The sequence below is a fragment of the uncultured Arthrobacter sp. genome (assembly GCF_947493765.1).
Lineage (GTDB): Bacteria > Actinomycetota > Actinomycetes > Actinomycetales > Micrococcaceae > Arthrobacter_D.
Genome location: NZ_CANLSZ010000006.1, coordinates 111,282 through 155,816, shown reverse-complemented (window position 1 = coordinate 155,816; position 44,535 = coordinate 111,282). Strand labels below are relative to the sequence as shown.

At 69.6% G+C, this 44,535-nt stretch carries 49 protein-coding genes and 1 riboswitch (1 of these 50 cut by a window edge); of the genes, 20 read left to right on the top strand and 29 right to left on the bottom strand.

What is annotated here, in order from left to right; all coding sequences use genetic code 11:
• Positions 1-163 precede the first annotated feature (163 nt).
• Positions 164-1,264, top strand: a complete 1,101-nt coding sequence (locus Q0747_RS10770) for a sorbosone dehydrogenase family protein (protein WP_298254464.1) — start codon at positions 164-166, stop codon at positions 1,262-1,264.
• A gap of 169 nt (positions 1,265-1,433) precedes the next feature.
• On the opposite strand, the gene Q0747_RS10765 is transcribed toward Q0747_RS10770, so the two are convergent.
• The 5 genes from Q0747_RS10765 to Q0747_RS10745 form a co-directional block, all read right to left on the bottom strand.
• Complete coding sequence (locus Q0747_RS10765; RefSeq protein ID WP_298254462.1) at positions 1,434-2,525, bottom strand: SDR family oxidoreductase; 1,092 nt, start codon at positions 2,523-2,525, stop codon at positions 1,434-1,436.
• A gap of 361 nt (positions 2,526-2,886) precedes the next feature.
• Positions 2,887-3,153 carry a hypothetical protein gene (locus tag Q0747_RS10760; RefSeq protein ID WP_298254460.1) on the bottom strand — a complete coding sequence of 89 codons (267 nt, stop codon included), beginning with the start codon at positions 3,151-3,153 and terminating at the stop codon, positions 2,887-2,889.
• Between the two features lie 86 nt (positions 3,154-3,239).
• Positions 3,240-4,556 carry an alpha-amylase family glycosyl hydrolase gene (locus tag Q0747_RS10755; RefSeq protein WP_298254458.1) on the bottom strand — a complete coding sequence of 439 codons (1,317 nt, stop codon included), beginning with the start codon at positions 4,554-4,556 and terminating at the stop codon, positions 3,240-3,242.
• Between the two features lie 37 nt (positions 4,557-4,593).
• Positions 4,594-5,379, bottom strand: coding sequence for a hypothetical protein (locus Q0747_RS10750; protein ID WP_298254456.1), 786 nt, complete (start codon positions 5,377-5,379; stop codon positions 4,594-4,596).
• 64 nt (positions 5,380-5,443) lie between these two features.
• Positions 5,444-5,752 carry a hypothetical protein gene (locus Q0747_RS10745; protein ID WP_298254454.1) on the bottom strand — a complete coding sequence of 103 codons (309 nt, stop codon included), beginning with the start codon at positions 5,750-5,752 and terminating at the stop codon, positions 5,444-5,446.
• Positions 5,753-5,857: 105 nt separating this feature from the next.
• Here Q0747_RS10745 and Q0747_RS10740 point away from each other — a divergent pair, with 105 nt between their 5' ends.
• Both Q0747_RS10740 and Q0747_RS10735 read left to right on the top strand, forming a co-directional pair.
• Positions 5,858-6,886 (top strand): alpha/beta fold hydrolase, encoded by a 1,029-nt coding sequence (locus tag Q0747_RS10740; RefSeq protein ID WP_298254452.1) that lies wholly within the window; start codon positions 5,858-5,860, stop codon positions 6,884-6,886.
• A 60-nt stretch (positions 6,887-6,946) separates the two neighbouring features.
• Complete coding sequence (locus tag Q0747_RS10735) at positions 6,947-7,309, top strand: cupin domain-containing protein (protein ID WP_298254450.1); 363 nt, start codon at positions 6,947-6,949, stop codon at positions 7,307-7,309.
• 98 nt (positions 7,310-7,407) lie between these two features.
• On the opposite strand, the gene Q0747_RS10730 is transcribed toward Q0747_RS10735, so the two are convergent.
• The gene (locus Q0747_RS10730) at positions 7,408-8,718 is read right to left on the bottom strand and encodes an alpha-hydroxy acid oxidase (RefSeq protein WP_298254448.1); all 1,311 of its coding nucleotides are present in this window, start codon (positions 8,716-8,718) and stop codon (positions 7,408-7,410) included.
• Positions 8,719-8,791: 73 nt separating this feature from the next.
• Between Q0747_RS10730 and Q0747_RS10725 the strand changes: the two genes are divergently transcribed.
• Together Q0747_RS10725 and Q0747_RS10720 are read left to right on the top strand one after the other, a co-directional pair.
• Positions 8,792-9,490, top strand: a complete 699-nt coding sequence (locus Q0747_RS10725) for a FadR/GntR family transcriptional regulator (RefSeq protein ID WP_298254446.1) — start codon at positions 8,792-8,794, stop codon at positions 9,488-9,490.
• A gap of 131 nt (positions 9,491-9,621) precedes the next feature.
• Complete coding sequence (locus Q0747_RS10720) at positions 9,622-10,143, top strand: mycothiol transferase (protein WP_298254444.1); 522 nt, start codon at positions 9,622-9,624, stop codon at positions 10,141-10,143.
• A 76-nt stretch (positions 10,144-10,219) separates the two neighbouring features.
• On the opposite strand, the gene Q0747_RS10715 is transcribed toward Q0747_RS10720, so the two are convergent.
• Both Q0747_RS10715 and Q0747_RS10710 read right to left on the bottom strand, forming a co-directional pair.
• On the bottom strand, positions 10,220-11,038 hold the full coding sequence (locus Q0747_RS10715) for a DUF1684 domain-containing protein (protein WP_298254442.1): 819 nt from the start codon (positions 11,036-11,038) through the stop codon (positions 10,220-10,222).
• A 37-nt stretch (positions 11,039-11,075) separates the two neighbouring features.
• On the bottom strand, positions 11,076-11,498 hold the full coding sequence (locus Q0747_RS10710) for a DUF4190 domain-containing protein (protein ID WP_298254440.1): 423 nt from the start codon (positions 11,496-11,498) through the stop codon (positions 11,076-11,078).
• Between the two features lie 139 nt (positions 11,499-11,637).
• Here Q0747_RS10710 and Q0747_RS10705 point away from each other — a divergent pair, with 139 nt between their 5' ends.
• Positions 11,638-12,945, top strand: coding sequence for a PQQ-binding-like beta-propeller repeat protein (locus tag Q0747_RS10705; protein ID WP_298254438.1), 1,308 nt, complete (start codon positions 11,638-11,640; stop codon positions 12,943-12,945).
• 11 nt (positions 12,946-12,956) lie between these two features.
• Here the strand turns inward: Q0747_RS10705 and Q0747_RS13910 are convergent, their stop codons facing one another.
• Positions 12,957-13,154 (bottom strand): phosphatase PAP2 family protein, encoded by a 198-nt coding sequence (locus tag Q0747_RS13910; protein ID WP_367277707.1) that lies wholly within the window; start codon positions 13,152-13,154, stop codon positions 12,957-12,959.
• A complete protein-coding gene (locus tag Q0747_RS10700; protein WP_367277706.1) occupies positions 13,148-13,546 on the bottom strand; it encodes a hypothetical protein in 399 nt (132 codons plus the stop codon). The genes Q0747_RS13910 and Q0747_RS10700 overlap by 7 nt, the downstream gene beginning before the upstream one ends.
• Positions 13,547-13,641: 95 nt before the next feature.
• Between Q0747_RS10700 and Q0747_RS10695 the strand changes: the two genes are divergently transcribed.
• A complete protein-coding gene (locus Q0747_RS10695) occupies positions 13,642-14,304 on the top strand; it encodes a pyridoxal 5'-phosphate synthase (protein WP_298254436.1) in 663 nt (220 codons plus the stop codon).
• A 12-nt stretch (positions 14,305-14,316) separates the two neighbouring features.
• Here Q0747_RS10695 and Q0747_RS10690 read toward each other — a convergent pair whose 3' ends face one another.
• The 3 genes from Q0747_RS10690 to Q0747_RS10680 form a co-directional block, all read right to left on the bottom strand.
• Positions 14,317-15,102, bottom strand: a complete 786-nt coding sequence (locus Q0747_RS10690; RefSeq protein ID WP_298254434.1) for a sulfite exporter TauE/SafE family protein — start codon at positions 15,100-15,102, stop codon at positions 14,317-14,319.
• 13 nt (positions 15,103-15,115) lie between these two features.
• A complete protein-coding gene (locus tag Q0747_RS10685) occupies positions 15,116-16,117 on the bottom strand; it encodes an NADP-dependent oxidoreductase (protein WP_298254432.1) in 1,002 nt (333 codons plus the stop codon).
• A 65-nt stretch (positions 16,118-16,182) separates the two neighbouring features.
• Entirely contained in the window at positions 16,183-16,920 is a 738-nt protein-coding gene (locus Q0747_RS10680; RefSeq protein WP_298254430.1) for a maleylpyruvate isomerase family mycothiol-dependent enzyme, read from the bottom strand.
• A 61-nt stretch (positions 16,921-16,981) separates the two neighbouring features.
• Here Q0747_RS10680 and Q0747_RS10675 point away from each other — a divergent pair, with 61 nt between their 5' ends.
• Complete coding sequence (locus tag Q0747_RS10675) at positions 16,982-17,524, top strand: acyl-CoA thioesterase (RefSeq protein WP_298254428.1); 543 nt, start codon at positions 16,982-16,984, stop codon at positions 17,522-17,524.
• Positions 17,525-17,553: 29 nt separating this feature from the next.
• Here the strand turns inward: Q0747_RS10675 and Q0747_RS10670 are convergent, their stop codons facing one another.
• Positions 17,554-18,882, bottom strand: a complete 1,329-nt coding sequence (locus tag Q0747_RS10670; RefSeq protein ID WP_298254426.1) for an APC family permease — start codon at positions 18,880-18,882, stop codon at positions 17,554-17,556.
• Positions 18,883-19,069: 187 nt separating this feature from the next.
• On the opposite strand from Q0747_RS10670, the gene Q0747_RS10665 reads away from it, so the two are divergent.
• The 3 genes from Q0747_RS10665 to malQ all read left to right on the top strand — a co-directional run bounded on the left by Q0747_RS10665 (position 19,070) and on the right by malQ (position 23,843).
• Positions 19,070-20,455, top strand: a complete 1,386-nt coding sequence (locus Q0747_RS10665) for an OFA family MFS transporter (protein ID WP_298254424.1) — start codon at positions 19,070-19,072, stop codon at positions 20,453-20,455.
• Positions 20,456-20,578: 123 nt separating this feature from the next.
• Positions 20,579-21,592 carry an MBL fold metallo-hydrolase gene (locus Q0747_RS10660; RefSeq protein ID WP_298254422.1) on the top strand — a complete coding sequence of 338 codons (1,014 nt, stop codon included), beginning with the start codon at positions 20,579-20,581 and terminating at the stop codon, positions 21,590-21,592.
• 103 nt (positions 21,593-21,695) lie between these two features.
• The gene (malQ, locus tag Q0747_RS10655) at positions 21,696-23,843 is read left to right on the top strand and encodes a 4-alpha-glucanotransferase (RefSeq protein WP_298254420.1); all 2,148 of its coding nucleotides are present in this window, start codon (positions 21,696-21,698) and stop codon (positions 23,841-23,843) included.
• Positions 23,844-23,927: 84 nt separating this feature from the next.
• Here malQ and Q0747_RS10650 read toward each other — a convergent pair whose 3' ends face one another.
• A complete protein-coding gene (locus Q0747_RS10650) occupies positions 23,928-24,389 on the bottom strand; it encodes a hypothetical protein (RefSeq protein ID WP_298254418.1) in 462 nt (153 codons plus the stop codon).
• Positions 24,390-24,461: 72 nt separating this feature from the next.
• Entirely contained in the window at positions 24,462-24,713 is a 252-nt protein-coding gene (locus Q0747_RS10645) for a hypothetical protein (protein WP_298254416.1), read from the bottom strand.
• A 193-nt stretch (positions 24,714-24,906) separates the two neighbouring features.
• Here Q0747_RS10645 and Q0747_RS10640 point away from each other — a divergent pair, with 193 nt between their 5' ends.
• The 3 genes from Q0747_RS10640 (at position 24,907) to murJ (ending at position 28,396) form a co-directional block, all read left to right on the top strand.
• The gene (locus tag Q0747_RS10640) at positions 24,907-25,716 is read left to right on the top strand and encodes a DNA-formamidopyrimidine glycosylase family protein (RefSeq protein WP_298254414.1); all 810 of its coding nucleotides are present in this window, start codon (positions 24,907-24,909) and stop codon (positions 25,714-25,716) included.
• Between the two features lie 214 nt (positions 25,717-25,930).
• Complete coding sequence (locus tag Q0747_RS10635) at positions 25,931-26,839, top strand: ROK family protein (RefSeq protein ID WP_298254412.1); 909 nt, start codon at positions 25,931-25,933, stop codon at positions 26,837-26,839.
• A gap of 39 nt (positions 26,840-26,878) precedes the next feature.
• Positions 26,879-28,396, top strand: coding sequence for a murein biosynthesis integral membrane protein MurJ (murJ, locus tag Q0747_RS10630; RefSeq protein ID WP_298254410.1), 1,518 nt, complete (start codon positions 26,879-26,881; stop codon positions 28,394-28,396).
• A gap of 8 nt (positions 28,397-28,404) precedes the next feature.
• Here murJ and Q0747_RS10625 read toward each other — a convergent pair whose 3' ends face one another.
• Positions 28,405-29,592 carry a hypothetical protein gene (locus Q0747_RS10625; RefSeq protein WP_298254408.1) on the bottom strand — a complete coding sequence of 396 codons (1,188 nt, stop codon included), beginning with the start codon at positions 29,590-29,592 and terminating at the stop codon, positions 28,405-28,407.
• 283 nt (positions 29,593-29,875) lie between these two features.
• Here Q0747_RS10625 and Q0747_RS10620 point away from each other — a divergent pair, with 283 nt between their 5' ends.
• Complete coding sequence (locus Q0747_RS10620) at positions 29,876-30,508, top strand: uracil-DNA glycosylase (protein ID WP_298254406.1); 633 nt, start codon at positions 29,876-29,878, stop codon at positions 30,506-30,508.
• A gap of 66 nt (positions 30,509-30,574) precedes the next feature.
• On the opposite strand, the gene Q0747_RS10615 is transcribed toward Q0747_RS10620, so the two are convergent.
• On the bottom strand, positions 30,575-30,934 hold the full coding sequence (locus tag Q0747_RS10615) for a hypothetical protein (protein WP_298254404.1): 360 nt from the start codon (positions 30,932-30,934) through the stop codon (positions 30,575-30,577).
• Between the two features lie 148 nt (positions 30,935-31,082).
• Positions 31,083-31,295: a hypothetical protein gene (locus Q0747_RS10610; RefSeq protein ID WP_298254403.1), complete on the bottom strand. Its 213-nt coding sequence runs from the start codon at positions 31,293-31,295 to the stop codon at positions 31,083-31,085.
• 198 nt (positions 31,296-31,493) lie between these two features.
• Between Q0747_RS10610 and Q0747_RS10605 the strand changes: the two genes are divergently transcribed.
• Positions 31,494-32,627, top strand: a complete 1,134-nt coding sequence (locus tag Q0747_RS10605; protein WP_298254401.1) for a hypothetical protein — start codon at positions 31,494-31,496, stop codon at positions 32,625-32,627.
• Between the two features lie 32 nt (positions 32,628-32,659).
• Here Q0747_RS10605 and Q0747_RS10600 read toward each other — a convergent pair whose 3' ends face one another.
• The 4 genes from Q0747_RS10600 to Q0747_RS10585 all read right to left on the bottom strand — a co-directional run bounded on the left by Q0747_RS10600 (position 32,660) and on the right by Q0747_RS10585 (position 35,219).
• Positions 32,660-33,274 carry a hypothetical protein gene (locus Q0747_RS10600; protein WP_298254399.1) on the bottom strand — a complete coding sequence of 205 codons (615 nt, stop codon included), beginning with the start codon at positions 33,272-33,274 and terminating at the stop codon, positions 32,660-32,662.
• An 86-nt stretch (positions 33,275-33,360) separates the two neighbouring features.
• Positions 33,361-34,029 (bottom strand): uridine kinase, encoded by a 669-nt coding sequence (locus Q0747_RS10595; protein ID WP_298254397.1) that lies wholly within the window; start codon positions 34,027-34,029, stop codon positions 33,361-33,363.
• A 93-nt stretch (positions 34,030-34,122) separates the two neighbouring features.
• Positions 34,123-34,836: a hypothetical protein gene (locus tag Q0747_RS10590; protein ID WP_298254395.1), complete on the bottom strand. Its 714-nt coding sequence runs from the start codon at positions 34,834-34,836 to the stop codon at positions 34,123-34,125.
• On the bottom strand, positions 34,833-35,219 hold the full coding sequence (locus Q0747_RS10585; RefSeq protein ID WP_298254393.1) for a PadR family transcriptional regulator: 387 nt from the start codon (positions 35,217-35,219) through the stop codon (positions 34,833-34,835). The genes Q0747_RS10590 and Q0747_RS10585 overlap by 4 nt, the downstream gene beginning before the upstream one ends.
• 104 nt (positions 35,220-35,323) lie before the next feature.
• Between Q0747_RS10585 and Q0747_RS10580 the strand changes: the two genes are divergently transcribed.
• Complete coding sequence (locus Q0747_RS10580) at positions 35,324-36,298, top strand: NAD-dependent epimerase/dehydratase family protein (protein WP_298254391.1); 975 nt, start codon at positions 35,324-35,326, stop codon at positions 36,296-36,298.
• A 328-nt stretch (positions 36,299-36,626) separates the two neighbouring features.
• Here Q0747_RS10580 and Q0747_RS10575 read toward each other — a convergent pair whose 3' ends face one another.
• Entirely contained in the window at positions 36,627-37,046 is a 420-nt protein-coding gene (locus tag Q0747_RS10575; RefSeq protein WP_298254389.1) for a DUF1801 domain-containing protein, read from the bottom strand.
• A gap of 128 nt (positions 37,047-37,174) precedes the next feature.
• Between Q0747_RS10575 and Q0747_RS10570 the strand changes: the two genes are divergently transcribed.
• Positions 37,175-37,912, top strand: a complete 738-nt coding sequence (locus tag Q0747_RS10570) for a YqjF family protein (RefSeq protein WP_298254388.1) — start codon at positions 37,175-37,177, stop codon at positions 37,910-37,912.
• 22 nt (positions 37,913-37,934) lie between these two features.
• On the opposite strand, the gene Q0747_RS10565 is transcribed toward Q0747_RS10570, so the two are convergent.
• Positions 37,935-38,633 carry an SDR family oxidoreductase gene (locus Q0747_RS10565; protein WP_298254386.1) on the bottom strand — a complete coding sequence of 233 codons (699 nt, stop codon included), beginning with the start codon at positions 38,631-38,633 and terminating at the stop codon, positions 37,935-37,937.
• Between the two features lie 148 nt (positions 38,634-38,781).
• On the opposite strand from Q0747_RS10565, the gene Q0747_RS10560 reads away from it, so the two are divergent.
• Positions 38,782-40,209: a cytosine permease gene (locus tag Q0747_RS10560; protein WP_298254384.1), complete on the top strand. Its 1,428-nt coding sequence runs from the start codon at positions 38,782-38,784 to the stop codon at positions 40,207-40,209.
• Complete coding sequence (locus Q0747_RS10555; protein WP_298254382.1) at positions 40,196-40,855, top strand: cyclase family protein; 660 nt, start codon at positions 40,196-40,198, stop codon at positions 40,853-40,855. Before Q0747_RS10560 ends, Q0747_RS10555 begins: the two co-directional genes overlap by 14 nt.
• 25 nt (positions 40,856-40,880) lie before the next feature.
• Here Q0747_RS10555 and Q0747_RS10550 read toward each other — a convergent pair whose 3' ends face one another.
• The 4 genes from Q0747_RS10550 to Q0747_RS10535 form a co-directional block, all read right to left on the bottom strand.
• A complete protein-coding gene (locus tag Q0747_RS10550) occupies positions 40,881-41,744 on the bottom strand; it encodes an aldo/keto reductase (RefSeq protein WP_298254380.1) in 864 nt (287 codons plus the stop codon).
• A 68-nt stretch (positions 41,745-41,812) separates the two neighbouring features.
• On the bottom strand, positions 41,813-42,934 hold the full coding sequence (locus Q0747_RS10545) for an alcohol dehydrogenase catalytic domain-containing protein (protein ID WP_298254478.1): 1,122 nt from the start codon (positions 42,932-42,934) through the stop codon (positions 41,813-41,815).
• A 95-nt stretch (positions 42,935-43,029) separates the two neighbouring features.
• A complete protein-coding gene (locus Q0747_RS10540) occupies positions 43,030-43,344 on the bottom strand; it encodes a multidrug efflux SMR transporter (RefSeq protein WP_298254378.1) in 315 nt (104 codons plus the stop codon).
• A 10-nt stretch (positions 43,345-43,354) separates the two neighbouring features.
• Positions 43,355-43,420, bottom strand: a riboswitch (guanidine-III (ykkC-III) riboswitch).
• A 77-nt stretch (positions 43,421-43,497) separates the two neighbouring features.
• On the bottom strand, positions 43,498-44,535 hold the 3' portion of the coding sequence (locus Q0747_RS10535; protein WP_298254376.1) for an ABC-F family ATP-binding cassette domain-containing protein. It continues 600 nt past the right edge of the window; 1,038 of the gene's 1,638 nt are visible here — the last part of the coding sequence; its start codon lies beyond the right edge, outside the window; the stop codon is at positions 43,498-43,500.

Genomic DNA, 44,535 nt, shown 5'->3' with positions numbered 1-44,535 from the left:
GAATGGCTTGTAGAGGTACTTCCATCCTGCAACCAGAGACCTACCCCTTCTTCACACCAACACACCCACCCGTGTCATCAACCTCATGACCCACAACATCTAGCGTTGACGGCACAGGCGGCGGCGTGACCCCAAACATCGAAGCCCCGACGGAAGGATCAGCATGAGAACGTCGATCCCGGCCTGGCGCGGTGCGGCCACAGTGCTGGCGTACGCAACGCTGGTCGTACTGCTGGCCGGGTGCACGACGAACCCCGGTCAGTCCTCATCCGGGCAGCCGGATGCCTCTCCTGCGCGCTCCGGTGGTTTCGACATCTCGACCGTCGCCTCGGGTCTCGACGCGCCATGGTCGATCGCCTTCGACGGTGACACCATGCTGGTCAGCGAGCGGGACTCGGGCCGGATCCTCGAGCCCACGGCCGACGGCGAGCAGCGCGAGATCGCGACCATCGACGCGGCGACGCCGATGGGTGAGGGGGGCCTGCTGGGCCTCGCCGTCCGCGACGACCACCTGTACGCCTACTTCACCGCGGGGGAGGAGAACCGGGTGGAGCGCTACGAGCTGACCGGCGCACCTGGCTCCCTGGGCCTCGGCCCCTCCGAGACCGTCCTGGACGGCATCGCGTCGGCGCGGACCCACAACGGGGGTCGGATCGCGTTCGGACCTGACGGGATGCTGTACGTGACGGTGGGCGACGCCGGGAACCGCGAGGCGGCCCAGGACCGCGATTCGCTCTCCGGCAAGATCCTGCGCCTTACCCAGGACGGCGACGTGCCGCAGGACAACCCGTTCGATGGATCCCCGGTGTACAGCTATGGGCACCGCAATCCGCAGGGCCTGGCATGGGACGACGACGGCATGATGTACGCCGCCGAGTTCGGGCAGGACACCTGGGACGAGCTCAACGTCATCGCGTCCGGCCGGAACTACGGCTGGCCGGTCGTCGAAGGGCTGGCCGCCGATGACCGCTTCGTGGACCCCGTGCAGCAGTGGGCTCCGGCCGACGCCAGTCCCAGTGGAATGGCGATCGCGGAGGGCAGCATCTGGATAGCGAATCTGCGGGGCGAGCGACTGCGCGAGGTGCCGCTGGACGACACCTCCACTTCGACCGAGCACCTCGTCGGGGAGTACGGGAGACTCCGCGATGTCGCCGTCGCCCCGGACGGCACGCTTCGGGTGCTCACCAACAACACCGACGGTCGCGGCGACCCGCAACAGGACGACGACCGCGTGCTACGGCTGGATCCCGCTGCCGCAGGCTAGTGCGCGGTGGACGTCGACGCCTCATCCATCCTCGTTCTTCGCCCAGGCGCAGGATGTCTTCGGGGACCCAGACCACATTCAGATGACGCGCGAACTGTTCGACACTGCGCGTCGCCTCGATCGGGTCCGGAGAGAAACCTGAGTGTTGTCCGAGGTCCGCACCTGGGCGTCAGGGTATGACGTGCTCGGCGCGGTAGCGGTCGAACAGGTCGATGAAGGAGTCCTGGGTGCGCCGGTAGCCGGTGAACCCAGCGAGCCTGCTCTTGCTCATGTCGGCGACCACTTCGATGGGACGGCCGAGATCGGCGTCCGTGTGCCACCAGGAGGCCACGCGCGCGAGGTCGGGTTCAACGAGGCCATGCTTCTCCACGATCCTGGCCCAGACGTCCTCGGAGCCGCGCATCTGCTCCTCCAGGGGCCGCGGCTCCCCGGAGAAGCCCTCCCACTCGACCCCGAACCAGGCCGCCAGCTTCGGCCACATCCACCGCCACCGGAAGACGTCGCCGTTGACGATGTTGTAAGCCTCGCTCCCGGGGGCCTCCGTCGCGGCCCAGACCATCTGCTCTGCCAGCAACGACCCGTCGGTCATGTCGACGAGGCTGTTCCATTGGGTCTCTGAGCCGGGGAAAGCGAACGGGCGGCCGGTCTCCCGGCAGATCGAGGCCTGCACTGCCAGGGTCAGGCCCATGTTCATGGCATTGCCCACCGCGTAGCCGATTACCGTGTGAGCCCGGTGCACGGACCAGCGGAAGCCCTGGCGTGCAGCGGCGGTCCACAGCTCGTCCTCCTGGGCGTAGTAGAAGTTCTCCACCGGCAGTCGCGGCTCGTCCTCCCGGAACGGGGTGTCGGGCATATTTCCCTTGCCGTACGCATCAAACGGGCCCAGGTAGTGCTTGAGCCCCGTCATCAGCGCAATGTGCTCCACGGGGGCACGGTCCAGAGCGGTCAGGAGGTTGCGCAGCATCCCGGCGTTAACCTCGATGTTCTGCTGCTCGGTCTCCTGGCGGGACCAGGCGGTGAAGAACACGTGCGTGGGCCTCTCGCCGTTCAGGGCCGCAGCGATGCTCTCCGGGGAACGGAGATCGGCGCCGATGTGTCGGGCCGTACTGCCGGAGACCGGGTTGCGGGAGAGGGCGAGCACCTCCCAGCCCTCCGTGCGGGTCAGCTGCTCGACGATCGCCGAACCGGCGATACCGCTGGCCCCCACCACCAGGGCGACGGGGTACTGCGGGGAGCCGATCTCCTGAGCGGAGTTTGCCATAGTGTGTTCTCGTTCCCGTGGTTGCTAATGAGTCACGTGAGCCTGTGGCGGAAGACGGGCTCATGAAGAACCTTCTCACCTGACATCTCGCTGTGGTGCTGTCTCCCGAGCAGTCTGACCCCGGCAGATCATGCGGGACCCACAGAGCCAGAATCGAGGGACTCACTCTACGTCGCCACGTGAACTGATCTGACTGGCGTCGGCGGTGCACTCGTCAGCTGCTGCGATCTGAGGCGGCAAGTCTGAGCGTTGCCCAGGACGCAGCTCTCTGCGCTGCCGCTCACGTCTGGCGGACGGACGCGTACTGGTCGAGTTCGATCACTCAGGAAATCGGTGGGCGAGTCCTGATACCAGCACTGTGTCAGTCCTCCGCGGACTTCCTCTCCCACGGCCGGGACGCCAGGACACGCCCGATCGGCCCGAGCCAGGACAGCACCACCAGCAGGCTGAAGGTGCTGCTCAACGAGGATCCGAGGGTGGTGGACGGGAACAGTTGCTGGACCCCCACGAGGATCACGACCACGAGCAGGACCTTCTTCAGGCCACCGAGCACGTGCGAGGGAATGGGGCGCGGCCACGGCGTGAAGGTGATCAAGCCCGGGTCCGTATCCGGTTCGTCCTGACCCATCGATCCCCCTCTGCGGTGCGTGTCCGTCCATTATCCTCTCGACGGGCCGGCGGTCGAGTATCGCCGGCCCGAGCCGGAGCCTGCCCTCAGTCCAGGACGCCCCAGCCCTGCGGCGGCAGGATCACCGCACCGTTGTCGATTGCTGCCTGACCACCGAGCACGGTGGATGCACCCCCGGCGTCGACGCGCTGCTCGGCACCGGACAGATTGAGCGCCACCACGAGTGAATCGTCACCGTCGACGGCCCGGTAGGAGAGCACCTCGTTGGAGAGCTGCAGCAGCTCGGTCGTCGCGCGGTGCAGCCAGGGGTGGCGGCGCCGGAGTCCGATGAGCTCCTGGTGCAGCGCGAAGACGGGCTGCCCGATCGCCGAGAGGTCCTCCGGCGACGGTGGGAAGAGCGGCCGGATGTCGTCGTCACCCCCGATCCGGTCCTCCTTGACGCCGCGGTAGCCCTGCTCGTCCCCGTAGTACACGGACGGCGTGCCACCCACGGTGAGGAGGACCACGAGCGCGAGCGGCAGCAGCCGTGCGTCGTCGAGCTTGCTGCTGATGCGGGTCACATCGTGGTTACCCACGAAGGTGAGTGGGGCGAAGGAACCCAGGAGCGCGGTGTGCCGTTCGAGCGCAGCGGCGAGCTCGAAGAAGTTCCCGTCGTTCAGGGAACTCCAGACGGCCTTCCACAGCTCGTACTGCGTGGCCGAATCGAGCCCGCCGGCAGCGACCTCCGCCGCATAGTCCCCGTGGATGTACTCCCCGACGAAGTAGGCGTCCGGATGCGCGGCCCGCACCCGGGCGGTCACGTCCGCCCAGAACGGGGACGGGACGGCGTAGGCGGCATCGAGCCGCCAGCCGTCCGCACCCCGGTCCAGCCAGAACTGCATGACCTCCACGACGAGATCCGCGACGGCGGGCTCCGCATGGTTCAGTGCCACGAGGTGGTGGTGGCCCTCGAAGTCGCGGTACCCGGGCTCGACGCCGGGACCCGCGCCGTCGGGCCAGTCGAGCGAGAACCACGACGCCGTCCGCGCCTCCGGGCCGGCTCCCAGGACCTCCTGGAATGGCGCGAACGAGCGTCCCACGTGGTTGAAGACGCCGTCGAGCAGGATCCGCAGCCCGCGCTGGTGCGCCTCGGCGATCAGGGTGTCCACATCCTCGAGCGTGCCCAAGCGGGAGTCGACGGCGAAGTAGTCGGTGGTGTCGTAGCCATGCGTCTCCGACGCGAAGATGGGGCCCAAAGCCAGTCCGGAGGCCCCGAGCTCCACGGCGTAGTCGAGCCATCCCACGAGATCCAGCAGCCGGTGCGGGGCTGCAGGGTTCGAGGTGGCCGCCTTCTCCGCGCCCACGAAGCCCAGGGGATAGACCTGCCACCAGATGGCGTGCTGCACCCAGTCGGGTTCGGTCACTGTGCTGCCTTCCGTCGTCTCCGGCCCACGGACACTGCTAACCGGCTGCTGCGAGCGTGGCGTCGATCAGCTCCTGCAGCTCCTCCTGGGAACCCTCGGGGACGGAGCCCTGCGCCGTCCGGAGGGCCGTCACAGCAAGGTCTCCGCGGAGCCCGACGACGGTCATGGTCTCCTGCTCACCCGCATCCGCCGAGGACTGGTGCGTCAGGGTGCCGAAGGTCCTGTCCGCCTCGGTCTCCGCCTCGAGGCGCTCCACCTCCTGGTCGACCGTGAGCCCCTGCGTCTCCACGCTGAAGGTCGAGCAGGCCCCCAGGGCGTCGTCCGAGGCCTCGATCCGGTCCTCGGCGAAGGCGGTGTCCGTGGAGGAGGCCAGCGAGACGACCGTCTGGACGGCGTCGCCGTCGGACATCGCCACCCCCGTGGCGTAGCCGGCGCCCTCGGGAGCTTCGAGGGTGTTCGCGACGAACACCCCGCACTCCTCGGGCATGATCTCCACGGAGTCGAGGAACTCGCGTGCGAGCTCCATGCTCTGGTCCAGCTGTTCCGTGGGCAGGACCTGCAGTGCCGAGCCGTCGGGGAGCTCCACCGTTCCGAGGATGGTGGTGAGCTCCTCCGAGGAGTAGGAGCCCGCGCCGGGGGCTGCCGTGGTCTCCGCCGTCGTGTCTCCGGCCTCTGCCGTGCTCGCTGCCGTGGCGCTCGCGGACGCCGTGGCCTCCGCCGTCGTGTCCCCGGTCGGCTCGTCCTCCGTGCCGGAGGAGCAGGCACTCAGGGCGAGGAGGGCTGCAAGGGCGAGTCCTGTGAGGGGTGCTGCTGAACGTGGCATGGGGTTCCTTCGACGGCCGCCGGGCCCACGGCCCGCTCCGGCAAGGCTACAACGAGTGCCTGCCTCAGGAGGCTTTCCCATCGAGGCGTCGGGCGACGGCCTGTGAGGCGGTGGTCGCCGGCAGCTGCACCACCGTGGCCCGCGGGCGGGTGAGGACCAGGGTCGCGACGGCGAGCAGGGCGGCGGGGATCGAGACGAGGACGACGACGGCGAGCGCGTACACCGCGAGCACCTCATGGATGGGCGACCCGTGGAGAAGCCGGAGCGTCGCGGCACCGCCGAACCACAGCCACGACCAGAACAGGGCGATCACCACCATCAGGGATCGCGCACGCCGGTATCCCAGGGGGTACTGCCTCCGCCTACGCTGCATCGTCGTCTCCTGCGGGCCCGTGCTCCTCGTCCGCCCGGGACGGAGCCACTGGATGCATGATAAGCCCGATTGGGGCTTTCGCGAGCTCCTGTCCGAGAATGAGGTGTGGCGAAATTGGGAGGATCGGACACCGGTCCGGACATCACCGTGCAGCGGATCCACCGGAACGGCCTGTGGGCGCGTGCCACCTCCGTGGGCGAGGAGGGCGAGCGCGCCTTCGTCCTCGTGCCGGGCATCGGGGTGTCCTCGCACTACTTCGAACAGCTCGCGCCCCACCTGAGGCAGTTCGGGCCCGTGTACGCGCTGGATCTCCCGGGCTTCGGCGGCGTCCCGCACGCCCGGACGGCGCTGTCCATCGGCCAGTTCGGCGAGCTCGTCGGTGCTGCCATCGACGAGCTCGGCCTCGAGGACCCGATCGTGGTGGGTCACTCGATGGGCGCGCAGATCTGCGCGGACCTCGCGGCCCATCAGTCCGGCCTGTCGAGCCTGGTGCTGATCAGCCCCGTGATCGACGCGGCGGCGCGCTCCCTCCCGGTCCAGGCGGTGCGCTTCCTGCGCTCGGCGCGGCACGAACCTTTCCGCGTCACCTTCCTCGCCGTGGTGGCCTATCTGACCTGCGGCTTCGGCTGGTTCTTCAAGATCCTCCCGCGCATGATGACGTATCCGATCGAGCGCACCGCCGCCCGCGTCCGGACTCCCACGCTCATCATCCGCGGCGAGCACGACGCCGTGTGCCCCCGTCCGTGGGTGGCGGCCCTGGGCCGGGCGTTCCGGACCGCCACGGTGGTGGAGATCGAGGGAGCGGCGCACTCGGTGATGCACGCCCACGCCCGTGAGGTGGCCGCCCTGTGCGTACGCCACGCGAGCGGGCACCTCGCGGATCATCCCGCAGTGGCCTCGGAGGCCTCCCGGGAAGCGCACGACGGCGGGGCGGACGACGGCGGGGCGATCGCCGTCGTCCCCGAGCTGCCGAAGGAGGCCGCGTCCCTCACTCCCGGCGAACGGGCACGTGCCCTGGCCGCCGAGTTCCAGGGAATCGCAACCGAGTTCATGGGTAACAAGACGGACAGCGACCACCTCGTGGAGACCGGCCGCGAGCAGCAGGCCGAGGCGCGCGGGCGAGGCAGGACCTAGGCTGCGTCGAGCATCGATGACCTCCACGGCAGCAGGCGCGTGGTCGGTCATGATGGAGGCATGGAATCCGACGTCCGCAATGTCTCCGCCGCCCTCGACCTGATCTCGGAGCACTGGCAGCCGCATCGGCTCACGAGTATCAACGACTACGACGTGAAGGTGGTGAAGCTGCAGGGCGAATTCGTCTGGCACACCCACCCGGACACCGACGAACTCTTCCTGGTGCGCAGCGGCCGGTTGACCATCCAGCTCCGCGACCGCGACGTGGAGCTCGGTCCGGACGACGTGTTCGTGGTGCCCGCCGGCGTCGAGCACTGTCCCCGTGCGGAGGAGGAGGTAACCGCGCTCCTGTTCGAGCCAAAGGGGACGGTCAACACCGGTGATGCGGGCGGGGAGCGGACGGCCGCCCTGCAGGAGCTGTGACTTCTCCGGTCGAGACAGCAGAAGCGACCGGCGCGAAGGGGGCCAAGCGGTACGGTCTGCGGTCTCGGCGGAGTAGGGGCCTCAGAAGGCCACGAGCACTACCGCGTCAGCTCCGCCTGCCCGACATCGGATGCGGCAGACCCCAGCAGGTGCACGTGGTCGGGGGTCAGGTCCTCGACCCTGTTGACGCCGAGCAGCTGCATGGTGCGGGCGGTCTGCGATCCGAGGATCTCGATGGTCCGATCCACACCCCTGCGGCCACCGGCCATGAGTCCGTAGAGATAGGCGCGGCCGATCAGGGTGAAATCGGCACCGAGGGCGATCGCTGCGACGATGTCCCCGCCGCTCATGATGCCCGTATCGAGGATGATGGCCGTCCTGCCCTTGAGCTCGGCGGCGACCCGGGGCAGCAGGTGCAGGGGGATCGGGGCCCGATCCAGCTGACGGCCTCCGTGGTTGGAGAGGATGATGCCGTCGGCCCCGTGGTCCACGGCCTTCTTCGCGTCGTCGAGGGTCTGGATCCCCTTGACCACCAGATTGCCCTTCCACACCCCGCGCAGCCAGTCGAGATCCTCGAACGTGAGGGTGGGATCGAACATCGAGTTGATGAGGTCGGCCACCGTGCCGGAGTAGCGCGAGAGCGAGGCGAAGGAGAGCGGTTCGTGGGTGAGGAAGTTGAACCACCAGGCGGGCCGGTAGGAGGCATCGACCACCGTCTTCAGCGTGAGGGCGGGCGGGATGGTCATGCCGTTGCGGACGTCGCGGAGGCGGGCCCCGGCGACGGCGGTGTCCACCGTGACCATCAGGGTGTCGTTCCCCGCGGCAGCGGCGCGACGGATCAGCTCCAGGGAGCGCTCCCGATCCGTCCAGAGGTACAGCTGGAACCAGTTGCGCCCGCCCGGCGCTGCCCGTGCCACGTCCTCGATGGACGCGGTGCCCATGGTGGAGAGCGTGTACGGGATGCCGGCGGCCTCGGCCGCCTGCGATCCGGCGTACTCCCCCTCCGACTGCATCATGCGGGTGAAGCCCGTGGGGGCTATACCGAAGGGCAGCGCCGAGGTTCGCCCGAGGATTGGCGTGGTGGTGCTGACGGTCTCCACGTCGCGGAGGATCCCGGGCCGGAACTCCAGGTCGAGGAAGGCCTCGCGGGCACGGCGCAGGGAGATCTCCGCCTCGGCCGCGCCATCGGTGTAGTCGAAGGGTGCCGTGGGGGTGCGCCGCTTGGCCTGCTCGCGCAGATCCCAGACGGTGTGGGCCCGCCGCAGCCGGGCGGCCGTCCCGAGCTCGGGCCGCTTGAACTGCATGAGGGGTGCTAGGTCGCCGACACTGGGGATCCTCCGCCGCAGGGCCGGAGGGACGGATGGTCGTGAAGGAAGCTGCATGGGGTGCCTTCGCTCGTCGTCGGGCATCGTCGCGGGGGGTGCCGCTGGTCAGGCAGACTCTACGGCCATGTGGTCCGACCACACAAGCTATGCTGGCGCCATGCGTAATCACCAGGTGGTCTCGGCATGGCTCGAGGGTGAGCTCGGCGCCGGACGTCTGGCCATCGGCTCCCGCCTGCCGGGGGAGCGGGCCATGGCCGAGCAGCTGAACATCTCGCGGGCGTCGGTCCGCGAGGGCACCCGCGTGCTGGAGGCCCTGGGTGTCGTCCGGGCCGGCGTCGGATCAGGACCGCAGGCCGGGACCGTCATCACCGCCAACCCCGCGCTCGCCCTCGACTCGGCGCTGCGGCTCCACGTGGCGAGCGCGCACCTGCCCGTCGGCGACATCGTCCAGACCCGGCTGCTGCTCGAGACCTGGGCCGTGGCGCACGCGGCGCCGGAGTCGCCCGCGCTCCGGCGCGCTGCGGTGCTCCTCGACGAGATGGACGCGCACGACGACGGCCCTGCCGGCTTCCTCGAGCGGGACGCGCTCTTCCACGTGGCGCTCGCCGATGCCACGGGCAATGTGCTGATCGGAGCCATGATGGGCTCCCTCCGCGGCTCTATCGCCGAGTACACCCAGCGCCTCACCGCGGGTCTCCCGGACTGGGAAGCCACGTCGGCGCGGCTGCGGCGCGAGCACCGGGCCGTCCTCGAGGCGATCCTGTCCCACGACGGCGAACGGGCAGCGGTGCTGCTCCGCGAGCACATCGAGGGCTTCTACCGGGAATCCGGGGTGCACGGCAACGCCGGTGCATGACGGCGATGCGGGACGGGGATCCGGTGCCTACACTGCAGGAAGCGGAACGCCGCGCACCCGACGGACGAGGAGCCGACCATGGAGTACACCGCGCAGATCCGGGGCGCAGCCCCGACCGGGCAGGGCCGGGCATGAGCGCCGTCGCCGTCCTGACCGAAGCATTCGGGCGCCTGCCCGATCTGGTGCGCGGCGCCGTCGGGGATCTCGACGCCGCCCAGCTGTCGGTGCGTCCGGGCGGTTCCGCGAACCCCGTGGGGTGGCTCGTCTGGCACCTGACCCGCGTGCAGGACGCCCATCTGGCCGAGGCCTTCGGGCATCCCGAGCTCTGGCGTGCCGAGGGCCATGCGGAGCGCTGGGATCTGTCGCTGGAGCCCGAGGACACCGGCTTCGGCCACACGGCGGACCAGGTGGACGCCGTGCAGGTGGAGTCGGCGCAGCAGCTGCTGGACTACTTCGACGCAGTCCATCGCCTGGCCATGACGCTGGTCGCCGGACTGCGGGAGGAGGACCTGCAGCAGGTGGTGGACGAGCGGTGGGACCCACCCGTGACCCTGTTGGTGCGGCTCGTGAGCATGCTCGACGACGCCGTACAGCACGCCGGCCAGGCGGCCTACGCCCGGGGCATCATCCTGGCCGGGGACCGAACGGACTGAACCTGCGCACTGACGACTGAGCCCACGAGCCGTCGACCGACCCCGCGCAGTGCAGCCCGGACCTGCGCACCGGCCGTCAGCCGCGGGGCTGCTGTTCCCCCGCCTCGATCGGTCCGTCGATCACGTTCGAGCGTACCGGCATGGGACACGTGCCGAACGCCGTGAACGCGCTGGGGTAGTTGACGGCCCGGTTGAAGTCCAGGACCACGGCACCCTCCGGGCCGGGTGCCGGCGTCGTGAGCTTCCGCCAGGGCGCCGTGGTGGTGCCGTTGGTCGAGTCGTGGAAGGTGATGGACAAAGCGCCCGTGTCCTCGCGGGAGGCTCGGAGCCGGATCTCCCGCGGGCCGTCCGGCAGGGAGAAGACGATCTCGCCCACACTGGTCTGCAGGCCGGGCACCTCCGGGTGCGCCATCGTGATCCGCTCCACGAGAGGGGCGGGATAGGGCTCGAAGTGGCCTTCCAGGACGAGATCGGACCGGTACCCGAAGACGGGCACGCCGCTGAAGTCCGTCAGCGTGGGTGCGAGGGCGTCGCGGGTGCGGATGGCGTACCGACCCGCCCTGCGGGCCAGCTCCACCACGATCCGGTGGCCGTCCTCCCCGCCGTAGGAGACCCACGAGAGGGACTCCTCGTCGTCGAGCGCAGCGGTGATGGCGCCCTCCACGGGGCGGCCGCTGGAGACCTCCGTGAGCCCGTCCGCGGCTCCGGCCAGCAGGCGCGCCCGGCCCTCCGCGGATGCCCACAGTCCCGGCACCAGGTCCACGGTCGAGGGCTCGTCGCCCAGCCACTGCAGGGAGGTGAGCGTCAGCCAGCCGTGCGGCTCGGCGAGCTCGGCGTCGCGCCTGTCCCGGAAATGCTGCCAGCGTTCCTCGGCGGTCGGAGTAGGGGCGTCCATGATGTCCTTCGTGAGCGTCGGATCGAGGAGTCGGGGCTCAGTTGCTGTAGCTCGCGGCCGCTCCGAAGCCCGCAATGATGATGACGACGAAGAGGACGCCCGCGAGGATCGCCAGTCCGTACAAAATGGTGGTGATCCAGCCGAGGATCTTCCCGGCCGTCGCGGGCACACCGAAGCCCTCGGCCTTCCTGGCCTGCCAGATGGCGAGCGGTCCGAAGACGATGCCCGCGACAAAGAATCCCACCAGGCCGAAGATGAGGGAGAGCTGCGCCGCCTTCTCCCCCTCCAGCCGCTCGTAGGACGGCTGGTAGAACCCGGACTGGTACGGCTGGTAGGACCCCCGGTATTGCTCCGGCCGGTAGGGGCCGTCGACGCCCTGCGCCCTGTGCGCACCGCCGTCGTAGGGGTTCTCGTGCCCGCCGGGGAACCGGTTCTCGGTGCCGTAGGGATCATGGGACATGGGGGTCCTCCTGCTCGACTGCTCTCGGGGTGTACCACGGCGCCTGCTCGTGTACCTCATCATGCCGCGTCCCGTCCTCCCGCGCATCCGGGCACTCCGACCCTGGAGCGATGCGTCCCGGGGCGGGTATATTCCAGAGATGACATTCATCCGGTTGGTCGCCGCCGCTGCCGCGCTTCTCGGGATCGTCGCGCTCGGACTCGTCCTCGACACCCCACGGGTGGTCGAGTCCTCGGAGTGGACCCAGTACCGCAGCGCCGCGACGAACAACGCGGAGGTGACGAGCGGCCTGACGGAGATCCGTACAGGTGCCATCGCCACCGCCAACGAGGTCCGGTCAACGCCGGTGATCGCCGCGGGGAAGATGTTCGTGGGCAACCACGACTCGGGTGAGCTGCAGGCTTTCGACCTGGTCACCGGCGCGCTGGTCTGGCAGCAGAAGGCCCCCAACTGGGTGCACTCGGAGATGATCTACCAGGACGGGCGGATCTACGTGGGCTTCGGCAACCGGCTCGAGCCGGAGTGGGAGCCGGGCGACAATCGGGTGCGCGGACTCGGCGAGAGCGGTCTGCTGAGCCTGGACGCCGCGACGGGCAAGCCGCTGTGGCGCTACGACACCGAGGGTGCCGTGATGCCGACCCCGGCGCTGGTCGGTGGCTCCCTCTACGCCGTCACCGGGGACAAGCATCTCTACGAGCTGGACCCGGACACCGGTGAGGAACGCAGGGTGGAGTCGCTGCCCAACTGGGTGAGCATGTCCTCTCCCGCGGCCGCCGACGGCGTGCTCTACTTCGGCGGCGGGAGCACCACGCCCAGCCGTGTCTATGCGTACGACACCGAGGCGAAGGACTTCGCGTGGCGTACGGAGCTCCCGGCGGCCACCGCCGGGCTCGACGACGTCCCGCCGGCCGTCGCCGACGGACTGGTGGTCACCACGCTGATGCACGCCGTCAGGGACGACGCGGACGAGATCGTGGGGGAGACGCACGAACTCCTGGCACTGGATGCCGTGACCGGCGAGGTCGTCTGGCGCCACGATCTCGGGAGCGGCCCCGTGAGCTCCAACAACCGCTCCGGTGCCCCGATGATCGACGAGGGCACGGTGTTCGTGGGGAGCCCCACCACCAAGGAGTCCTACGCGTACGATCTGCAGTCCGGCGAACAGCTCTGGCATGCACCCACCGGGGCCGTGAAGGGCGCACCCGCCACGAACGGTCGGTCCGTGTACTTCGGCACCGTGAAGGGAGCCGTGTTCGCGCTGGATCCGCGGACGGGCGAGATCCAGGGCAGGGTGGAGCTCGACGGCGTCCTCGCCCCGGCGGGACCGGTGATCGTGGACGGCACCACGCTCGTGGTGGCGAGCCAGAACGCCACGGTCTACATCCTCCCCATCGGCGGGGACGGCGGCTTCGCCGGCGCCGAGGACGGGACTGCCCCCGGGTCCTGATGCGCGGGCGGTCAGGCGGTGTGGTCCTCCGGCGTCGCCCCGAGGAGCCGGAAGGTGAGGAACAGCCGGTGTGCGGTGATGACGACGGCGAGCCAGGCAATCCCGATCGTCCACGCCACCAGGACGTCGGTGAGCCAGTGGTGCCCGAGATACACGCGGCTCAGCCCCATCGTGACCGCGAAGACCAGGGCCAGCGCCACGATCAGCACCCGCGTGCGTCTGTCCAGGAGCGGCGTCGGACCGCGAGCAGCACCATGATCCCGAGCGCGAGGACGGGCATGCCGATCGGCCCGCCGATGGTGGTGTATCCCGTCATGAAGGCGCTGAACCAGTCCTGCCGCAGCGACACCGCGAGTTCCAGGACGGGCCGGTCCAGGGCTGCGACGCCGTCGGACTCCACCACCGCCTCGTACACCTCGGCCGACGCCGCCGTGAGCGCCGCCGCGATCCCACCCCCGATCCCGACGATGAGCAGCAGCGCGGCATGCGGGCCGATCCACCGGACGAGGGGCGCGAGACTGCGGACGAGGAGGCGCCCCACGGATGTCCGCCACCACGTGAGGTCCCGGGTCCCTACGTACTGGTCCTGGTGTGCCGGCATGAACCGAGCCTATGCCGATCCGGGCGTCCGGGCGGCCCGTCGGCGGTGCGCGGAAGGCCGGCCCACGGGACGGCGTCGCGGGTTAGGCTGACGCCATGAGCGAGCCAGAGCTGATCCGCGACGTCGTCCGAGGTGTTCCGGTCTTCCCGGACGAGATGCCGTTCTTCGATCCGGGGGCGGCACCGGAGTCGCCGATCGAGCTGTTCTTCGCGTGGCTGAGGCAGGCGGTGGCGGACGACGTCGCGGCGCCCCATGCCGTCACGCTGTCCACGGTGGGCGACGACGGCACGCCGGACGCCCGCGTGGTGATCCTGAAGGACCTCACCCCGGCCGGATGGCAGGTCGCCTCGAGCAGCGACAGTCCCAAGGGACGCCAGCTGACGGCGAATCCGGCCGCCGCGCTGACGTTCTTCTGGCCGGCGGCCGGGCGGCAGGTGCGCATCCGGGGTGCGGTGTCGATCGGCACCACCGAGGAGAACGACGCCGATTTCCAGCGGCGCCACCCCGTGGCCCGTGCCCTCGTGCTCGCCGGCGGGCAGAGCGAAGTGATGGACAGCCGCCGGGTGCTCGATACCGCCGTCGAGGAGCAGGTGCAGCGGCTCGAAGCGGCGGACGGCATCGCGTCGACCACCTGGACCGTCTTCACGGTGGCCCCGGAGGCGGTGGAGTTCTGGCAGGCCGACCAGCAGAGACTGCACACGCGACTGCTGTACACCCGGTTCGGTGCGGGGTGGCGCAGGGAGCTGCTCTGGCCGTGAGGTGCTGGTCGCTCAGCCGAAGAAGACGATGCGGACGAGGGCGAGGGTGCCGATCACGAGGATGGTGATCCGCAGCGTGAGGGGCGAGAGCCGGCGGCCCACCCGCGCCCCGACGAGCCCGCCCAGGGTCGCGCCGACGGCGATGAGCAGCACCACCGTCCAGTCGATGGACCCGGGCGCGGCGACGACGAAGGTGAGCGCGGCGACGCCGTTGACCACCGTGGTCAGCACATTCTTGATGGCATTGATCCGCTGCAGGCTCTCCATCGTGACCAGGCTCATCAGACCCACGATCAGGATGCCCTGCGCGGCGCCGAAGTACCCGCCGTAGACACCGAGCAGGCCGATACCCGCGAGCAGCAGCAGGGCCCGACGCCGGGAGGGCGCCGCATCGGGCGCCGCCTCACCCGCCTTCGCTGCCGCCGCCCGCTGGACCCGGGGCGCCACCGCCACCATGACCAGGCCCAGGACGATGAGCGCGGGCACGATGGCCTGGAAGGCTTCCGGGGGCAGCACCAGCAGCAGCAGGGCACCGGCGAGACCGCCGAGGACCGAGAGGGGAAGGAGCCTGAGCAGGAGTCGCTTGTTCGCCGCGATCTCGCGACGATAACCCCAGGATCCGGAGAGCCCACCACCCACGATCCCGATGCTGTTGGAGATGTTCGCGACGATCGGTGGATAGCCGAAGAGCAGCAGGGTGGGAAAGGTCACCAGTGTGCCGGAGCCCACCACCACGTTGATCATGCCCGCCCAGAAGGCTGCGGCGAGGATCACGAGAACTTCGAGCACCGGAGTCACAGGAACCGGGTGATCAGATGCGCACGAGCATCTTGCCCGTGTTGGCGCCGTTCATCATGTCGAGGAAGGCATCGACCGTGTTGCCGATCCCGTCCACCACGGTCTCGTCGAAGACGACGCTGCCGTCGTGGAGCCAGCCGGTCATCTTCTCGGCGAACTCGGCCTGCAGGTCCTGGTGCTGCCCCACGGTGAAGCCCTCGAGCCGGAGTGACCGCGTCACGAGATTCGAGAGATTGTCCGGACCGGGGGAACGCTCGGTGTCGTTGTACTGGGAGATCGCCCCGCACAGGGCCACGCGCCCGCCGGTGTTCAGCCGGTCGAGTGCGGCCTCGAGATGATCCCCGCCCACGTTGTCGAAGTACACGTCGATCCCGTCGGGCGTGAGTCCCCTGAGCTGTTCCCTGACGGGCGCGTCCTTGTAGTTGAAGGCGTCGTCGTACCCGTACTTCTCCCGGAGGACCGCGACCTTCCCGGCCGATCCTGCGGAGCCGATGACGCGCGACGCCCCGAGCTTCCGCGCCACCTGCCCGGCGATCGAGCCCACGGCTCCTGCGGCGCCCGAGATGAACACGCTCTCGCCCTCGGCGAGACCCGCGATGCGCTTGAGCCCCACGTAGGCGGTCAGACCGGTCATGCCGGCCGCACCGAGGAAGACGGACAGGGGCAGACCGGTCTCCGGCAGGGCCGAGAACTGTGCAGCCGGTGCCTGGGCCACGTCGCGCCACCCGTAGCCGTGGAGCACGGCGGTCCCCACGGGAAGGGTGTCCGACGTCGACTCCACCACCCGGCCCACCGCGCCGCCCGTCATGGTCTCGTCCAGGCCGAACGGCGGGACGTAGGACTTCGTGTCGTTCATGCGTCCGCGCATGTAGGGGTCAACGGACACGAACTCGTTGCGTACGCGCACCTCGTCCGGGCCGAGGGCGGGCAGGTCGACCGAGACGGTCGAGAAGTTCTCGCTGGTCGGTGTGCCGACGGGGCGCGTGGTGAGCTGGATCTGGGTACTGCTGGTCATTGACTGCTCCTGGTGCTGATCGTTGCCTTCTCGAGCGAACTATTGGCCCAGGGCAATTATTCCGGTCAGAGCAATCGCGCCAGCCGCGTCCGCAGTTCGACGGCGGTCGGCGGCGCATCCAAGGGCCGCGGCGCCCGCCCCCACAGCCACAGGAGCATCTGCTCGGCGTCCGCGCGCAGGGTCGGCAGCCCGACGGCGGGGACGTCGCGCTCGACGACGGCGCGCTGGGGATCGAGCCGGATGTCCCAGGAGTGCGGTCCCACCTCGAGCCTGATGGTTCCGCCCGACGCATCCGGGTCCGGCTTGCCCCGCGCGAGCATGACGAACAGCACCTCGTCGACGCCGTCCACCGCGAGCTCAGGGTCCAGGGGCGTGGTGGTCCCCGGAGCCGCGTCCTCGAGGTCGAAGCGGTGGATCACCGTCTCATGGGTGAGGCGCCGGATCCAGAAGCCCACGGTCTGGTCCTCCGGCACCCAGCTCTGCGCCGGGTCCGTGGGCTCGTGGGCGTCGAACTGCTCGATCAGGCGGTCATGGCAGTGTTCGAGGAGGGCCTGCGGAGGGAGGCTCCCGACGCTCAGCGGCGGCCAGCCGTGGCTGGGCTTCTCTCCCGTCCTGATGGTCTCGGCCTTGTGCAGGAACACGATCGCGGTGTGCCGGACGAGGTCCTCACCGTTCCAGCCGGGGCAGGCGGGCACCGGCCGGTCGAGGGTGGGCTGGACGAGGGCGGAGAGGGCGAGGTATTCCCGGTCGAGGAGCTCCCGGTACCGGTCGAAGGACAGGGCGTGGGGAGAGGGTCGGCTCATTCCTCGAGTGTAGGCGCGCACCTCGGACCCGACGATGTTACCGGCGGGTAATGTGACCGGCATGCACCTGATCCTCCGCACCCTGCTGCTGCTCGTGACCTCCCGCCGGCGCTCGGCCCTGAGTATCTGGGCGTCGGGCAGCGTGCGGATGCGGGTCCTGCCGACCGACATCGACATCGCGATGCACATGAACAACGGCATGTACTTCTCGGTGTTCGACCTCGGCCGATTCGACCTGATGGTGCGCAGCGGAGTGTGGCGGACCATGCGCCGTCGGGGGTGGAACCCGGTGGCGGCGGGGGAGACGATCAGCTTCCGCAAGTCGCTCACGCTGGGCCTGCACTACACGATCGAGACGCGCATCATCGGTCTCGACGAGCGCGCCATCTACTTCGAGCAGCGCACCGTGGTGGACGGGGAGATCTACGCGCGGGCATTCATCGCCACGCGTCTGGTCTCGCCGACCCGCCCGGTCAGCAACGAGGAGATCATCGCGGCCTTCGGTGCGCCACCGGAGGATCTGGTGCTCCCCGCCTGGATCCACGAGTGGCGGCTCAACAACGCCCTGCCGAGCACCCGGAAGCCCGCACCGCACGGCTGGTAGGCGCGCAGGGCGGGTCTGCCGAGGGCGTGCTACCGATCCGCAGGCTGACCGGAGCGGCTGCGGACCAGGTGCTGGATGCCGAACAGCGAGCCCCCGACCAGCAGGAGGATCCCCGTACGGAGCCAGATCTCCCCGGTCTGCTGCGTCAGCAGCAGGACGCAGGACGCGATGGCCAGGTAGGGGAAGATCACCGGGATGTGGAAGTGCCGGTGGGCCACCGTGTCCTTCCGAAGCACGATCACGGCGATGTTGGTGCTCAGGAAGACGAACAACAGGAGCAGGACGACGGTCTGCGCCAGGGATTCGAGCCCGCCGGTGAGGGTGAGGGCCATGGCGACCAGGGTCGTGGCGACGATGGCCACCCACGGGGTGCGCCGGTTCGGCAGGACGCGGTCGAAGACCGAGGGGAACAGGCCCTGTTCTGCCATGCCGAAGGTGATGCGGCTGGACATGATCATGGTCAGCAGCGCGCCGTTGGCGACCGCCACGAGCGCCACGAGGCTGAAGAGCCAGTTCGGGATCCCCGCTCCCGTGGCGGCGACGACGTCGAGCAGGGGCGAGGTGGACCCGGCGAGCTCCTCCGGAGGGAGCGCCACGGAGGACGCGAGGCCGATCAGCAGGTAGACGATGCCGGCGGTCAGGAGAGCACCGAAGAGCGCCCGCGGGTAGACACGACTGACGTCCTTGACCTCCTCGGCGACATTGGCGGAGACCTCGAAGCCCACGAACGAGTAGTAGGCGATCAGCGAGGCCGACAGGACCGCGGTGGCGGGGCCCACGCCCGGCGGGAACTCGTTGACACGCGAGATGTCCCCGTTGCCGGCACTGATGAAGATCCCGACGACGACGATCACCAGGACCAACCCGGAGACCTCGATGACGGTCATGACCACGTTGCTGCGCACCGATTCCTTGATCCCGCGCATGTTCAGCAGGGCGAGCAGCACCAGGAACACCAGTGCGGCGGGCACCACCGGGACGTCGATGAACGTGGTGAGGTAGCCACCCGCGAAGGCCTGCGCCAGACCGGCGGCGCTCGTCACCCCCGCGGCGAGCATGCAGAAGCCCACCAGGAACGAGATGAACGGTGTCCTGAACGCCCGCTCCGCGAAGACCGCGGCGCCGCCGGCTCGCGGGTACTTGGTGACGAGTTCCGCGTAGGACCCGGCGGTGAGCAGCGCCAGGGCGAGGGCCACCATGAGCGGGATCCAGATGGCGCCGCCCACCTCCTTCGAGATCACGCCGACGAGTGCGTAGACGCCGGCTCCGAGGACGTCGCCGAGAATGAAGAGATACAGCAGCGGCCCCGAGATGCCGCGCTTCAGTCGGGTGTCGGGGACATGCTCCGTCGAGGCCATGGCGTCAGTCTAGGGGAATCCCTAAGCAGGCTGTGTATCCTCTTCTCGCACCTTTCACCACCGCACCGGCCGACGCGCCACGGGGGTGCGGACGGTGGAATTTGCACGATCATGTGTGACAGACCGCATAATTACCCTCATCACCGATGGCCGCAGGCGGCCACCCACGCCCACAGAAAGGCTATCGATGAGTTGGCTCAGCCGCGACCATACGATCGCTCCACCAGGATTCAACCGATGGCTCATCCCACCGGCAGCGCTCGCCGTCCACCTGTGCATCGGACAGGCGTACGCGACCAGCGTCTACAAGACAGCACTGACCTCGCACTTCGACGCCAGCCTGACCCAGATCGGCATCATCTTCTCGATCGCGATCGTCATGCTGGGACTGTCCGCAGCCTTCCTGGGCACCTGGGTGGACCGTAACGGTCCACGCATGGCGATGTTCACCTCGGCCCTGTTCTGGACCTCCGGGTTCCTGGTGGGCGCCCTCGGCATCTTCACCAACCAGCTGTGGCTCGTCTACCTGGGCTACGGCGTCATCGGCGGGATCGGCCTGGGCATCGGCTACATCTCACCGGTGTCCACGCTCATCAAGTGGTTCCCGGACCGCCCGGGCCTGGCCACCGGCATGGCGATCATGGGCTTCGGCGGCGGCGCCCTCATCGCGAGTCCCCTGTCCACCCAGTTGCTGCGCATGTACGACCCGAACTCCGGTGTCGAGGGCTGGGTGGCGAGCGGCGACGCCGTCGGCAAGTTGTTCCTGACCCTCGCCGCCATCTACCTCGTCTACATGATGTTCGGCGCATTCACCATCAAGGTCCCGGCCGAGGGCTGGAAGCCCGAGGGCTTCGATTCGTCGAAGCTGAAGACCCGCAAGCTCATCACCACGGACAACGTCTCGGCCTCCAACGCCATCAAGACCCGCCAGTTCTGGCTCGTCTGGATCGCATTGTTCTGCAACGTGACGGCAGGGATCGGCATCCTCGAGCAGGCCTCCCCGATGATCCAGGACTTCTTCCGGGGCGCCGACGGCACCACCGCGGTGTCCGTGGCGGTCGCCGGCGGCTTCGTGGGACTGCTGTCCATCGGCAACATGGCGGGCCGCTTCCTCTGGTCGACGGCGTCGGACGTCATCGGCCGCAAGCGCATCTACATGGTCTACCTCGGTGTCGGAGCGCTGCTGTACGTGGTGCTGGCCCTCGCCGGATCCTCGACCACCCTCCTGTTCGTCGCCATGGCCGTCATCATCATCTCGTTCTACGGCGGCGGGTTCTCCACCGCACCGGCCTACCTGCGCGACCTGTTCGGCACCTTCCAGGTGGGGGCCATCCACGGCCGGCTGCTGACCGCCTGGTCCGCGGCGGGCATCGCGGGGCCCCTGATCGTCAACGCCTTCCTCGACGCCCAGGGAACGCCGGGCGAGCTCACGGCCGGTGCCTACCAGCCGGCGCTCCTGACCATGGTGGTCCTCCTGGTCATCGGGTTCATCGCCAACCTGCTCGTCAAGCCCGTCGACTCCCGGTTCCACGAACCTGCCCGGGAGAAAAAAGAACTAGTGAAGGAGGCCTGAGATGGCCGCAGCACGGATCGTCTTCGTCTGGGCGCTGGTCGCAGTGCCGCTCGTCTACGGCGTGACCCAGACCCTCATCCGCGTCTCAGCACTGTTCGGCGGCTGAGACCACCGGGTCGAGGCATGACACCGGACGAACGGCATCCCACCAACCCCGAGGGCGGTGGGATGCCTGCGTCGGAGGAGGTGCGCAAGGGCATCTGGGCGCTGGCGCAGCCGATGCCGGGCGGCCATCTCGCCTACTCCCTCACCTATCTGCTGCGGGGTGACGACGGCGGCATCCACGTGATCGATCCCGGGTGGGACTCCGACGCCAACTGGGCCCGGCTCGAGTCGGTGCTCCGTGAGCTCGCGCCCCACAGCGGCGGGGTCCGCGCCGTCACCGGTATCACGGGGACCCACCTGCACCCCGACCACGTGGGTCTGGCGGCCCGCCTCCGCGCCGCGTCGGGAGCCGCCTTCGCCCTGCACGGCGTGGAGCGGCAGGTGCTCGAGGAGCACAGCACGCGCCTGCTGGACCCGGACGAGGCGCTCGGACGTCTGGAGGGCTGGGGTGTCCCGGAGACCAGGCGGCCGGACCTGCTCCGCTTCGTCGATCGCTCACCCGAGGGACTAGCGGTGGCCGTGGACCACGATCTGGCCGACGGCGACACCCTTGCTGTCCAGGGTCGCCGGATCGAGGTGCTGGCGACCCCCGGGCACACCGCGGGGCACATCTGCCTGCGCGACGACGACCACGAAGTGCTCCTCACGGGCGACCACGTGCTGCCGACCGTCTTCGCCGGGCTGGGCCTCGGCGGCACGACGGCGTCGAATCCCCTCGCGGACTACATCGAGTCGGTGGAGCGACTGGAACCCTACGGCGACTACGAGGCGCTCCCGGGCCACGGCCACCGGTTCCGGGGTCTCGGTGACAGGGCCCGTGCCTGCCGCGATCATCACCTGGCACGCACACGGGACGTGGGGGCGATCCTCGAGGAGACCGCGCCGGGATCCGAGGCCCCGCCCATCTGGGACATCGCCTCCCGCCTGACCTGGACGGCGGGCTGGGACGGCCTGCAGGGCCTGCACCTGCTGTCCGCACTCAGCCAGACCGCGATGCACGTGGACTTCCTCAGGTCCGGCCCCGTGCGTTAGGGCCGCCGGAGAACACAGCGGCACCGGACGGACGTCGGGTCTCCTCCGGGCGCGGGCAGCGGCCCGAATACACGCCCGGCTCCGGCTCGCCTAGATTGAAGGCATGGCAGACACCACCCAGTACCAGGACGCCGCAGCGTCCAGCCCTCCGCCCCTCGAGCAGCTCGCAGCCGCGCACCGGGTGGCAACCACGTTCAAGGGGTGGGACGGCGAGCCCGCTCACGTGGCCCCGGAGACCCTCGTCCTGGTGCTCGCCGCCCTGGGGGTCGATGCCTCCTCCGCTGCCCGGATCGACCATGCTCTTCAGGACGCGCAGCTCAGGGAATGGCGCTCCGTCCTCCCCGCCGTCGTCGTGGTCCGCCGGAGCGACACCGACCCCGTGGCCCTCCACGTGCCCTCCGGTGCCCCGGTGGAGGTCTGGGTCGTCGACGAGGACGGCGTCCGTCACGACGGGAGGGTCGGCGCCGCGACGCTGAGCAGAACCGTGGACGGACAGCAGCTGGAGCGCCGGGAGGCCGTGCTCCCGGAGGAGCTGCCACTCGGCTGGCACACGCTCCACGCCCGGGTGGACGGCGAGGACTCGTCGTGCACCTTCGTGGTCACCCCGGACCGCCTCAGCACCACGGCAGCGCTCATGGACAGCCGCACCTGGGGGCTCATGGCCCAGCTCTACTCGGTGCGCTCGGCGGAGTCCTGGGGGATCGGCGATCTCGCCGACCTCGGGCAGATAGCCCGCGCCACGGCGGACCAGGGTGGCGGCTTCGTCCTGGTCAATCCCCTCCATGCCGCGGAACCGAAGCCTCCGGTGGAGCCCTCCCCCTACCTGCCCACCACGCGGCGCTTCTTCCACCCGCTCTATCTGCGCATCGAGGACATCCCCGAGTACGCCCTCCTGGACCGCGCTGCCCGCGCCCGCGTGGACGATCTTGCGGCGTCGTTCGCCGCTGCCAACACCACCGCCGGCCTGCTCGACCGGGATCCGTCCTACGCCGCGAAGCTGGAGGCGCTCGAGCTCCTGTTCGCCGTCGGACGCGACGACCAGCGCCAGCACGCCTTCGACGCCTACCGTGCGCGCCAGGGTCAGGGACTCGGCGACTTCGCCCTCTGGTCGGCCCTCGCCGAGACGCTGGAGCCGGGCGCGGCAGCGTGGGACGACGTCGGCCGGCCGGGTTCGCCGGAAGCGCGGCGGGCTGCGGAACGCCACGCGGTGCGCATCGAGTTCCACGAGTGGGTGCAGTGGCTCCTGGACGAGCAGTTGCAGCGGGCCCAGCGTGCCGCCGAGGACGCGGGCATGTCGATCGGCGTGGTGCATGATCTCGCCGTGGGCGTGCACCCGAGCGGAGCCGACGCCTGGGCGCTGCAGGACGTCCTGGCTGCCGGGATCAGCGTGGGTGCCCCGCCGGACATGTTCAACCAGCACGGCCAGGACTGGAGTCAGCCGCCGTGGCATCCGGAGCGCCTGGCCGCCTCCGGGTACGCAGCCTTCCGCGACATGCTGCGCAACATCCTCACCCACGCCGGAGGGATCCGGGTGGATCACATCCTCGGGCTGTTCCGGCTCTGGTGGATCCCGCAGGGCCAGGCACCCGGCGCGGGCGCCTACGTCTACTACGACCACAGGGCACTCATCGGCATCCTGGCGCTGGAAGCGGAACGGGCGGGTGCGATCGTGATCGGCGAGGACCTCGGCGTCTTCGAGCCGGGGGTCCAGGAGTATCTGGGCGAGCGCGGGATCTTCGGCACGTCGATCCTCTGGTTCGAGCAGGACGACGACGGACCGCTGCCTCCCGAGGCGTACCGTGCCGCGTGCCTGACCACCGTGACCGTGCACGATCTGCCGCCCAGCGCCGGCTACCTGGAGGGTGAGCACGTCCTGCTGCGGGAGGAACTCGGTCTGCTCAGTCGTCCCGTCGAGGAGGAACGGGCGGAGGACCGCGCCGTTCAGAAGAGGTTCCTCGACCTCCTGCGTGAGCGCGGCCTGCTGGTCGGTGACGCGCCGGGGCTGCAGCAGACCGTCGAGGCGCTCCACGGCTTCATCGGCCGGACCCCGTCGGTCCTGCTCGGCGTCGCGCTCGCCGATACGGTGGGCGAGCGCCGCACGCAGAACCAGCCCGGGACCAACGACGAGTACCCGAACTGGCAGATCCCGCTGGCGGACGCGGACGGTCACGTGGTCCTCGCCGGGGATCTCGCGGGGAACCGGCGCTTCGCGTCCCTCGTGGCCGCACTGGGGCTGCCTCCCGCGACCTGACCGGCCGCCCGCACCACGACCGAGGGCCCCGACACGTGTCGGGGCCCTCGGTCGTACGCGCGCGGTCGTACGCGACTGGTGGTGCTACTGCCCGAGGTCGGGGCGGGTGTCCTCGTCCTGCGCCGTGAACGGGGTGTCCTCGATGGTCCGAGGATCGCCACCGCTGGGTCCCGTCCCGGTGCCGGACGTCCCGTTACCGGACGCCCCGGTGGTCTTGTTGCCGGAGGCTTCGTTGGTGGCGTTGCCGGAGGTCGCCGACGGCGACTTCCCGGTGGCGGAGGAATCCTTGCCCGGCTTGTCGGGCGCCTTCGCGCCATCGTTGTCGTCGGACCCGATGTTCTTGAGGCCGTCCTTGACGGCGTCCTGGACCTCCGGGGCCTTGTTCTTGATCGTCTCGGCGGTGGAGCTCACGGTCTCCTGGACCTTCGGGTTGCCCCACAGTTCCTGCGCCTTGGTCTTGATCTGCTCGTAGCTGTCCCTGCCCGCGCGGGCTCCCAGGACGAACCCGGCCGCCATTCCTGCTGTGAAAACCAGTTTGTTCTTCATGCCGTTCTCCCTCCGATGGACTGTGTTCCCTCTGAATCTAGACCATGGCGTCGACGCGTGGCCGACCGCGTCTCAGGAGGAGCGCAGCAGCGGCCGGACGACGTCCGAGGGCGAGGACGTGGCCTGCGGCTGGTGCTCGCGCCGGTTCAGTTCCTCGGCGAGCTCATCGTGACGGATCTCCGTCTCCATGGACGCTTCGCCGTCGTGGACGTACTCGTAGTCCAGCTCGCGATGGATCTTGCTGTTGAGAACCTCGACCTCGGGCAGTTCGAGTGCGGAGAGGTCCTGGGGGAAGTCTTCGGATGGCGTCAGTCTGGTGCTCATGGGCCCTGTTCTCCGGTACGGCGATGACACGAGAATCGGGCCCGCTTCTGGACCGCGTACGCCGGACGAGTCCGACGAATGAACAGCGTATCCGGCACCGATCGATAACGGAAGCGGCGGCTGATCCGTGGCGTCGTCCCGCGTGTCGGTGCCGGACGCTAATCTGTCGCCGGACGTCGTGGAGGGAGGCCGGATGCCCGAGGGTGACAGCGTCTTCCGGCTCGCCGCGCGCCTGAGGAGATCGCTCGACGACCGCACGCTGGTCCGGGGGGACCTGCGGGTACCGGCGCATGCGACCGACGCGCTCGACGGTCTGCGGGTGGTGGAGCACGTAACGCACGGCAAGCATCTGCTGACCCGGTTCGACGGCGGTCTTACCCTCCATACCCATCTGCGGATGCAGGGGTCGTGGACCGTGACCGCTCCGGGCCGGCGACTGCCGTCGCGCCTGCTGCCCGAGGCACGTGTTATCCTCGCCGTGGGGCAGGGGCCCACGGCCTACGGGTTGAACCTGCCGGTCGTCGAACTGCTGGACACCCGGTCGGAGGGCGACGCCGTGGGGCACCTCGGACCCGATCCGCTGCGGCCCGACTGGTCGGCGGCGGAGGCTGCCCGGAGGCTCGCGAGCACCCCGGGGGAGCGTGTGGTGGCCGCACTCCTCGACCAGCGCAGGGTGGCGGGCTTCGGCAACCTCTGGGCCAACGAGCTCTGCTTCCTGCGCGGTGTCCACCCCGACACGGTGATGGCGGACGTCGACGCGCCTGCCCTGGTGGCCCTCGGAGCCCGGTGCCTGCGTTTCTCCGCGACGCAGCCGGGAGCGCACCAGGTGACCACGGGGAACACGCGGCGGGGCGAGCAGCACTGGGTGGCCGGACGGGCCGGGCGGCCCTGCCTGCGCTGCGGGACCACCGTCAGGGTCAGGGCGGAGGTCCCGGACGATCCCGGCCGGCGCCGCACCTGGTGGTGCCCGCGGTGCCAGCCGGCCCCCGCAGCGGCCCCGTAGCCCCGCGGGGCACCCCGCAGCACGGCCAGCACGCCCGGGGGCGCCGGACGGGTGGGAGGATGGACCCGACCACACCGCCGATCCCCCTGAGGATGCCCATGTCCCGGATGCCCCGGACCCCTGACACACAGCTGCCGAACGTCCTCCCCGGCGGGCACGGCCGCACCGCGGCGTCGCGGAGCTCCCGGCCCGCGGACGGCCGGCGGGGCACGCTGTGATCGCCGGGGTCGAGACCGGGGGCACGAAGGTGATCTGCGCCGTCGCCGAGGCACCGGATCCCGGGACCATCCTCGCCGAGACACGGATCGACACCACCTCCCCCGAGCAGACGCTCGCCGCCATCCGTGACTTCCTCGCTCCGAGGGCGGTGGACGGCCGCTTCGATGCGGTGGGCGTCGCCTCCTTCGGCCCTGTGGACGTCGATCCCGACTCGGCCGACTTCGGCACCATCACCTCGACACCGAAGCAGGGGTGGCGTGGCACCGACCTGCTCGCGGGCCTCCGCCTCGCAGCCGGGACCCCCGTCCGCCTCGTGAGCGACGTGACAGGCGCTGCGCTCGGCGAACACCGGTTCGGGGCGGGACGGGGCGTGAGCGATCTCGCCTACGTGACGGTCGGGACGGGTGTGGGCGCCGGTCTCGTGGTGGACGGAGCGCCGTTCACGCAGCGCGCCCACCCGGAGCTGGGGCACCTGCTGGTCCGGCGGCACCCCCAGGACTCCTTCGGCGGTGTCTGCCCGTTCCACGGGGACTGCCTCGAGGGTCTTGCGTCCGGTCCTGCGATCGAGGCCCGCTGGGGCAGACCGGGAACCGACCCCGGGCCCCGGCAGCGGGAGTCCGTGCAGCTGACCTCCTATTACCTGGCCCAACTGCTGGCGACCATCAGCTACACCACGGCGCCGCAGCGGATCGTCGCCGGCGGAGGCGTCATGAAGACCCCCGGTCTGCTCGAGGCGGTCAGGGAGCAGCTGGCGCTGCTGGTGGGCGGGGCGCTGGCGGACCATCCCCTGACGGATCCCGCCAGCGGCTACGTGGTGCGCCCGGAGCTCGGGGACGGCTCGGGGGTCAGGGGCGCACTGTCCCTGGCGAGTGACGCACTGCCTCCGGCGCCCGCCCTTGGCTGAAGCACGCCCCGGCCTGTGCTCCGGGGCGGGGTCGGGAGGATGAGCGTCTCACGCGCCGCCGTCGTGGTGGTCGCTCTGACGGCGGTCTCCACGGTGTTCGGATTCGTGCGCGACGTCGTCATCGCGGCCGTCTACGGCGCCGGCCCGGAACTCGACGCCTACCTCGTGGCGCAGGGTCTGATGAACGTGGTGCTCGGGCTGATCGCCTACGCGATGGCGCGGTCGGTGACGCCCGTCGTCGCCCGGGAGGTCGCTGCCGAGGGGGAACAGTGCCGCGGCCACCGCAGTTTCGACACCGCCATCACGGTGACCATGGTGGTGCTGGGGCTCGGCGCGATCGTCGTCGGGCTGCTCGCCGGGCCCGTGACGGCGGTCCTGGCACCCGGGTTCGAGGGTGCACAGGCGGAGCTGGCGGTGACGCTGACCCGGATCATGCTGCTCGCCACCGTGCTCGTCGCGGGCACGGATCTCCTGGCTGCCGTGGCGCAGGCCCACCGGCGCGTGGTCTGGTCCTCCCTGCAGGGTGTCCCCTTCAACATCATCATGATCGCGGCGGCCGGCCTGTTCGGTCCGAGATACGGCGTCCAGGCGCTCGCCGTCGGCTTCGTGGTGGGATCGGCGGCCCGCCTGCTGCTGCAGCTGCCGCCCCTGAGGTCGCTCGGCCTGAGGGTTCGTCCCCGCCTCGATCTCCGGCTGCCCGGCTTCCGCGAGATCGCGCGCCTCATGCCACCGCTGCTCGTGGGCAGCGCCATCTCCAATGTGAACTCGCTCGTGGATCGCGCCGTCGGCTCCACGCTCGACGACGGCGCGATCACGGCCCTGTCCTACGGGTGGCGGCTCGTCAATCTGCCCGAGACCCTGCTGATCGCCTCGCTGCTGGTTCCGCTCTACCCGGCGCTCGGTGCGGCCGCCGGCAACCTCCCCGAGATCAGGCGGCTGGTGTCCCGGGGTCTGTCCGTGACCATCACCCTCCTCATGCCCCTGACGCTCGTCCTGATGGTCGCCGCCGTCCCGCTGGCCCAGGTGGCCTACGGGCGCGGAGCTTTCTCCGACGGAGATGCGCGATCCACCGCCGTCGCCATCGTCTGGTACGCCCCCGCCCTCGTGGCGATGGGTATGCGGCAGGTGCTCGTCAGCACCTCCTACGCGCTCGGGGACTCCCGGGCGCCGGTGGTGGTCTCGGTGGGTGCGATGGTGATCAACGTGGTGGGGGACATCGTGCTCGCACCCGTGCTGGGGCTCGCGGGCATCGCGCTCGCCACGAGCGCCTCCCTCCTGGCGGCAGCCCTTGCCAACGGCGTGCTCCTCGCGCGGCGGCATGCGGCCGTCGACACCGCGGCGGCCAGGGGGCTCGTGGTGAGGGCCGTGGTGCTGGGCAGCGCGGCGGTCGGCACCGGCGTGGTGATCGGGGCGCTCCTGCCGCCCGCACCGGCGCTCGTCGAGGGTGCCCTGGTGGGTGGCGGGATGCTCGCGGCCTACGTCCTGGGACTGGTTGTCCTCCGGGCCCCGGAGCGCCTGGTCCCCCTCGAGATGCTGCGGGCGGTCCGGCGCCGGTAGGGTGCGGGTCAGCGGCGACGGACCCGGCCGCGGGCCAGGGCCAGCGACGGCAGGGGATCGCGCAGGCTCAGGGTGCTGTGCTGCGCGGTCAGGGCCCAGCGCAGGGAGGCGACGACGTCGCGCAGCATGCCGTTGCGGCGTTCCACACGTGCCCGGCGCAGGTCGCCGGCCAGCCAGGAGTAGCGCCGTCCCGGCCGGGCATCCGGAAGCGTCGGCGCGGGCCCGCCGAGGGCCAGCTCCGCCCAGGTGCGGACGAGTCCTTCTCCCGCGGATTCGGCAAGGGCCAGCGAGCCGAAGAACCGGCCGTTGAAGTCGATCAGGTGGGGGACGCCGTCATGGCCCGTCAGGAATTGCAGTTCCACGAGTCCGTGCCAGCCCAGGTCCTCGAGCAGGGCCTCGACCCTGGTGCTGAGATCCTCGTCGACCGGCACGGTGTAGGCGCGGGCAGAGGCGCCGTTCGGGGTGGGCCAGAGACGCGCGGAGACCTGCTGCGTACGTCCGTACAGCCGGCCCTCGTGGAAGACGCCGATCAGGGCGCCGAGCGTCCCGGCGACCACCTCCTGCAGGATCGGCTGCGCACCGGCGTCGCGGATCCGCTCCACCTGCGCCAGGGCGTCGCCGGTCGTGGCGAAGAGTTTCGCCTCGATCCGGAGCGACTGCGTCTGGTCCGGCGCCCAGTGCTCCTTGCACTTGACGACCACCGGCCCGTCCCACGCGGCGAGCGCCTCGTCCGTGGCCAGTACCGCGCGGGGGGACGCCAGTCCGACCGTCGCAGCGTGATCGGCGAGGCGCATCTTGTCCAGGACGGTCTCGACGACGTCGAACGGGGGGTGCGCCACGGGCAGCGGAAGCTGCTCACGGTAGGCGGAGAGTGCAGCCATCCAGTCGTCCCCGCCGCCGAAGACGAGATCGAACGATCCGGACAGCGCCGCACGCCGGACCCCCTCGACGAAGTCCCGGCCATCGTGGCGCGGACGCGGTACGCGGTAGCTCGCATGGCTGGCACGCGAGGAGCCGAGGACGCCGCCGCCGTCGGGGGTGCCCACACCCACGTACCAGCCTGCGGCGCGGAAGGCACGGATCGCGGCGAGGGCGCCCCGGTCGCGCCCCGTGGCCACGATCAGCACGCGGCGCCGCGGCGGTCCCGGCGAGGCGTCGCCGGAGGCAGCGGCGTCCTTGGCGGACCGGTGGAGCATTCGGTACCTCGATGATGCAATCGGCGGGCGGCCCGGGCTCGGCCGCGACGTGGCGTGCGACGGCCTCGAAGCCGTCCCTAGACAGGGTAGTCACTGCGGCGGGCGGGGGCAGCATCGGCGCCGCCGTCCGCGCGGACCGGGGGAGTCGCCGGCCTGCTGTCGCCGCCGGCGCTCCGCCCGGCGCCAGAGGGGCCCGGGACGGCACTGGCGTAGGCTGGAAACCTGCGGACATGTTCGCGTCACTCCAGGCGCAGTCCGCGAGGAGGCGCAATTGGTACAACGCATGGCAGACCCTACCTATAGGGAGCAGCAGTGGGATCAGCGGTACGATCCGCAGATCGAGGACGTGAACCGGCTCTGTGACACGCTGGCGGAAGCCAAGCCGGGGTCCTCGGTGCCCTACATCGACCCGATCCATGACGTGGACGGCTGCAAGATCGTCAGTCTCTTCTCGAATCCCGGCGCCTCACTGCCCTCCGGTTTCGTCTCGTTCGAGAACGACGACCCCAGTTCCGTCCGGATGGCCGGGATCTACGAGGCCGTGGGCCTCCGCCCCGACGCCTTCATGCCCTGGAACGCCCACCCGTGGTACATCCCGGAGGGCAAGGACCGGGCGCTGACCATGGACCAGATCTCCGACGGTGTGAAGCCGTTGCTCTCGTTCCTCCAGCAGGTCCCGCGGGCGTCCGCACTCATCGCCCACGGCGCGGACGCGCACAAGGCCGCGCGCCGGCTCATGAAGCTCGAGAACCGGGCGATCGTCAAGCGCGGCTTCAAGATCTACGAGGTCCGGGCACCGGGGGAGCGCGCCTTCAAGGGCACGCCCGCCAACCAGGAACTGTGGCTGAAGGACATCCAGTCCGCGTACACCGACGCGATGGGCAGGGCGGGGATCCGCGCGAGCCAGTCGATCTGAGGTGGATCACCGGGCGTCGGTCACCGCGGCGCCGCTCCGCCGATGCAGCGCGCTGCGCTCCCCGGTTCAGGCCGACCCGGACACGGAGCGTACGGGCATCATGTCCGCACGTGGTGCCTCGGTGGCTCTCCGTAGGGACAGTCCGCGCAGGGTCGCCGTGACGTCCTCGAGCGACTGCTGCACCCAGGCGAAGGCTTCGTCGTCCATGCTGCGTGCCTCGGACTCCGGGGCGGCGAAGCGATGGGCCAGCGCGAGGCGTGCGATCGCCGCTTCGAGGGCCCCGAGCAGTTCGTTCGACTCGTCGGCATGACGATCGGCGAGGGCGGCGAAGCCCTCGGCGTCCTTGCCGCCGGGCATCATCAGGAGCCGTGAGCGGCGGGGCCGGGACACGTCAGGTATGATGGAGGGCGGGCGCTGCTGGGGCATCTGAGACCTTCTGTGAGTCATGTAAGCACCCGGAACGGTCCAGGGTGCGCAAGCATCGACCCGACAAGTGTGCCATCACCAGCGGCTACCGACCATCACCGTGGGCACAGGATCGCCGCAGCAGATCGGCCTACGGGCCTCGAAGCCGCTACTCCCCGTCCTTGCTCGTCAGGTAGGTGGAGCCGTCCGCGTTACGCACCACGGTCCACTGCTGGAGTTGCTCCTGGCGGGTCCGCTGCGCATCGTCGTCGAGATAGACGACCGGACCCGCCGTCGAGCCCTGCTGTGCGGGGCCGAAGAACATGCGGAGCGTCCCCGTGACTCTCATGAAGCGTGCGGAGAGGGATGTTCTTCTGTTCACAGCATGTTCCTTCGCGACGGTGCAGGGTCACGGCCCGACGATGCGGACCGAGGGTCACCGCGGTGTTGGGTACGGGCCGCCCTCGCGACTCCGTGCGGCGGTGTCCTGACTCTCAGGGTACCCACGGCTCGACGTCGGCATCGCTTCCCGACCTCCTGATGCGATGCGGTTGTAGCGTGAGGGAGTGCCTGCGCTGACATGCCCGCTGATTCCCTCGACGCCGTCCGGGTGGGAGAGGTGACGATCGTGCCGGATGCCACCCGCCCGGTCGCGGCGATCGTTGCTGCGGACTCGACCGTGGGCTGGGTGGCGTGGCCCGATGCGCCCATGCCCCCCAGGGCGATCGGCGAAGCGCGCCTATGGCCCACCTCGACCGGAGCGTGGCTCGTCTACACGGCGGAGGACGATGACGATCCGGAGCTGTGCCGGCAGAGTTCAGCCGTGTTCATCACGGCTCAGGGAGTGGGAGCGGCCTGTGATCTCGGCGTGGGTCAGTTGGTAGGGGTCGACGACGGCGGGTTGTGGGTCGGCGAGTCGAGCCCGGCCACGCTCCGGTCAGGGCCGGACGCTCGCGGGGGACTCCCGCCCGGCAGGCCGCTCCCGACCCCGGCCACCGATCTCGTGCGTGTCCACACGGACGGCACGCGCTCGGTGATCGTCGTCGATCATCTCGTGCACCGGGCCGCCCTCGCAGGGACCCGGCTCATGGTGCAGTTCTACCCCACAGGACCACGTAAGGAACTGGACCTGCAGCACGCCGGTTGGACGATCGTCCATGAGGCCCGCGAGGTCGACCTCGACGCCGGCGACGGGCTGCCACCCAGGATCGACACCGACGAGCTGGCATCACGACCGGTCCTCGAGGACGACGACGAGGAGTCATGGGAGGCCGACCTCGGGCGGCAGCGACATGCGGTCGATGCATGGACCGACCGGCTCGAGCTGAACGGGGTCGACGGCATCGAGTGGCCGCTGGCGCCGGTCACCGAGGAAGCCCGCAACTCGTCCATCACCAGGATCCGTGCCCGGTTCGAGGGCCTCGGGGATCCCTACCTCCTGTGGACGAGCGACGATCACGTGGTGCGTCGCTCACCGAGCGACTACCGGGCCGTGGAGGTCACCGAATCGGGTGAATGGCCCGGGACGGAGATCATCGTCTCGTTCGAGCACTGCCGGGTCCACGATCTGCGCCTGAGGAGGCGGTACCGGGTGTTCGACGACGCCGGACGCCCGCGCACCTGGGCCTACGCCACGGTCCACCTCGAGGAGGACATCGCCACCGGTGCTGTTCCGCCCCGCTCAGCAGCAGTGGACGGCGTTCTCGAGATCTGACGGTCCTGCCGGGCGGGCCGAGTTGCCGACCGTCAGCGTGCCGCGTGGTCGATGCCCACCTGATCCACCTTGCGGTGGAAGTGCATGCCGGCCTTGCCGCCCACGATGGCGGCGATGAGCGGGACGATGACGGCGATCGCGAGCCCGATCAGGCCGCTGGTGGTCAGGGCGCTGCCGTCCACCGGGATGGAGGGGACGCCTTCGATGTTCGACAGGACATTGAACTGGTCTCCTGCGATGGCGGCGAGAATGGCCAGCACGATGGCGATGATGATCCCCCACAGCCACACGGCCAGGCCCTGCTTGGCGCCATCGAAGCGTGCCATGCGTCCAGCGACGTAGCCGCCGCAGTAGTAGGCGATGAAGAGGATGACTCCCAGGATGATCCCGCTGACCACGCCGATGGTCTGCGCGTTCTCCTGTGCTTGGTTCGCGGCGTCGTTCGCGCTGGAGGTGTTGGCCGCTCCGACGCCCACACCGATGGCTGCGGCGATGGTGCTGAGGATGACGGTCAGGCCGATCGCGGTCAACCAGCCGAAGAAGGCGGACCCGAACTTGATCCCGCCGTATCGTGCCTTCTCTGCTGCGACGACGTCGTTGCGCCGGGCCTTGGGGGTGCTTGCGCCTGAGGTGTTTGATGACGCCATGGGGATCATCCTCCTTCTGCTGGTCCGCCTTCGGGTGAGGACGAGATTGTGATCAGTACCCTTACTACCTTGCGGCGCGGGGACGTTCAGGGCAAGTCACGGTTCGGGATGCAGCAATGGCGGGGAGCATTTGACCGGACGACCTCGCGTGAGGCAGGGGCACTGTTGTCCACCACGAATGTCGCACGCTCCCGCGGCCGAGCGTCATCGAGGTAGAGCCGCTGCCCCTCGACATAGCGACGCATGCTGGGGTGACCGGGATCCGGGTTGCTGCCGTCGCGGACCGCCATGCGCGCAGCGGTCACGGCGAACGGGACATCGAGGAACACCGATGCGTCCCAGTAGCCGATCAGCGCGTCGCGGTGCAGGAACATGCCTTCGACGACGACCAGCGCTGCTGCTGGGCCGTGGACCTTCGGAGACGGTGCGGTCCGGTCAGCCACGGGGTCGTAGGACGCAGGCGAGTACCAGCCGTCTCCTGCAGGACCGAGGGGCTCGAGTACCAGTTCGTGCAACGCCTTGTAGTTGTAGGTGTCCTTCCAGAATCCCTCCGGCGAGTCCCGTCCCCTGGAGTATCTGATGTGGGTCGGGTTGAGGAAGTTGTCCGCATGGATGACGATGACCGGCCGATCCCGAATATGGGCTGCAAGCTCGGCGGCGAACGTCGTTTTCCCGCTGCCGTCGACCCCGTCGATGGCCATGAGGCGACCGTCGACGCCGACAGCGGCAAGAAGGTCGTTGCTCAACATCTCCATGAACCGGCCCATATCGCCATGTTCCCTGAACGGACGACGTCGCCCGTGCCGGCCGGCTCCCTACGACTGCGCCGTGTCCAGCACTCTGCAGTGCTAATTGATGGCTACTGCGAGCCCGAGCACGCCAAGGGCGAGGATCGGGAACAACCAGTTGGTGAGGTGGAGGAATACCTTTGCTCGCGTTCCGGTGCTCCGCCCTGCGGAGAGCGGGTCGGTGATGGCGTCGTCGCTCGTGGAGTGGACAGTCCGGACGGTATTCAGGACGGCCTGGGCGATCATGACGAAGGTACTCCCGATGACCCACGGGAGCGGGTCGACTGCAAGCCACGCTTCGGCCGTGGTCCTGGGAGCCACTACGGCCGAGAACGCCCCTGACAGCGATCCCATCATGACGAGAACCAGGAGAATCCAGAAGTGGCGCACGGCTGCATCGATGTAGAGCGGTAAAAGGGCGATCAGCACGACGGGAACGAGCAGGAGTGCGAGCTGCGCGGGGGAGACCAGCATCTGCTCGGCTCGGACCAGAGAGATTATGGCCTGATTGAAGAGCAGGAACGCCAGCAGGCCCACGAGGGACGGCCAGAGCGATCTACGCAGCCAGTCGTGGTCTGGATCGGCTGGGAGATCGAGTGAATCCGCGTACTCCCGTGCCGGCCCGAATGCTTCCTCGGCGCTCTGGCCCGTATCGTGCAGGAGCTCACGGACACTGGCCAGGGTGTCGCCGATGGCGCTTCCGTGGACCTGACGGAGGCGGAGTTCGAGCGTGAGTTCGTCGAACCACTTCTTGTCACTGGTCTGCTGCCTCATGCGGAGGGCTCCTTCGGACGTCGTTCTGGGTCGAGGTAGTCGATGCTGAGCTGGGTGAATCGGAACCAGTCGGCGCTGAGCCGAGCGAGTTCGGCGTGTCCGCGCTCGGTGAGGTCGAAGTACTTGCGGCCGGGGCCGCCGTCGCCGGCTCTCCACTCGGTGGAGACCAGTCCGGCGGCTTCGTAGCGCGTGAGGAGCGGGTACAGGGTGCCGCCTTTGATGGTGCCGAAGCCGTGGCGTTCGAGCTCGCTGATGATCGCGTACCCGTAGGAGGGCCCGGTGGACAGGGCGCGGAGGGCGAGAAGGCCCAGTGTTGCCCGTAGCCAATCGCTCGGCCACTCGACGCCCTCCGCACTAGCGGGGCCCGAGGTTGTCAGTTCCATGACTATATTGTGTGTCTAAGTAGTTAGCCTGTAAAGCCCGTCCAAGAGGTTGTCCCATAGGGCACACCATTGACGCTCTCCGGCCCGCTTGCTTCACTGACCCAATGCGACAAGTCCTGGTGCTCGGTGGAACGGCCTGGCTCGGCTCGGAGATCGCTCGTCAGCTGATGGCCAACGGAGATGCTGTCACCTGCCTGGCCCGCGGAGAGTCAGGTGGCTCCCCCGCTGGGACCGCCTTCGTGCAGGCGGACCGATACTCCCCGGATGCGTACGCGGCAGTAGCCGATCAGTCGTGGGACGACGTCGTCGAGCTCTCCTACGAGCCCGTGCTCGTCCAGGGTGCCGTCGATGCGCTCGCCGAGAGGGCGGAGCACTGGACCCTGGTGTCGTCCGTCTCCGTATACGCATCGAACTCCGACGCGGGTGCTGACGAGTCCGCGCCGCTGCTCGATCCGGTCGATCCCGAAGACTACGGGCAAGCGAAGGTCGCTGCCGAGCAGGCGTCGCTGGAAGCGCTTGGACGGCGCCTGCTCGTCGTTCGCCCAGGACTGATCGCAGGGGCCGGGGACGGGAGCGACAGGTTCGGCTACTGGGTAGGGCGCTTCGCGCTCGCACAGGACGGGCCGGTGCTCTCACCTGTCGCCGGGAGTCGCGCCGTCCAGGTGATCGACGTCGAGGATCTTGCAGCCTTCATGGTGAAAGCAGGCGAGGACGATCTCACCGGTGTCATCAACGCCACCGGTGACCAGTACGCCCTCGCAGACGTGTTCGCGCTCGCAGCCGAGGTTGCGAGCTTCGCAGGAGAGCGGGTGGTCGTAGCCGATGAATGGCTTCTTCGACACGATGTTCGCTATTGGGCCGGCCCCCGATCACTTCCTCTGTGGCTTCCCGAAGCTGATGCGGCCTTCGCCCAACGGGACAACGCCGCCTTCCATGCTGCCGGTGGCGAGTTGCAGGATCTTCGTCGAACCATGCAGCGCTGCCTGGACTTCGAGCGGCGGCTCGGCCTCGACCGAGAGCGTAGATCCGGGCTGAGTAGAGCCGAGGAACTCGATCTGCTCGGTCAGCTTCCGCGCTGACCGCACCGGTCTTGTCGAATAAGGGGACGCCTAGGAATAATTAAGTTCCTCGTAGGTCGACCAGAAGTCGTCCATCGACCGCGGCTGACCCAGGAGCAGCGACTCGAAATACAGAAGGTGATCATGCCGAGGAGCTGCCCCGGTTCGTACTCCTGAACGAGGCTGGTGCAGCAGTAGTCCTTTGCATGCTGGAGGGTGAGGACATCGTCTTTCCTGACTCTCCCGGATCTCGTCCGTCTGGGCGGAGCCGTGTCTCGCCGCGTAGATGACGTCTTCGTGAATCTGGGGCATCGAGGAATTCGCTCCGGGTCCACGGGAGAACCTGTATCTAGGTGAAGTTCTCCGTGACGAGGAAGGCGGCGCCGCGGCGGACGAGCTCCTCGAGGACCTCGAGATCGACGCTCGCCAGCGACGTGATGTAGAGGCAGCCGACACCGCGGCGGTGCTTGCCGAGAGATTCCAGGAGCTCGTCCGAGGAGGGTGCGGCCAGCAGGCCGTACAGCGCCAGTGCGGAAGCCCTCGGGGAGAAACCGACGGCCAGGGAATTACCCTTGTGGCCCGAGGGATAGGTGTAGCGGTACTCCCCGAAGCCGATCATCGACGATCCCCACATCACGGGCGGCTCCCCGGTGACGGACTCCATGAGCCCCAGCAGGGTCAGTGCGTCGGCCCGCCGCCGCGGATGCTCGACCGCCTCGATGAACGCCCTCAGGTCCTCGGACGTCGGCTGCGTCAGCAGTTCCGCCATGACTGATCACTCCTCCACCAGGTGCGGATCGGTGTGTCCACTCTAGACCCCGCCACGGGAATGGACGGGTGACGCAGCAGATCCATCGCGGGGCAGGAACGGGGGGAGATCCGTGGTGGACTGGGCGTATGACGACCGACGACACGGCAGCATCGGACCGGTTCCTCGCGCCCGAGCTGCCCCGCCCCGTGATCATGGACCAGTGCTGGGCGGATGCGGTCTTCCTCCACTGGCGGATCGACTCCGCGGCCGTGGCGCGGTACATGCCCGCCGGCGTGGTCCCCGACGAGGTGGATGGCTCGTCCTGGGTGGGCCTGATCGGTTTCCGCATGGTGGGCGCCGGTCTGGGCCAGGGCTTGCCCGTCCCGTACTTCGGCTCGTTCACCGAGATCAACGTGCGGCTCTACTCCCGTGGCCCCGACGGCACCCGTGGCGTCGTGTTCGTCACCCTCGATGCCTCGCGTCTCGCCGTGGTCCTCGCGGCGAGGGCCGGAGGCATCCCCTACGTCTGGTCGAGGTGCTCGCCCATCCACGACCAGCGAGGGTACGGGTACGACGTCGTCCGGTTCCGCAGACAGGCGAGGTCCCGCTTCGCCGTCGAGCCCGATACCGCACGGACGGCGGACGACACGGTGTCCCTGGAGCTCACGGCACGCTTCGGCCTGCACAGCACCCTGGCCGGCCGGACGCTCTACATCCCCAACACGCACACGCCGTGGCCGCTGCACCCTGCGACCGTCACCGGGCTCGACGACGGCCTGCTCGCCGCCGCGGGACTGATCGTGGACGGCCCGCCCGACTCGGTGCTCTTCTCCCCTGGTGTGCAGACCCAGTTCGGCCGGCCCCGTGTGGTGGCCGCGGACTGAGGGGGTCGGCGGACCGAGTGGGTCAGCCGAGCGAGATGCCCGAGGGCCGGATGCTCAGCGTCTCGATGGCCGATTCCCGTGTGGTGTCGACCGCCAGCCGCACCGCCTTGGCCACCTGGTCCGGCCGGATCCAGGCTTCGGCGCTGTACTCCTTGCCCTCCCATGCATGCAGCTCCTCCTGCATGTCGGTGGCCACCCTGCCCGGATGGATGGAGCTGACCCGCACGCCGTGCTGCCGCTCCTCCTCGCGCAGTGCGTCGGTGAAGGCGCGCAGCGCGAACTTCGTCCCGCTGTAGATCGCGGAACTCGCGCCGGAGGTGTAACCCGAGCCGCTGTTGATGGTGACAACCTGTCCTCCGGCGGCCCGCAGCGCGGGCAGCAGTGCACGGGTCAGGGCCGCGACGGCGAACAGGTTCACCTCGAAGCTCTCCCGCCAGGCGTCGTCGGTCAGTTCCGCGACCGGGCCCATGCGCAGTATCCCGGCGGAGTGGATCAGGACGTCGAGCCGATCGATCCCGGAGACCCCCGTCGCCACCTGGTCGGCGTCGCGCAGTTCCGCCGCGAACGGCTCGGCCGAGGGGTACGACGACGCCAGTTCCGTCAGCGCAGGCCGGTCGCGTCCACCGAGCAGCAGGTGATGCGTGGTGGCGAGCTCGTCGGCGATGGCGCGCCCGATGCCGCGGGAGGCGCCGGTGATCAGGGCAACAGGGGTGGAAGTCATGTCGTCAGCCTAGCAACGCCGACGCGCGCCACCCCGGCTCCCGCGAGCGGACGGGAGGAAGGCGCCGTTGACAACGTTGCGTCGGTCACACAGACTCGGGAAGCAACAAAAGTTCACCCGGAGACAACACCGCAGGAACGAGAGCCTCATGACCCAGGAACACGTCCGGACACCGGGCCGGTCTGCCTACCGCCGGCTGGCCGATCAGCTCGACACCCACTCCGACGGCTACGGGCCGCTCCGGGGCACGCTCGGCACCGGACGCATGGGGATGATCTGGCTCGCGGCGAATCTCGTGGTCACCACACTCCTCACCGGCACCCTCTTCGTCCCGGGCGTCACCTGGCCGACGGCCATCGGGATGATCGCGCTCGGCACGCTGATCGGCGGCTCCGTACTGGTCCTGGTGGGCAACATGGGTACCCGGACCGGGCTCGCCACGATGTCCCTCACCAAGGGATCGTTCGGTCTCCGCGGATCCTTCCTACCCGTCGCCGCCAATCTCGTCACACTCATGGGCTGGAGCTGGGTGCAGGCGATGCTCGCCGGCGTCACGGTGAACTTCGTGGTCGAGGAGATGACGGGCTTCTCCAGCCCTGTGCTCTTCTCGGTGCTCTGCCAGCTGCTGGTGGTCTGCCTGGCCATCTTCGGACACGCCGGCATCGAGCGCGTGGAGCCCTGGCTGGCCCTCGTGATCCTCGTTTTCATGGCGTACATCTTCACCACGGCCTTCCTCGCCTACAGCCCCGCCGAGTTCGCCGCGATCCCGCAGGACACCGCCGCCGGGTGGACCCCCGCCGTCGTCCTCGACGTCGTGATCGCCACCGCCATCTCCTGGACCGTGCTCTCGGCGGAGTTCAACCGGCTGGCACGCACGCAGGCGGCGGGCATGATCGGCTCCGGTGTGGGCTACGTGCTGTCCACGGTGCTCGCGATGATCCTCGGTGCCACCGCCATCGCCTTCGTGGTGCTCGACGGCGGTGAGGCGGTCGCGTTCGATCCCACCGTCATCGTCGCGATCTTCGGCGCCCCGCTCGCCGTCGTGATCTTCCTGTCCGTGATGGCCACCAACACGATGGTGGTCTACGGCATGGTGTCCTCCGTGGTGAACATGGTGCCCTCGCGCCGCGTCACGTTCCTGCCCACAGCGCTCGTGCTCGGTGCCGTCTCCATCCTCGGGGCCACCTGGCTCGCACTGCTCGACCGCTTCGCGGCCTTCCTCACCGTGGTCGGAGCACTGTTCATCCCGGTCTTCGCGGTCATGCTAGTGGACTACTACCTGGTGCGGTCCCGTCACTACGGTGGCGACATCCTCCGCGGTCGCGGCGGTGCGTACTGGTTCACGGGCGGCGTCAACATCGCCGCCGTCCTCGTGTGGCTGGTCGGCGCGGGGACCTCGCTGGTCCTCACCTACACCCTGCCCAGCCCCATCGGCGCGACCATCCCCACCTTCGTCCTCTCGGCACTGCTCTACCTGGCGTGGGCCGCTGCGACCGGCCGCATCGATCGCACAGCCCGGAGGCACACGCATCTGCTGGACGAACCGGAGGTGGCGGCGGACCATGCGGATCGTTGATCTGTCCCAGCCCATCCACACCGGCATGCAGGTCTTCCCGGGTGATCCTGCTGTGTCGGTGAACACCGTGGCGACGGTCGCCGAGGACGGCTACCAGGTGGCCTCGCTCCACGCCGGCTCCCACACGGGTACGCATCTCGATGCCCCGCTCCACTCGGTCGTCGACGGCGAGTCCGTGGACGCCATCGATCTCCGCCGCCTCGTGGGCGCGGCGCGCATCGTGGACTGCACGGAGGTGGGAGCGCACGACGTCGTCCCCTGGGCAGCGGTCGAGTCCCAGCTGGAGCGGCTCGAGGGGATCGCCATGGTGCTGTTCCGCACCGGATGGTCGGAGCACTTCGGCGACCAGCGCTATCTCCAGCACCCGGTCCTGGATGCGGAGATCGCCACCCGGCTCCTCGAGGCGGGGGTGACGGTGATGGGAGTGGACAGCCTGAACCCGGACCCCACCCTCGACAACGAAGGGCTGTTGCCGTTCCACGCGATCTTCCTCGGGGCCGGGGGTGTGATCGTGGAGAATCTGACGAATCTCGCAGCGGTCACGTGGGACGATCCGCTTGTCTCCGTGCTGCCGCTCCCGCTCGCCGGGGGCGACGGCGCGCCGGTGCGCGCCGTCGCCCTCGAGCTGGACGTGCCCACGCGCTAGGGCGCCGGCCCGTGGTGATCGGTCGCTACTCCGTGCGGGAGAGGACCTCGATCTCCTCGCCGGACAGCTCCAGGCCGGCGGCCTGCGCCGAGTCCTGGATGCTCTCGGGGCGTGAGGCGCCGGGGATGGGGATCACGGTCGGGGCGAGCGCGAGCTCCCAGGCCAGGCAGACCTGGTGCGGGCTCACGCCGTGCCTGTCGGCCACGTCCTGGAACGGGGCGAAGTTCTCCCCGAGGTCTCCGGCCTTCTTGATGCCGCCCAGCGGACTCCACGGCAGGAAGGCGATCCCGTTCTCGCCGCAGTAGTCCAGCTCGTCCTGGCTCGACCGGAACGCCGGGGAGAATTGGTTCTGCACCGAGGCCAGACCGCCGTCCAGGATCTCGTTCGCCTTCCTGATCTGGTGCACGGTGGCGTTGGAGATGCCCACCATGCGGATCACGCCCTCGTCGAGCAGCTCCTTGAGCGCACCGATCGAGTCCTCGTAGGGCACGTCCGGGTCGGGCCGGTGGTACTGGTAGAGACCGATCGCGTCGCCGCCGAGCCGCTGCAGTGAGGCCTTCGCCGCGTCCTTGAGGTAGTCGGGGTGGCCGTCCAGCGTCCAGGAACCGTCACCGGGGCGTTGTGCCCCGCCCTTCGTGGCGACGAGCACGCCGGAGGCGTCGGACCCGTAGCTCCGCAGGGCCTTCGCGATGAGCATCTCGTTGTGACCCACCTCGCCGGCATCGCGGTGATACGCATCAGCGGTGTCGATGAGGGTTATCCCGGCGTCGAGCGCCGCGTGGATGGTGCGGATGGAACGGTCCTCGTCGGGCCGCCCTTCGATCGACATGGGCATTCCTCCGAGGCCGATGGCGCTGACCTCGGTGCCTCCCAATGAGCGTTGCTGCATGGTCTTTCTCCTTCGGATAGACGTGCCGACCATCGTAGGCACCGCCGACCATGCATCGCGAGTGCCGATCAGGCGTCCAGGGTGAAGATCCTCCGGACCACGCGTCCCTCCGCGAGCGCGTCCAGGCTCTCGTTGAGGTCGTCGAGCGGCCGGGTGTCGGTATGGAGCAGTTCCACGGGAAGCCGCCCGTCCCGCCACAGCTCCAGGTAGAGGGGGATGTCCCGCTCGGGGACGGCGTCGCCCATGTAGGAGCCGAGCAGCCGCCGGCCCATCCCCGCGAACTGCAGGGCCGCCGTGGTGATCTCCTGGTCCGGGTGGGGCAGGCCGACGGAGACGAGGGCTCCGCCGCGGGCGAGCAGCTCCAGGCCTGCCTCCATGACGCGGGCACTGCCTACGGCTTCGATGACGACGTCGGCTCCGCCGTCGGTCGCCCGCCGCACCAGCTCCGCGGCGTCGTCGGGTGAGCCGGCATGCTGCGCACCGCACTGCAGGCCGAGTTCCTGCTTGGACGCCAGGGGATCGATGGCGACCACCGTGGTCCCGGGGATCTGTGCGGCGGCCATGACCGCCATCAGCCCCACCGCACCGAGACCGAAGACCACCACGGACTGTCCCTCCTGCACGGCGGCCGTGTTCAGCACCGCGCCGATACCGGTCAGTGCGGCGCAGCCGAACATGGCGGCGATGTCGAACGGGACGTCGTCGTCGATCACCACGGCCGATTCCCGCGCCACCACGGCATGTTCGGCGAAGGCGGACACACCGAGGTGATGATTGACGCGCTCGCCCCCGCCGGTCTCCAGCAGCGCCGGGCCGTGGAGGAGATCGCCGCTGCCGTTCGACTCCGCACCGCGGTAGCACAGGGCCGGTCGGCCCGCCGAGCAGGCGCGGCAGGAGCCGCAGGCCGGGACGAAGACGAGGACCACGTGATCCCCCACGCGGACGTCCTCCACGCCGTCGCCCACCGTCTCGACGACGCCGGTGGCCTCGTGGCCCAGTGCCATGGGCAGGGGGCGGAGGCGGGAGCCGTTGACGACCGAGAGGTCCGAGTGGCAGAGGCTGGCCCGCTCGATGCGCACCAGGAGCTCTCCCGCGCGGGGCTCCGGCACGGCAAGCTGCTCGATCCCCAACGGGGCGCTCTCCGCGTACGGCGCGGTCCGGTCGGCGGTACGGAGCACTGCGGCGCGCATCATCGGGCTCATGGCATCCCCTCGTGGTGAAGTGGTGGTGGGGGTCAGTCTAGGCGCGGGGGTTCGACCACGTCCGGACCGGTGCCGCGCGCGCCTCAGGTACTCAGTTTCAGGCCGATCACGCCGCCCACGATCATGGTGAGGAAGACGATCTTCAGCAGCGAGGCTGGCTCGGTCCCCGTGGCCATCGCGTACACGACCGTGAGGGCCGCGCCGATCCCCACCCAGACGGCATAGGCGGTGCCGATGGGCAGGGTCCGCATGGCGTAGGCCAGGCCGGCCATGCTCGCGGTGATGGCGACGGCGAACACGATCGTGGGCGCCAGCCTGCTGAAGCCCTCCGACCTGCCGAGGGCCGTCGCCCAGACGGCTTCGAGGACACCCGAGACGATGAGGACGATCCATGCCATGACGTGCTCCCATGGGCCGTCTTGTCGCACACCGGGTACGGCGCCCCTCGTCCGGGAGGCGGTGGACACGCGCCTCGGGTTCCATGGTGTCATGAACGGACGCCGGCACCGTGACCGTCGAGGGCGTCCTGCGCCCCTCCGGTCGGGGTTCGCCTATCCGGTGGTGACCCGGCCGTCGTCGACCCGCCAGCGGGCGTCGAGCCGCACGTTCTCGAGCAGCCTGCGGTCGTGCGTGACGAGGAGCAGGGCGCCCGTGTAGGACTCGAGGGCGTCCTCGAGCTGCTCGATCGCCGGGAGATCCAGGTGGTTGGTGGGCTCGTCCAGTACCAGGAGGTTCACGCCGCGTGCCTGCAGCAGCGCCAGGCCCGCCCGGGTCCGCTCGCCCGGTGAGAGCGCTGCGACGAGGGACCGCGCCTGGTCGGCCTTCAGCCCGAACTTGGCGAGCAACGTCCGCACCTCGCCCTGCGTCAGCTCGGGTACGAGGTGCTCGAAGGCCGTGCTGAGGGGCAGGGCGTCCGCGAGCTGCCCCCGGGCCTGGTCGATCTCGCCGACGGCCACGCTCGGTCCGAGGGCCGCCGTGCCGTCGTCGGGCGGCTGGTGCCCCAGCAGCAGGCGCAGGAGCGTCGACTTCCCTGCCCCGTTGGGGCCGATGATCCCGATGCGCTCGCCCGCGTCGACCTGGAGCGAGACAGGTCCGAGGGTGAACCGACCCCGGCTGACCGAGGCGTTGTTCAGGGTCGCCACCACCGAGCTCGAACGCGGCGCCGACCCGATGGTGAACCTCAGCTGCCACTCCTTGCGCGGCTCCTCCACCTCCTCGAGCCGGGCGATCCGCGACTCCATCTGCCGCACCTTCTGCGCCTGCTTCTCGGAGGACTCGGCGCTCGCCTTCCGGCGGATCTTGTCGTTGTCCGGGCTCTTCCTCATGGCGTTGCGCACACCCTGGGAGCTCCACTCGCGCTGCGTGCGGGCACGCCCCACGAGGTCCTGGCGCTTCCCGGCGTACTCCTCGTAGGCTTCCCGCGCATGCCGCCGCGCCACGGCCCGTTCCTCCAGGAACGCGTCGTACCCGCCCTCGTACACGGACACCGTGGCCTGCGCGAGATCGAGTTCGACGACGGTGGTGACGCAGCGCGCCAGGAACTCGCGGTCGTGGGAGACGAGCACCACTCCGCCGCGCAGCTCCCGCAC

What these genes read in the sequence shown, in the direction of transcription:
- murJ (WP_298254410.1), top strand. Translation starts at nt 26,879, where the DNA reads ATGAGCGTCTCACGCGCCGCCGTCGTGGTGGTCGCTCTGACGGCGGTC.
- Q0747_RS10575 (WP_298254389.1), bottom strand. Translation starts at nt 37,046, where the DNA reads ATGGCGGAACTGCTGACGCAGCCGACGTCCGAGGACCTGAGGGCGTTC.
- Q0747_RS10540 (WP_298254378.1), bottom strand. Translation starts at nt 43,344, where the DNA reads ATGGCATGGATCGTCCTCATCGTCTCGGGTGTCCTCGAAGCCGTCTGG.
- Q0747_RS10710 (WP_298254440.1), bottom strand. Translation starts at nt 11,498, where the DNA reads ATGTCCCATGATCCCTACGGCACCGAGAACCGGTTCCCCGGCGGGCAC.
- Q0747_RS10650 (WP_298254418.1), bottom strand. Translation starts at nt 24,389, where the DNA reads ATGAAGAACAAACTGGTTTTCACAGCAGGAATGGCGGCCGGGTTCGTC.
- Q0747_RS10720 (WP_298254444.1), top strand. Translation starts at nt 9,622, where the DNA reads ATGAGCGCCGTCGCCGTCCTGACCGAAGCATTCGGGCGCCTGCCCGAT.
- Q0747_RS10685 (WP_298254432.1), bottom strand. Translation starts at nt 16,117, where the DNA reads ATGACCAGCAGTACCCAGATCCAGCTCACCACGCGCCCCGTCGGCACA.
- Q0747_RS10590 (WP_298254395.1), bottom strand. Translation starts at nt 34,836, where the DNA reads ATGAGGCAGCAGACCAGTGACAAGAAGTGGTTCGACGAACTCACGCTC.
- Q0747_RS10595 (WP_298254397.1), bottom strand. Translation starts at nt 34,029, where the DNA reads ATGGAGATGTTGAGCAACGACCTTCTTGCCGCTGTCGGCGTCGACGGT.
- Q0747_RS10645 (WP_298254416.1), bottom strand. Translation starts at nt 24,713, where the DNA reads ATGAGCACCAGACTGACGCCATCCGAAGACTTCCCCCAGGACCTCTCC.
- Q0747_RS10745 (WP_298254454.1), bottom strand. Translation starts at nt 5,752, where the DNA reads ATGCAGCGTAGGCGGAGGCAGTACCCCCTGGGATACCGGCGTGCGCGA.
- Q0747_RS10680 (WP_298254430.1), bottom strand. Translation starts at nt 16,920, where the DNA reads ATGAGCCGACCCTCTCCCCACGCCCTGTCCTTCGACCGGTACCGGGAG.
- Q0747_RS10760 (WP_298254460.1), bottom strand. Translation starts at nt 3,153, where the DNA reads ATGGGTCAGGACGAACCGGATACGGACCCGGGCTTGATCACCTTCACG.
- Q0747_RS10770 (WP_298254464.1), top strand. Translation starts at nt 164, where the DNA reads ATGAGAACGTCGATCCCGGCCTGGCGCGGTGCGGCCACAGTGCTGGCG.
- Q0747_RS10640 (WP_298254414.1), top strand. Translation starts at nt 24,907, where the DNA reads ATGCCCGAGGGTGACAGCGTCTTCCGGCTCGCCGCGCGCCTGAGGAGA.
- Q0747_RS10725 (WP_298254446.1), top strand. Translation starts at nt 8,792, where the DNA reads ATGCGTAATCACCAGGTGGTCTCGGCATGGCTCGAGGGTGAGCTCGGC.
- Q0747_RS10545 (WP_298254478.1), bottom strand. Translation starts at nt 42,934, where the DNA reads ATGCGCGCCGCAGTGCTCCGTACCGCCGACCGGACCGCGCCGTACGCG.
- Q0747_RS10670 (WP_298254426.1), bottom strand. Translation starts at nt 18,882, where the DNA reads ATGGCCTCGACGGAGCATGTCCCCGACACCCGACTGAAGCGCGGCATC.
- Q0747_RS10550 (WP_298254380.1), bottom strand. Translation starts at nt 41,744, where the DNA reads ATGCAGCAACGCTCATTGGGAGGCACCGAGGTCAGCGCCATCGGCCTC.
- Q0747_RS10665 (WP_298254424.1), top strand. Translation starts at nt 19,070, where the DNA reads ATGAGTTGGCTCAGCCGCGACCATACGATCGCTCCACCAGGATTCAAC.
- Q0747_RS10570 (WP_298254388.1), top strand. Translation starts at nt 37,175, where the DNA reads ATGACGACCGACGACACGGCAGCATCGGACCGGTTCCTCGCGCCCGAG.
- Q0747_RS10730 (WP_298254448.1), bottom strand. Translation starts at nt 8,718, where the DNA reads ATGCCCGACGACGAGCGAAGGCACCCCATGCAGCTTCCTTCACGACCA.
- Q0747_RS10605 (WP_298254401.1), top strand. Translation starts at nt 31,494, where the DNA reads ATGCCCGCTGATTCCCTCGACGCCGTCCGGGTGGGAGAGGTGACGATC.
- Q0747_RS10600 (WP_298254399.1), bottom strand. Translation starts at nt 33,274, where the DNA reads ATGGCGTCATCAAACACCTCAGGCGCAAGCACCCCCAAGGCCCGGCGC.
- Q0747_RS10625 (WP_298254408.1), bottom strand. Translation starts at nt 29,592, where the DNA reads ATGCTCCACCGGTCCGCCAAGGACGCCGCTGCCTCCGGCGACGCCTCG.
- Q0747_RS10705 (WP_298254438.1), top strand. Translation starts at nt 11,638, where the DNA reads ATGACATTCATCCGGTTGGTCGCCGCCGCTGCCGCGCTTCTCGGGATC.
- Q0747_RS10555 (WP_298254382.1), top strand. Translation starts at nt 40,196, where the DNA reads ATGCGGATCGTTGATCTGTCCCAGCCCATCCACACCGGCATGCAGGTC.
- Q0747_RS10620 (WP_298254406.1), top strand. Translation starts at nt 29,876, where the DNA reads ATGGCAGACCCTACCTATAGGGAGCAGCAGTGGGATCAGCGGTACGAT.
- Q0747_RS10750 (WP_298254456.1), bottom strand. Translation starts at nt 5,379, where the DNA reads ATGCCACGTTCAGCAGCACCCCTCACAGGACTCGCCCTTGCAGCCCTC.
- Q0747_RS10565 (WP_298254386.1), bottom strand. Translation starts at nt 38,633, where the DNA reads ATGACTTCCACCCCTGTTGCCCTGATCACCGGCGCCTCCCGCGGCATC.
- Q0747_RS10765 (WP_298254462.1), bottom strand. Translation starts at nt 2,525, where the DNA reads ATGGCAAACTCCGCTCAGGAGATCGGCTCCCCGCAGTACCCCGTCGCC.
- malQ (WP_298254420.1), top strand. Translation starts at nt 21,696, where the DNA reads ATGGCAGACACCACCCAGTACCAGGACGCCGCAGCGTCCAGCCCTCCG.
- Q0747_RS10715 (WP_298254442.1), bottom strand. Translation starts at nt 11,038, where the DNA reads ATGGACGCCCCTACTCCGACCGCCGAGGAACGCTGGCAGCATTTCCGG.
- Q0747_RS10585 (WP_298254393.1), bottom strand. Translation starts at nt 35,219, where the DNA reads ATGGAACTGACAACCTCGGGCCCCGCTAGTGCGGAGGGCGTCGAGTGG.
- Q0747_RS10580 (WP_298254391.1), top strand. Translation starts at nt 35,324, where the DNA reads ATGCGACAAGTCCTGGTGCTCGGTGGAACGGCCTGGCTCGGCTCGGAG.
- Q0747_RS10735 (WP_298254450.1), top strand. Translation starts at nt 6,947, where the DNA reads ATGGAATCCGACGTCCGCAATGTCTCCGCCGCCCTCGACCTGATCTCG.
- Q0747_RS10675 (WP_298254428.1), top strand. Translation starts at nt 16,982, where the DNA reads ATGCACCTGATCCTCCGCACCCTGCTGCTGCTCGTGACCTCCCGCCGG.
- Q0747_RS10700 (WP_367277706.1), bottom strand. Translation starts at nt 13,546, where the DNA reads ATGCCGGCACACCAGGACCAGTACGTAGGGACCCGGGACCTCACGTGG.
- Q0747_RS10660 (WP_298254422.1), top strand. Translation starts at nt 20,579, where the DNA reads ATGACACCGGACGAACGGCATCCCACCAACCCCGAGGGCGGTGGGATG.
- Q0747_RS10615 (WP_298254404.1), bottom strand. Translation starts at nt 30,934, where the DNA reads ATGCCCCAGCAGCGCCCGCCCTCCATCATACCTGACGTGTCCCGGCCC.
- Q0747_RS10695 (WP_298254436.1), top strand. Translation starts at nt 13,642, where the DNA reads ATGAGCGAGCCAGAGCTGATCCGCGACGTCGTCCGAGGTGTTCCGGTC.
- Q0747_RS10560 (WP_298254384.1), top strand. Translation starts at nt 38,782, where the DNA reads ATGACCCAGGAACACGTCCGGACACCGGGCCGGTCTGCCTACCGCCGG.